This is a genomic window from Streptomyces sp. NPDC001668 (assembly GCF_042893155.1).
GTDB lineage: Bacteria > Actinomycetota > Actinomycetes > Streptomycetales > Streptomycetaceae > Streptomyces.
On the sequence record NZ_JBIAUQ010000003.1, the window covers coordinates 328,817 to 383,997 of the forward strand.

Below are 55,181 nucleotides of genomic sequence, written 5' to 3' on the forward strand. Positions count from 1 at the left end.
AGGTAGAGCGCGATGTCGCTGGCCGTCGTCCCGCCGGAGAACTGCGTCTGGTTGACGGAGGATTCCGAGAGCATGTCGTGGGCGGCCCAGTTGTCCGCCGTCTCGTTCGTGTCCCGGTTGGCCTCGGTGATCTCCCTGGCCCGTGCGATCGCCTCGGCACTGGCGTTGGTGTGCCCGTCCCAGCCGAGCTTGCCCGCCAGTTGCCGTTGCGTGGACAGAGTGAACTGCAGGACCTCCGCGCCGAATTCCGGCGCGTGCCACAGCATGTCGTCACTGGTGTAGGCCGATTCGGCATACGGCCTGTTCGCGGCGGTCAGTCCTTCAGTACGGGCGTCCAAAGCCTCCCCGTAGGCGCTGCCGGCCTCCTCGTCCGCGTCCGCCGCCTGCCCCAGGGGCCCGAGCCCGATCCAGCCACGGTCCCCGATGGCGGCGTACAGCTCCTCGCTGGAGCCCTTCAGGCCCTCGATGGCCTTGGCTTTCATGTTCGCGCCGCCGACGTGCAGCGCGAAGCCGACTATGCAGCGGTCGAGCCGCGGGTCCTCGCCGATGCTGTTGCGGTAGAGGCCGCTATCCGCTTCGGGCGCGGTGTCGGCCGTCGCCGGTGCGGCCTGGACCAGGCCCATCAGTACGGCGGCCGCCGTGACCAGAGCCGTCCCGCCGACGCCTCTCGTCACCGCCTGGCGCAAACGCCGCCGGCGTCTGCCGACGTCTCGGAACAATTCCATGTCAGTCTGCCCAACAATCTCTCGATCGCTCGGCAGCACAGACCATGGGCATGACAGACAAGTCGGCCGTCGCCCGCGACACCCCCCGTGTCATGCGCCGACGCTTAACCCTCCCAGGGCCGGCGCCGCCGCTTACGCCATGACGCTCTCACGGCAGTGATCTTCACGGAAAGGTCAAATAATTCTCATGAACGTCTCAGATCACGACAGCGGCAGACAAAACCCGGCGCCAAGTGATCGGATCGTTACGTTGATACGGGAACGGCGGGAACCTAGAACCCCGCGGGTTCCGTGTACACCCCCCACTCCTCCCGCAGCACCCCGCAGATCTCCCCGAGCGTCGCCTCCGCCCGCACCGCGTCCAGCATCGGCCCGATCATGTTGGACCCGTCCCGCGCGGCAACGAGCATGCTCTCCAAGGCGGTTCGCACGGCGGCCGCGTCCCGGGCGGCCCGACGACCGCCCAGCACCCGCACCTGCTCCCGCTCCACCTCGTGGCTCACCCGCAGGATCTCCAGGTCCCCGGTGACCGAGCCGTGGTGGACGTTCACCCCCACGACCCTCTTCTCGCCCTTCTCCAGGGCCTGTTGGTACCGGAAGGCGGACTCGGCGATCTCGCCCGTGAACCACCCGTCCTCGATGCCGCGCAGGATGCCGGACGTGATGGGCCCCACGGGGTGCTGCCCGTCGGGGTGCGCCCTGAGCCCCCGCTCCTTGATCTGCTCGAAGATCTTCTCCGCGTCCGCCTCGATCCGGTCCGTCAACTGCTCGACGAACCACGAACCCCCCAGCGGATCGGCCACGTTGGCGACCCCGGTCTCCTCCATGAGCACCTGCTGGGTGCGCAGCGCGATCTCCGCGGCCTGTTCGGAGGGCAGTGCGAGGGTCTCGTCCAGGGCGTTGGTGTGCAGGGAGTTGGTACCGCCCAGCACCGCCGCGAGCGCCTCTACGGCCGTACGGACGACGTTGTTGTACGGCTGCTGCGCGGTCAGCGAGACCCCCGCGGTCTGGGTGTGGAACCGCAGCCACTGCGCCTTCTCGGACCGCGCCCCGTACACGTCCCGCATCCAGCGTGCCCAGATGCGCCGCGCGGCACGGAACTTGGCGATCTCCTCGAAGAAGTCGAGGTGCGCGTCGAAGAAGAAGGAGAGCCCGGGCGCGAACACCTCGACGTCCAGGCCGCGCGACAGCCCCAGCTCCACGTACCCGAACCCGTCCGCGAGCGTGTACGCCAGCTCCTGCGCGGCCGTCGCGCCGGCCTCGCGGATGTGGTACCCGGAGACGGACAGCGGCTTGTAGGCGGGGATGCCGGCCGCGCAGTACTCCATCAGGTCGCCGATCAGGCGCAGATGGGGCTCGGGCTGGAAGAGCCACTCCTTCTGCGCGATGTACTCCTTGAAGATGTCCGTCTGGAGCGTGCCGTTGAGGACGGAGGGGTCCACGCCCTGCCGTTCGGCCGCGACCAGGTACATGCAGAAGACGGGGACGGCGGGTCCGCTGATGGTCATGGACGTCGTCACGTCACCCAGGGGGATGTCCTGGAACAGGACCTCCATGTCGGCGGCGGAGTCGATGGCGACCCCGCAGTGGCCGACCTCGCCGAGCGAGCGGGGGTCGTCGGAGTCGCGCCCCATGAGCGTCGGCATGTCGAAGGCGACCGAGAGGCCGCCGCCCCCGTTGGCGAGGATCTTCCGGTACCGCTCGTTGGTCTGCCCGGCGTTCCCGAAGCCGGCGAACTGCCGGATGGTCCAGGTCCGCCCCCGGTAGCCGGTCGGGTACAGCCCGCGCGTGAAGGGGTACTCCCCCGGCCACCCGATCCGCTCGAAGCCCTCGTACGCGTCCCCCGGCCGCGGCCCGTACACCGGCTCCACGGGATCACCGGAGAGCGTGGTGAAGTCCGCCTCACGCCTGCGCGAGGCCTCGTACCGGGCCTGCCAGCGTCGGCGGCCCTCTTCGATGGCGTCAGCGTCCATACCTTCGAAGGTACTAGGACGTCCAAGTAAACGTCGAAGAACGACCGCCGTACGCGTGCGGTACGGCGGTGGGGGTTACGCCTTCACGGGCGCCGGGGTGCCGTCGGTGAGCTTGCCCTCCAGCTCGTGGCTGATCCTGCGCTCGACGAAGAAGGCCGCGGTGGGGATCGTCCCGGCAAGCAGGACCCACAGCTGCTTGGCGACCGGCCACTTCGCCTTGGAGCCCAGGTCGAAGGCGAAGACGAGGTAGACGACGTACAGCCAGCCGTGCGCGATCGCGACGACGCGGGTGAAGTCCGCGGCACCGTCGATGTCCAGGCCGTACTTGGCGATCATGCTCAGGCACAGCAGGACCAGCAGCACACCGGTGACGTAGGCCAGGACGCGGTAGCGGGTCAGCACGCTCTTCTTCATGCCGTCGAGCGTAACCGTCCGTTCCGGGAGATCTTGCCCCGGGTCAGTCCTCGTCGAAGTCCCGCGCCGCCACCCTCAGCGGCCGCAGCATCGCGAAGATCTCCGCGCACTCCTCGGCGTCGTACACGCCGAGCCCGAAGTCCATCGCCATGAGGTCCCGCGTGGCCGCCTCGACGACCTCGCGGCCCTTGTCGGTGATGGAGGCGAGGGTGCCGCGGCCGTCGTTGGGGTTGGGGCGCTTGTCGACCAGACCGGACCTGACCAGGCGGTCCACGGTGTTGGTGACCGACGTGGGGTGCACCATGAGCCGCTCGCCGATCTTCGACATCGGCAGCTCGCCGGCCTTGGAGAAGTTGAGCAGCACCAGCGCCTCGTAGCGCGCGAACGTCAGCCCGTACGGCTTGACCACCGCGTCGACCTCACCGAGCAGGATCTGGTGCGCCCGCATGATCGAGGTGATCGCGGCCATGGACGGCACGTTTCCCCAGCGCTGCTTCCAGAGTTCGTCGGCGCGGGCGATGGGGTCGAAGGGAAGACTGAGCGGCTTCGGCACGGCAACGACCTTACCGGCCGGTCACATGGTGGTCAGCACCGTCTCGCCTTTCAGACGGCGGGCCGGAGCCGTGTTCCTTCCATGACGAATCACCCCTCTGTGCAACGAATGATCACCGACTGTCACCCTCGCCCTCAGGGAGCAGCCCCGTTGTTTCGATGACGTGGACGCACCGGTCGAGGGCGGCCACCATGTAGCGGCGCCAGAGCGGGGCGAAGGGGCCGGCGAGGATCCAGCGGCGGCCGGGCAGCGGCTTGAACTCGTAGGTCCAGCGGATGAGTGTGCCGTCACCGTCGGGGTTGACGTTGAACTCGCCCCGGATTCCGGCCGCGAGGCGGGAGAGGACGTTGGTGAAGCCGGTGATCTGGTAGGCGAAGCTGGAGCCCGGTACGTACTCGGTGAGTTCTTCGTCGGCCTGGGAGCCGTCGTCGAACTGCGGGTTTCTTCGCGGGCCCGCGTGGTCCCAGGCCTCGGTCTGGTTCTTCACGCTGCTGATGCCGGGGAACGGGGCCACCGGGCGGAAGACGGTGGGGAGGTCGATGGGCACCAGGATGCGGAAGGCGTCCCGGGGTGCCGTGCGGGTCCGCTGCTGAACGGTGATGGTGACGGTCTTGTCGGCCGGGCCGATGAGGAGTGTGGTCATGGCTACAGGAACTCGCTCCGGTAGGTCGACGCCAACTCGGCGGCCCGGCGGCGGCGTTCGGCGAGTTCGTCGTCCGACAGCCGCGGGGGCGGTGCGTCCTGGCCGGCGACGACATCACCGATGCGCGTGAAGTACTCGTCCTGGCCGGCCGGGGTGCACATGCACAGCATGCGGGCCGGCGCACCCGACGCGTTGCGGAAGTTGTGCGGCGCGTTGGCCGGGATGTTGATCGTGGACCCGGCCCCCACGGTGTGCTTCTCGCCACGGAAGGTGAACTCGATCTCGCCCTCGAGGATCGTGAACATCTCCTCGAAGTCGTGCCGGTGCGGCGGCGGGCCGCCGCCGTCGGGGACGCGCATGTCGATCAGGCAGTACCGGCCGTCGGTCTGCTCGCCGGTGATCAGCATGCCGTAGGTGTTGCCCACCAGTGAGATGTACGTCGTGCCGGGGTCGTCGGGGTTCGCCACGGTCAGCGAGCGCGACAGATCGTCGTCGGGGATCATCCTGGTCGTCTCCTTCACAGCTCAGTCAGGTGGGTGTCAGGCGCCGGGCGTGACGACGACCTTGCCGCTGGGCAGTACGCCCGCGGCGGCGTCGGCGTGCAGGGCCGGCAGCTCGGCCAGCGGCACCCGCCGGGCGACCTCGACGCGCAGCTCGCCGCCGTCGATCAGCTCCACCAGGTGCGCCAGCTGCTCCGCGTCGCTCCGGACGAACAGGTCGATGCCGCGTACGCCGCGCTCCTCGTCGGTGGGCGCGGGCATCCACACGGTGGTGTTCACCAGGACGCCGCCGGGGCGGATCAGGCCGAGGAGCGCGGCCAGTTGCGCGGGGTCGACCGGCGCGAGGTTGAGCACGACGTCGACCGGCCGGCTCACCGTCGCGACGACGTCGGCGGTCGTGTGGTCGACGACCTCGTCCGCGCCCGCCGCCGTGACGCGCGGACTGCTGCGCGGACCGGCCGTGGCGATCACGTGGGCACCGGCCTGCTTGGCCAACTGCACGGCGAAGCCGCCGACCGCTCCGCCCGCGCCGTTGATCAGCACACGCTGCCCGGCGGTCAGCTCGGCGTGCTCGAACAGCGCCTGCCATGCGGTCAGGCCCACCAGCGGCAGCGCGGCCGCGTCGGACAGCGCGACGCTCTTGGGCGCGGGCGTCAGGGCCTCGGCCGGTGCCAGGACGTACTCCGCGGCGGCGCCGGGTCCCGCCATCGGCAGGAATCCGATGACCTGGTCCCCCACCTGGATGCCGGTCACGCCTTCGCCGAGCGCGTCGACCGTGCCGCCGAGGTCGATGCCGGGTGTGTGCGGCAGCGTCACAGGGATCGGTCCCTGCATGAAACCGGCGCGGATGTTGGCGTCGACCGGGTTGAACGACGTCGCCGCGACCCGGACCCGCACCTGCCCGGCGCCTGGATCCGGCTGTTCCACGTCCTCGTGGCGCAGGACGTCGGGGTCGCCGTACTGGTGGAAACGCACTGCCTTCATAGGCCTTCTCACTTGGCGGGAGATCGTTTGCGGAGGTTGAAGCTTCACCAGCGTAGGAACAGGTGTACGTAGAACGGGTGTACCTTCGCGACACGGAATGGGATTCCGGCGACATCCTCATGGGGGCGGAGAGCACATGACGAGCAGACCGCGGTTACTCGGGCCGACCAGCAAGGTGGGCACGTTCCACGTCGACGCCGACTCCACCGGCACCGGTCGGGGGACGTGGGAGCCGTTCATCGACACCTGGAACGACCGTATGGGGGACCTGTACCCGCTGCCGGAATTCAGCGCCTCCACGGTCGACGGCTTCCAGGGAACGATGCGCTCGGTGACCCTGGAAGACACCGCCGTCAACGAGATCTGGGCATCCTCACCCGTGAGCACCCAGGCAGTCGGGACGTACGAACACGATCAGATCAGGTTGTACGTCGGGCTGCGCGGCGCGGTGGCCCTGCAGGACCCGCACGATCAGGGCGGTGACGCGTACGTCTCGGCCGGCGCCTACTTCATGCACCACGTCGTGACGGAGAATCACTTCCACACCACCCCCCTGATCGGCACCCGCATCTTCAACTTCCCCGGCGACGCCCTGCGGCCCCTGGTCGCCGGGAAACCACGCACCGGCCAGGCCGCCTCGCCCGCGGCGCAGATCCTCATGGCGCATACCACCATGGTCCAGCGGACCGTGAGCGACCTCGGCCCGGCGGCCGCGCACGCGGCCCGCAACGCCCTGCTCGAACTGGCCAAGGGACTGGTCCTCGACCACTTCGACGACCGCGAGCCCGCCTTCACCCCGGCGCTGGCACAGGCGGCCAAGGACCTGGCCGATGCCCGGCTCACCGACGCCGAGTTGTCGCCGGCCACGGTCGCCGCGCACCTGCACGTCTCCGTACGCACCCTGCAGCGGGCCTTCGCGAGTCTGGACGAGTCGTTCAGCGCCTACATCCGCCGCCGACGCCTGGAGGAAGCGGCCGAGGCGCTCACCGCCTCCGGGTCACGGCTCACCGTCTCCGAGGCCGCCGCGCGGTGGCATTTCACCGACAGCAGCCACTTCATCCGCGCTTTCAAGAAGCAGTACCACGCAACACCGGCGCAATTCGCACGCCGCCTGACGTGACGCCTCAGCGCCGAACGGCCTGGATCCGCGGCGCGCCCGTCACCGACATCACCACCGAATACAGAGAACTCGTGGCCGCGATGAACAGCCGGTTCCCCTTGGGCCCGCCGAAGGTCACGTTGGCCACCGGCTCGGGGACCCGGAGGCGGCCGATCAGCGTGCCGTCGGGGGCGTAGCAGTGGATGCCGTCGGCCAGGGCGGCAGCCCACAGGCGGCCCTCGTCGTCGAAGCGGATGTTGTCGAAGTGGACGCCGTCGGGGGCCTCGGCGAAGACCTTGCCGTCGGAGAGCGTGCCGTCGGCGTGGACGTCGTACATGTGGATCCGGGCCGCCCGCGAGTCGGAGACGTAGAGCCGCTGCTCGTCGGGCGAGAGGATCACCCCGTTGGGTCCGTCGAACCCGTCCGCCGCGAGCGAGACCTCACCGGTGGCCGGATCGATCCGGTACACATGGCACGCGCCGATCTCGGACTCGGCCCGGTGCCCCTCGTAGTCGCTGAGGATGCCGAAGTCCGGGTCGGAGAACCAGATCGTGCCGTCGGAGCGTACGACGGAGTCGTTCGGGCTGTTGAGGCGCTTGCCCTGGTAGCGCTCGGCCAGGACGGTGATCGTGCCGTCGGGTTCGGTGCGGGTGACGCGGCGGTTGCCCTGTTCACAGCTGACGAGGCGGCCCCCGGGGTCGACGGTGTTGCCGTTGATGTTCCCGGCCGGTGTGCGGAAGACGCCGACCGTGCCGGTGGCCTCGTCCCAGCGCAGGAGGCGGTCGTTGGGGATGTCGCTCCAGATCAGCTGACGCCAGGCGGGCAGGTAGACGGGGCCTTCCGCCCAGCGGCAGCCGTCGTACAGGACCTCCAACCTGCTGTCGCCGTTGGTGCAGGGCCGGAAACGGTCGTCCAGGGTCTCGTAGAGGCTGTCGGACACGGGGTTCCTCTCGGGTCGGGGCGCGGACGGGGTCAGCGGCGGCCGGTCCTGCGGAGATGGTGACGTACGGCGCGCTGGGCGACCGGGCCCAGGTCCTCCAGCGCGGCGACGAGCACGCCGAGCTGCTCCAGTGCGTCCAGGGCGGCGGTGGCACCGGCCGCGTCGACCCCTTCGTACAGCTCCATGCCCACGAAGGACGCGGCCACCGCCCGGGCCAGGCCCGCGGGGTCGGCGAACTCACCGAAGGGCGTCGCCGCGAGGACCCTGGTGAGCACCTTCTCGATCTCGGCGATCCACAGCTCCAGGCCCGCCGCGGTGGCCGGCCCGAGGGTGGCGTGGGTCTGGGCGCCGGCCAGCAGCTGGCCGAGCAGGGCCACATGTCCTCCGGCCCGCTCCTCCTCGTGGACCTGCCGTCCCACCGCGAGGAGTTCCGAGAGGGAGGTCACTGCGGCCAGCCGCTCCCGGTGGCGGGCGACCGCGCGCTCCGCCCCGTAGCGGCAGGCCGCGGCGAGGAGTTCGTCGACCGTGCCGAAGTGGTAGAAGACCAGCGCCTGGTTGACCCCGGCGGCCGCCGCGACCGTGCGGGCGGAGGTCTTGGCGATGCCCTGTTCGGTGAGGGTGCGCAGGGCGCCCTCCAGGAGCTTGGTCTTGGTCTCCAGGGACTTGGCGGACTCGGGGCTCATGCGCGTGCCTCCTCGCGGAGGGGACGGAGACCGGGGCGAACTCCGCAGGCCGCGATGTCGCTGTACGCCGCCTCGAAGGAGCCCTCGTAGCCGAAGAGCGGGCCGAAGTACCGGTTGACGACCCGGACGCTGATCCGGAAACGGCCCGCCCGCTCGTCGTACGACTCCCTCACCTCCGCCGTCGCGCCGATCAGCTCGGGCACCCGGACGTCCACCACGCCCTCCCGGAACCGGTGCTCCCCGGAGCGGATCAGCAGCGAGCCGTCGGGCTCGGCGTGGAAGTGCAGCTCGCTGGCCAGGTGCTGGTGGGTGCCGAGGTAGTCGAGGATGCGGTCGCCCTGGGGACTCAGCACCATCTGGGCGTCGAAGCGGCGGGGTCCGCCGGGCAGCTGGAAGGTGCGCACGAAGGTCACCGTCTCACGGCCGTGGGTGTCCACGTAGGGCACGTTCTCGATCACGAACGGCACGTCCCGTCCCGGTCTCGGCACCAGGATGTTGCGGGTCGCGCCGAGGGCCAGGAAGGGCTTCACGAAGGCCCCGCCGTGCCAGACGCGGTCCATGACACCCCGTCCGGTGCAGGCCTCCCCGGTGGTCAGGCCGACCGAGAAACGGCGCTGGAGCCGCGGGTGGAGGCGGTCGAAGTCGGCGCCCATCACCGTGCGGAACATCGAGGTCATCGCGGAGTCTCCAGGGTGCGAAGGACACGCGGCGCACTCACGCGCGTGGACGGCCGGCGCAGACAGCGGCGGGCGGCCGGGGTGCCGGGCAGGGGTGACGTGAACAGGGCCAGGGAGATCGCGAGGGCGAGGACAAGCGGTGAGACGTAGGCCATCGACGCCGCCAGCGGCCCCAAGAGCTCCAGGAAGCGCTCCTGACCGAGGCCGGTGGCGCAGACGAGCACGACAAGGGCGCGGACCAGGAGCTCCGCGAGCCAGTTCCACAGCGCCCGCTCCGGGGAGATCCCCCGCTCCAGCCACAGGCGCAGCCGGTCGAAGGACCAGGCCGTCGCCCACCCGATGAGCGGCCGGAAGAGCAGGCGGTCGGCCACGGCGCCGACGCGGCCCCAGCGGGGGGCGGTAGTCGTAGCCGGTGAGGAAGACGACACCGTCGCCGTCGGGGATGTAGCGCCAGTACCCGCTGCCCTCCGCGAGGAGCGAGAGGGGGTGCGGGGAGGAGAAGCGCAGGGCGGAAGTACGGGTGCCGTCGGGACGCTCCCGCTCCCCCGCGGAGACTCCGGTACCGGCGACGGTGAGACCGGGCAGCACGCGCGTGGCGTACCGGAAGCGCTGCGGTTCGCCCTCCGCGCGCGGGAGGTGGGTGATCCGCGTGAAGCGGAGGTCCCAGCGCTGGTGCTGCGACGGTTCCTGGGTCCGCGCCCAGAGGTCGTCGAGATCGGCACGCATACGTGCCTCGATGTAGAGCCCCACTGATTCCCCCAGGTGAGCACAGTGTTTGAGCGATCGCTCAAACTCCCTGACCCGAAAGATACACACTTTTGAGCGATCGCTCAAACATCGGGCACAAGAAAACCCCGACCCGCGCGGGCCGGGGTTCACCTTCAGGCTGCGTCAGTCGGCGAGATGCCGCTCCACCGTCTCCACCTTGGAGGTCAGACCGTCCGTCACTCCGGGCCGGATGTCCGCCTTGAGGACCAGCGACACGCGGGGCGCCCGCGCCTCCACGGCGGCCACGGCACGCTTCACCACGTCCATCACCTCGTCCCAGCTCTCCCCCTCGATCGAGGTGAACATGGCGTCGGTGCGGTTGGGCAGCCCCGACTCACGAACGACCCGCACCGCGTCGGCGACGTACTCACCCACGTCCTCGCCGACCCCGAGCGGCGTCACGGAAAAGGCGACGATCATGCGTTCACGACTCCGTCCTTCTCCTTACGGGCCCGGGAGGCGATGACCGCGTCCTCGGACTCGCGGCGCAGAGCCCGCTCGATGACGAAGCCACCGCCCGGGATGACCGAGTACGCGAAGTAGAGGGCCGCCTTGCCCTTGGCCCACTTGGTGCGGTTCCAGGCGTCCGCCCAGAAAATCACGTAGAGGATGAACAGCACGCCGTGAATCGGACCGAGCACGGGCGCGACGTCGAAGCCGGACGCGACCGTGTACTTGATGACGGTGCAGGTCGCCAGGATGATCCAAGAGACACCCTCCGGCACGGAGATCAGGCGGAGGCGTCGGATGGCGGAGGCTGTCTTGAGGTCCACGGGTCACCTTCGGTGGGAGGTACGTCGACGGTTTGTGAACGCACGCACAAGCGTCCGCCTATTGTGACAAACGGTTCTGGGGCGCCATGGGTGGGGGTGCGGCCTTGGGGGGTGCCGGGTGCGGTTGTGGGGCGCTTGCGGGTAGGTGGGGGCTGGTCGCGCAGTTCCCCGCGGGGCCGCTGCGCTGGGCTTGGGCGGGGCGCCTAGGGGGGTGCCGGGTGCGGTTGTGGGGCGCTTGCGGGTAGGTGGGGGCTGTTCGCGCAGTTCCCCGCGGGGCCGCTGCGCTGGGCTTGGGCGGGGCGCCTAGGGGGTGCCGGGTGCGGTTGTAGGGCGGGTGCGGGCCGGTGGGGGCTGTTCGCGCAGTTCCCCGCGCCCCTAGGGGGGTGCGGTTGGTCTGCGCCAGGACGGGCCGTCTGACATCCCTCGCGCACCCCCACGGAACGTCGCCGCCCCGCGGACATCCCCCACCCCGCCCCCACCGACCGTTCGCCGGACCGCGCGCCACCTCGGGCCGTTGGCCGCGTACGGCGGGAAGGGGACGGGGTGGGGGGTGTCCGCCCGCAGCGGCCGGCGTCCGTTACCGAGCCCTGCTCAAGCAACAGCAACCGCCGGACCGAGGACGGATACCCCCCACCCCGGCCCCGACCCACAACCCACCGCACGCGCTACACAAGCCCCCACCGAAGCCGAGCCAGGCCGCCGCAGGCATCAGGGGCGCGGGGAACTGCGCACAACGCCCGCCCCCACCGAACCCGCACCCACACCCACACCCCCCAAGACCTGTCAACAAGCCCCCCGGCCAGCTACCTTCACCTCGTGGCGATGTTTCGACTCCAAGGCAGCAAGGTGCTCGCCGTCGACATGACCGGAGACGCCGTGAAGGCGAAGAACGGCTCGATGGTGGCGTACGACGGACAGATGCAGTTCAAAAAGCTCAGCGGCGGCGGTGAGGGCATCCGCGGCATGGTGACCCGCCGCATCACCGGCGAGCAGATGACCGTGATGGAGGTACAGGGGCACGGCACGTGCTGGTTCGCGGACCGCGCCTCGGAGATCAACCTCGTCAGTCTCCAGGGGGACAAGCTGTACGTGGAGTCGAGCAACCTGCTCGCGACCGACGCGGGCCTGAGGACCGGCACCAGCTTCACCGGCCTGCGCGGCGCCTCACAGGGCAACGGCCTGTTCACGACCACCGTCGAGGGACACGGCCAGGCCGCGATCATGTCGGACGGCCCGGCGGTCGTCCTGCGCGTCAGCCGGCAGTACCCGCTCACCGTCGACCCCGGCGCGTACATCGCGCACCAGGGAAACCTGAACCAGTCCTTCCAGTCCGGCGTGACCTTCCGCACCTTCATGGGCGAGGGCGGCGGCGAGGCCTTCCAGATCCGCTTCGAGGGCGACGGCCTGGTGTACGTCCAGCCCAGCGAGCGGAACACGATCGCGGGAGACGTGTGACATGCCCTTCCGTGAGATCAACTCGAAGATGGTCGAGGCGACCGTCCTCCCCGGTCAGCGCCTGTTCAGCCAGCGCGGCGCGATGCTGGCGTACAAGGGCGAAGTGTCCTTCACCCCGAACATCCAGGGCGGCCAGGGCGGCGTCATGTCGATGATCGGCCGGCGCGTGGCCAACGAGGACACGCCCCTGATGAGCGTCGAGGGCAGCGGCACCGTCCTGTTCGGGCACGGCGGCCATCACGTCACGGTCATCAACCTCACCGGCGACACCCTGTACGTCGAGGCGGACCGCCTGCTCGCCTTCGAGGGGACCCTGCAACAGGGCACCATGTTCATGGGCTCGCAGGGCGGCGTCATGGGCATGGTCCGCGGCCAGATCAGCGGGCAGGGCCTCTTCACCACCACGCTCAAGGGACACGGCTCGGTGGCCGTCATGGCCCACGGCGGGGTCTTCGAAGTCCCGATCACACCCCAGCGGCCCGTCCACGTCGACCCGCAGGCCTACGTCGCCCACCACGGCGACGTCCGCAACAAGCTGTCGACGGCGCTCGGCTGGCGCGACATGGTGGGCCGCGGCTCCGGCGAGGCCTTCCAGCTGGAGCTCAGCGGGAACGGCGCGGTGTACGTCCAGGCCTCGGAGGAGAAGCTGTGAGCCACTACCCGGGCACGGGGCCCACCGTGTACGACCCGATGACGCTGCCGTCGGACGACAACGTCAACAACTACACCTTCTGCGTGGAGCTCAAGGGGAGCCAGTGGTTCCTGCAGAAGGGGAAGATGATCGCCTACTACGGCCAGATGGATTTCAACGGCATCGGACACGGCCGTCTGGACGGTCTGGTCCGTACGTCGTTCCATTCGCCTCTGCACGCGAGCGACTGGGTCGTGGCGCAGGGTTCGGGCAAGATGCTCCTGGCCGACCGGGCCTTCGACGTCAATTCGTACGACCTCGAAGACGGCAACCTGACCATTCGCTCGGGCAACCTGCTCGCTTTTCAGCCAAGTCTCGCGCTCAAGCAGTCGATCGTGCCGGGCTTCCTGACGCTCATCGGAACCGGAAAGTTCGTGGCCGCCTCCAACGGGCCCGTGGTGTTCATGGAGCCCCCGATCCGGGTGGACCCGCAAGCGCTTGTGGGCTGGGCGGACTGCCCTTCACCGTGCCACCACTACGACCACGGCTACATGACCGGTCTGATGGGCGGTCTACGTGCGATGACGGGCCTCGGCGGGGCCTCCGGCGAGGAGCACCAGTTCGAGTTCGTGGGGGCCGGAACCGTACTGCTCCAGTCGACCGAGGTCCTGATGGCCGAGCAGGCCACAGGGGTGGTTCCGTCCGAGCCCGGAGTGCCCGGCGGTCACGGGGTACCCACAGGGCATCCTCAGCAGCCGGGGGTACCGCGCCTTCCCGGACAGCTGGGGGACCTCCAGCGTCGCTTCGGGCTGTGAGCGGTAGTCTGCGGAGTGTGACGTCGAACGTGTGCGCGCCGTCACGCCACCCTCATTAGTTCGCCTTTCAACCTTTTAGGTAGACTTCATTCATGGAGACCGAGACGGCCACGCGCTGGCTGACCGATGCGGAGCAGTGCGCCTGGCGCACCCACCTAGAGGTCAACAGGCTGTTGACGTATCAGCTGGAGAGGGATCTTCAGCCCTTCGGCCTGACGATGAACGACTACGAGATCCTGGTCAATCTCTCCGAGTCGGAGGGCGTACGGATGCGGATGAGCGATCTCGCGGCCGCCACCCTCCAGTCCAAGAGCCGGCTCTCGCACCAGATCACCCGCATGGAGAACGCGGACCTGGTCCGGCGCGAGAACTGCGAGTCCGACCGCCGCGGACTGTACGCGGTGCTGACCGAGCACGGCATGGAGACGATGAAGAAGGTCGCGCCCCACCATGTGGCGTCCGTGCGGAGGCACTTCATCGACCTCGTGCCGCCCGAGTCCCTGACAGAACTCGACAAGGCCCTGAAGCCGATCGCGGAGCATCTGCGAGGGCACCGGGGGCGCCCGTAAGGGCTCTTGCTCCCTTCAGGCGACCACAACCGGCAGGCGGAGCTCGAACAGGGCCCCGCCTGCCGGCGCGTCCCGCACCGTCAGAGAACCTCCGTGCCGCACGGCCACATCCCGGGCGATGGCAAGACCAAGGCCCGCGCCCCCGTCATCCCGCGCCCGCGCCTCGTCCAGCCGCACGAACCGCTCGAAAATCCGCTCCCGATCCGCCGCCGGCACTCCGTCCCCGTCGTCGGCGACCTCCACCACCGCCTGCCGCCCGTCCCGCCGTACGGCCACGAAGACCCGTGACCGGGCGTGTCGCTGGGCGTTGTCGAGGAGATTGGTGACCAGCCGCTCCAACTGCCCCCGTGCCCCGGCCACTTCCACGTCCCCGGCGTCGACGGTCACGTTCGCCCGGCCCTCCGTCTGCTCCCGGACCACCGCGCCCAGGTCGAACCGCGTGTCCTGCGGCCGCTCCCCCGCATCCAGCCGGGCCAGCAGCAACAGGTCCGCGGCGAGGTGCTGCAAGCGGACCGTGTCCTCCACCGCCCCCTCCAGATCCAGCAACTCCGGGTGCGCGGCGGCGACTTCCAGCTGGGTCCGCAGCGAGGCGATCGGGCTGCGCAGTTCGTGCGAGGCGTCGGCGACGAACCGCCGCTGCCGCTCCACCGAGGTCTCCAGCGCGGCCAGGGTCTCGTTGGTGGTGCGGGCGAGGCGGGCCACCTCGTCGTGGGTGTCCGGCACGGGGACGCGGCGCGCGAGGTCCTCGGAGGCGGTGATCGCGGACATCTCCGCGCGGATGCCCTCCACCGGCCGCAGGGCACGCCGGGTGACCAGCCAGGTCACGGCCGCGACGACCCCGAGCAACAGCGGGAACCCGATCAGCATGACGGTCTGCGCGGTGCCGACGGCACCCTGCTCGGCGTCCAGGGAGGCGCCGGCGTACACCGTGAGCGTGCCCTTGCCCTGGACCTCGACTTCGAGCGCGGCGAAGCGGTAGTCGGCGGACTCGCCGTCGAGGGTGGCCGAGCCGTTGGTGAGAGTGATCTCGTCGGCGATCTCTCCGGGTTCGAGGGCGGAGTCGTCGTCCCCGTCATCGTCGTCGGAGCCCGTGCCGCCCTGCGGTGCCCGCGGCTTCACCGCGCCACTGCCCGTGCCGCTGATGCGCTCCAGGTGCTCACTGGCCGCGACGAGCGTGCCGTGGGCGTCGACCACCTGCACCGGTTCCTCGTCGTCGTCCAGCTTCAGCTCGTCGTACGGCGTGCCCGCGGCGAGGTTGGCGGCCACGGTGCGCGCGGTGCGTTCCGCCTGGGTGCCCGCCTGGTCGATCAGATCGGACCGCAGCGACAGCAGCACCGACGCGCCCGCCGCGAGCAGTGCCACGGCCACCACCAGGGTCGCCCCGAGGGTCGCCCGCGCCCGGACCGACCCGAACAGCCGCCTCATCTCCCGGCCTCCAGCCGGTACCCGGCGCCGCGCACCGTGTGGATGAGGCCCGCGTCCAGCTTCCGGCGCAGGGTGCTGACGTACACCTCGACGATGTTCGGGTCGCCGTCGTACGCGAAGTCCCAGACGTGCTCCAGGATCTGCGCCTTGGACACCACCTCGCCGGACCGCACCGCCAGTTGCTCCAGGACGGAGAACTCCTTGGCGGTGAGGGTGACTTCGGTGCCGTCGAGGAAGACCCGGCGGGCGGCGGTGTCGATCCGCAAGCCGCCCAGTTCGAGTACCGGGGAGGCCCCGGCGCCGTTCCCGCGCCGCCGCAGCAGGGCCTTGACGCGGGCCACGAGGACGACGTACGAGAACGGCTTGGTCAGATAGTCGTCGGCGCCGGTGTCCAGGCCCTCGGCCTCGTCGTACTCGCCGTCCTTGGCGGTGAGCATCAGGATCGGCACCTCGTGGCCCGCGGCGCGCAGGGCGGCGCAGACGCGGTAGCCGTTGAGGCCGGGCAGCATGATGTCGAGGATCACGAGGTCGTACGACCCCTCGCCGGCCCGGTGCAGCCCCTCGCGCCCGTCGTGGACGACGTCGACGGCGTAGCCCTCGGCGGTGAGGCCCTTGGCGAGGGACAGGGCGAGTCGTTTCTCGTCCTCGACGATCAGCAGGCGCATGCGTACAGGGTGGCAAAGCGAACCTGAAGACGCCTTCAGGAGGCTTCAGGTCGGCTTCAGCTCTCCTCCGGCAGCGTGGTGGACGTCGAAAAGCGAACGAAGCCGAACCGCTCTGGAGGAATCCACATGAAGCGCAACATCGTCATCGCCACCCTCACCGCCGCCGCGCTGGCCACCGGCGGCACGGTCGCGGCGTTCGCGGCGGGGGACGACGGCGCGACGGCGACCCAGCGCCAGACCGGCACGAGCGCCCAGTCGGCCGCGGACCGCGACGACGACTCCGCGGACGACCGGGACGACGACGCCTCGGACGACCGTACGGCGGTCCGCAGCGGCGGCGTCACCGCAGCCGAGGCGATCGCGGCCGCCCTGAAGCACACCCCGGGCACCGCCCTCTCCGCCGACCTCGACGACGACGGCGCCGACGCGTGGGAGGTGAACGTCGTCAAGGGCGACGGCAGCGAGTACGACGTGCGGGTCGCCCCGGACTCCGCCAAGGTGCTCGGCGCCCAGCGCGACACCGACGAGGACCAGGACGCCGACGACCGGGCCGAGCTCGCCGCGGTGAAGGGCGCGAGGACCGATGCCCGCGAGGCCGCGCTGGCCGCCGCCGCGAAGGGCACGGTGACCGAGGTCGGCCTCGACGACGACCACGGCACCGTGACCTGGACGGCGGACACCGTCAAGGGCGGCAAGCACGGTGAGTGGAAGATCGCCCTGGACTCGGGCAAGGTCACCCAGGACCGCGACGAGGACTGACCCGCCCACCGGTTGGGCGATCACGCGACAGCGGCACCGTCCCGAAGGGCAGTGCCGCTGTCGCTGTCAGGGCCTCAGCCCCCCGTCAGGCCCTCCACCAGTTCGTCCGCCGCGCGGTAGGGGTCCAGGCGGCCGGCGACGATCCGGTCCGCGAGGGCGTCCAGGCGTCGGTCGCCGCGCAGGTCGCCGATGCGTGCGCGCAGGGCGGTGAGGGCGATCGCCTCGACCTCGTGGGCGGCGCGGGCGCGGCGGCGCGCGGTGAGGACGCCGTGCTCCTCCATCCACGCGCGGTGCTTCTCCAGGGCTTCCACGACCTCGTCGACGCCCTCGGCGCGGGCGGCGACCGTCTTGACGATCGGCGGGCGCCAGTCGCCGGGGCCGCGGGACTCGCCCAGGCCCAGCATGTGGTTGAGCTCGCGGGCGGTGGCGTCGGCGCCGTCGCGGTCGGCCTTGTTGACGACGTAGACGTCGCCGATCTCCAGGATTCCGGCCTTGGCGGCCTGGATGCCGTCGCCCATGCCGGGGGCCAGGAGGACCACGGAGGTGTCGGCCTGGGAGGCGATCTCCACCTCCGACTGGCCGACGCCGACCGTCTCGACCAGGATCACGTCGCAGCCGGCCGCGTCCAGGACGCGGATGGCCTGCGGGGCGGCCCAGGCGAGGCCGCCGAGGTGGCCGCGGGTGGCCATGGAGCGGATGTAGACGGCGGGGTCGGAGGCGTGCTCCGACATGCGCACCCGGTCGCCGAGCAGGGCCCCGCCGGAGAACGGCGAGGACGGGTCGACGGCCAGGACGCCGACCCGCTTGTCCTGCTTGCGGTACGCGGTGACCAGCGCCGAGGTGGACGTCGACTTGCCGACGCCGGGCGAGCCGGTCAGGCCGACCACGTACGCGTTGCCGGTCAGCGGGGCCAGTGTCGCCATGACCTCCCTGAGCTGCGGGGACGCCCCCTCCACGAGGGAGATCAGCCGGGCCACGGCCCGCGGCCGGCCTTCCCTGGCCTGGGCGACCAGCGAGGAGACGTCCTGCATCACAGCTCCGTTCACCGAGAGGGACTCAGGCCTTGGGTACCCGCACGACGAGCGCGTCACCCTGACCGCCGCCGCCGCACAGGGCGGCCGCGCCGACGCCGCCGCCGCGCCGCTTGAGCTCCAGGGCCAGGTGCAGCACGAGCCGGGCGCCGGACATGCCGATGGGGTGGCCGAGGGCGATGGCCCCGCCGTTCACGTTCACCTTTTCGGTGGACACGCCGAGGTCCTTCATCGACTGGACGCCGACGGCCGCGAACGCCTCGTTGATCTCGATGAGGTCGAGGTCGGAGACCTCCAGGCCCTCCTTCTTGAGGGCGTGCAGGATCGCGTTGGACGGCTGGGACTGGAGGGAGTTGTCCGGGCCCGCCACATTGCCGTGGGCGCCGATCTCGGCGATCCACTCCAGGCCCAGCTCCTGCGCCTTGGCCTTGCTCATCACGACCACGGCCGCGGCGCCGTCCGAGATCTGCGAGGAGGTGCCGGCGGTGATGGTGCCGTCCTTGGTGAACGCGGGGCGCAGCTTGCCGAGGGACTCGGCGGTGGTGTCGGCGCGGATGCCCTCGTCCTTGCTGAAGACGACCGGCTCGCCCTTGCGCTGCGGGATCTCGACCGGGGTGATCTCGGCCTCGAAGACGCCGTTCTTCTGGGCGGCGGCGGCCCGCTGGTGGGACAGGGCGGCGAACTCGTCCTGCTCGGGCCGCTGGATGCCGAGGCGGGTGTTGTGCTTCTCCGTGGACTGGCCCATCGGGATGTTCTCCCACGGGTCGGTCAGGCCGTCGTGGGCCATCGCGTCGAGCATCTCGATCGCCCCGTACTTGAAGCCCTCGCGGGACTTCGGCAGCAGGTGCGGGGCGTTGGTCATGGACTCCTGGCCGCCCGCGACGATCACGTCGAACTCGCCCGCGCGGATCAGCTGGTCGGCCAGCGCGATCGCGTCGAGGCCCGACAGACACACCTTGTTGATGGTCAGCGCCGGGACGTTCATCGGGATGCCGGCCTTCACCGCGGCCTGCCGGGCCGGGATCTGGCCCGCGCCGGCCTGGAGGACCTGGCCCATGATGACGTACTGCACCTGGTCGCCGCCGATCCCCGCACGGTCGAGGGCGGCCTTGATCGCGAAGCCGCCGAGGTCGGCTCCCGAGAAGGACTTCAGCGAGCCCAGCAACCGTCCCATGGGCGTACGGGCGCCCGCGACGATCACCGAGGTCGTGCTGTTCGATCCAGACATGAGCTGCGATCCCCTTTCGGCTGCACTGCCGAGGAGTGTGAACGAGGGTTTACTTCGAATGTACTGAGTGGCACTCCGTGCCGTCACCCGGCCGTCGGTGTGATCGCGCGCACGTTGCGTAACCGTTTCGCGAGCGCTGCACTGACTACATGCTGACGCGAATCGACCACATCGGGATCGCCTGTTTCGACCTCGACAAGACCGTCGAGTTCTACCGGGCCACCTACGGCTTCGAGGTGTTCCACTCCGAGGTCAACGAGGAGCAGGGCGTGCGCGAGGCCATGCTCAAGATCAACGAGACCTCCGACGGCGGCGCCTCCTACCTGCAGCTCCTGGAGCCGACCCGCCCCGACTCGACCGTCGCCAAGTGGCTGGACAAGAACGGCGAGGGTGTCCACCACATCGCCTTCGGCACGGCGGACGTCGACCAGGACGCCGCCGACATCAAGGACAAGGGCGTACGCGTCCTGTACGAGGAGCCGCGACGCGGCTCCATGGGGTCACGGATCACCTTCCTGCACCCGAAGGATTGCCATGGCGTACTGACAGAACTGGTCACTTCGGCGCCTGTTGAGTCACCTGAGCACTGACCCTCGTACATATGGGCCGGTAGGGTTGGGGGCGGTCGCTCCCGGAAGGGGGGTGGCCGCTTTCCGGGGTCCGGGTTTCGGGGGACGAGCAGTGGGCGGCAGCCCATGCTCCGCCGTTGATCTGACACCATTCCCCGGGGGCCCCGTCCGGCGGAAGGACGGGGCTCGTACGGAGAGACTTGCGACCAGGGGACGGATGGGACCGCGCAGTGCGGGGCTACGAACGCCAGGAGCGAGAGCCGGCGGCTGACGTCGACCACCTCTCTCGGTTCGAGGCCGAGATGGATCGGCTGAAGACCGAGCGGGAAAAGGCGATCCAGCACGCCGAGGACCTCGGCTACCAGGTCGAGGTGCTGCGCGCCAAGTTGCACGAGGCGCGGCGCACCCTCATGTCCCGGCCCGAATTCGGCGGCGGTGACATCGGCTACCAGGCCGAGCAGTTGCTGCGGAACGCGCAGATCCAGGCCGACCAGTTGCGCCAGGACGCCGAGCGCGAGCTGAGCCAGGTCCGCGCCCAGACCCAGCGCATCCTCCAGGAGCACGCCGAGCAGGCCGCGCGTCTTCAGGCGGAGCTGCACCAGGAGGCCGTCACCCGGCGCCAGCAGCTCGACCAGGAGCTGGCCGAGCGCCGGCAGACCGTCGAGTCGCACGTCAACGAGAACGTGGCGTGGGCCGAGCAGCTGCGCGCCCGCAGCGAGTCCCAGGCGCGCCGGCTCCTGGAGGAGTCCCGCGCGGAGGCCGAGCAGGCCATGGCGGCCGCCCGCGCCGAGGCCGAGCGGGTCACCAGCGAGGCCCGCCAGCGCCTCCAGAGCGAGGCCGAGGCGGCCCGCGCGGAGGCCGAACAGCTGCTGCGCCGCGCCCGCGCGGACGCCGAGCGCCTGCTGGAGGCCGCCTCCACCCAGGCCCAGGAGGCCACCGACCACGCCGAGCAGCTGCGCACCTCCACCGCGACCGAGTCGGACAGCGCCCGCCGCCAGGCCACCGAGCTGAGCCGGGCCGCGGAACAGCGGATGGCGGAGGCCGAGGAGGCGCTGCGCAAGGCGCAGGCCGAGGCCGAGAAGGTCCTCACCGAGGCGAAGTCGGCCGCCGAGAAGGCGCTCGCGAGCGCGGAGTCGGCCAACGAACAGCGCACCCGTACGGCCAAGGAGCAGGTCGCCCGGCTGGTCACCGAGGCCAGTGAGGAGGCCGAGGCCACCAAGGCCGCCGCCGAGCAGATCGTCGCCGACGCCCGCGCCGAGGCCGAGAAGATCGTCACCGAGGCCGCCGAGAAGGCTCGTACGCTCACCGCCGAGGAGAGCGCGACCCAGCTGTCCAAGGCGGCCAAGACCGCCGAGGACGTCCTCAACAAGGCGCAGGAGGACGCTCAGCGGACCACCAAGGCCGCCGCCGAGGAGGCCGAGCGGATCCGCCGTGAGGCGGAGGCCGAGGCGGACCGGCTGCGTGCCGAGGCGCACGACATCGCCGAGCAGCTCAAGGGCTCCGCGAAGGACGACACCAAGGAGTACCGGGCCAAGACGGTCGAGCTCCAGGAGGAGGCCCGCAGGCTGCGCGGCGAGGCCGAGCAGCTGCGCGCCGACGCGGTCGCCGAGGGCGAGAAGATCCGCGCGGAGGCCCGCAAGGAGGCCGTCCAGCAGATCGAGGAGGCGGCCAAGACCGCCGAGGAGCTGCTCTCCAAGGCCAAGGCGGACGCCGACGAGCTGCGCCAGAGCGCCACCACCGACAGCGAGAAGGTCCGCACCGAGGCCATCGAGCGCGCCACCACGCTGCGCCGGCAGGCCGAGGAGACCCTCCAGCGCACCCGTCAGGAGGCGGAGCGGCACCGCGAGGAGGCCGCCGAGCAGGTCGAGGAGCTCAGGGCCGAGGCCGAGCGCGCGGCCCGTGAGCTGCACGAGGAGACCGAGCGGGCCATAGAGGCACGCCGTGCCGAGGCGGCCGAGGAACTGACCCGGCTGCACAGCGAGGCCGAGGAGCGTCTGGCCGCCGCCGAGCAGGCCCTGACCGAGGCCCGTGAGGAGGCCGCGCGGATCCGCCGCGAGGCCGCCGAGGAGAGCGAGCGGCTGCGCGGTGAGGCCGCCGAGCGGATCCGCACCCTCCAGCAGCAGGCCGAGGCCGAGGCCGACCGGCTGCGTACCGAGGCCGCGTCCGACGCGTCCGCCTCCCGCGCCGAGGGCGAGGCCGTCGCCGTACGGCTGCGCTCGGAGGCCGCCGCCGAGGCGGAGCGCCTCAAGACCGAGGCCCAGGACACCGCGGACCGGGTCCGGGCGGAGGCGCAGGCCGCCGCCGAGCGGATCGCCGCCGAGGCGTCCGAGACGCTGGCCGCCGCCCAGGAGGAGGCCAACCGGCGCCGCCGCGAGGCCGAGGAGTACCTCGGCTCGGCCCGCCAGGAGGCCGACCAGGAGCGTCAGCGGGCCCGCGAGCAGAGCGAGGAGCTGCTGGCCTCCGCGCGCAACCGCGTGGAGGAGGCCCAGGCCGAGGCCGTACGGCTGGTCGAGGAGGCGGACCGGCGGGCCGGCGAGATGGTGTCGGCCGCCGAGCAGCACGCCCAGCAGGTGCGGGACTCGGTCGCCGGGCTCCACGAGCAGGCCCAGGAGGAGATCACCGGGCTGCGCTCCGCCGCCGAGCACGCGGCCGACCGCACCCGGCGCGAGGCGCAGGAGGAGGCCGACCGGGTCCGCTCGGACGCCTACTCCGAGCGGGAGCGGGCCAGCGAGGACGCGGCCCGGATCCGGCGCGAGGCCGCCGAGGAGACGGACGCCGCCAAGTCCCTTGCCGAGCGCACCGTCTCGGAGGCGATCGCGGAGGCCGAGCGGCTCAGGTCGGAGTCGGCCGAGTACGCCCAGCGGGCGCGCACCGAGGCCTCGGACGCCGTCGCCCAGGCCGACCAGGACGCCGCCCGCACCCGGGCGGACGCCCGCGAGGACGCCAACCGCATCCGTTCGGACGCGGCGACGCAGGCCGACACCCTCATCACCGAGGCGCGCAGCGAGGCGGAGCGGCTCACCGACGAGACCATCGCCGACACCGACCGGCTGCGTTCGGAGACGGTCGCCGAGGCGGAGCGGGTACGGGTCGAGGCACTCGCCCAGGCCGAGCAGCTGATCGGGGAGGCGACCGGGGACGCGGAGCGGCTGCGCGCCGAGGCCGCCGACACCGTCGGGCAGGCCCAGCAGCACGCGGAGCGGATCCGCAGCGAGGCCGAGCGGGTCAGGGCGGAGGCGGCGGCCACGGCCGAGGAGCTGGTCAACTCCGCGCGCGCGGAGGCCGACCGCACCCTCGACGAGGCCCGCAAGGACGCCAACAAGCGGCGTTCGGAGGCGGCCGAGCAGGTCGACACGCTCATCACGGAGACCACCGCCGAGGCGGACAAGCTGCTCACCGAGGCGCAGCAGCAGGCGCTCAAGACCACCGCGGACGCGGAGGCGCAGGCCGACAGCATGGTGGGCGCGGCCCGCCAGGAGGCCGACCGGCTGGTGTCCGAGGCCACGGTCGAGGGCAACGCCCGGGTGGAGAAGGCCCGTACGGACGCGGACGAGCTGCTCGTCGGTGCCCGCCGGGACGCCACCGCGATAAGGGAGCGCGCGGAGGAGCTGCGCGACCGGATCACGGGTGAGATCGAGGCGCTGCACGAGCGGGCCCGCCGTGAGGCCGCGGAGACGATGAAGTCGACCGGCGACCGCTGCGACGCGCTCATCAAGGCGGCGGAGGAGCAGCTGGCGAAGGCCCAGGCGAAGGCCAAGGAGCTGGTGTCGGAGGCCAATTCGGAGGCCGGCAAGGTGCGCATCGCCGCGGTCAAGAAGGCCGAGGGGCTCCTCAAGGAGGCCGAGCAGAAGAAGGCCACGCTGGTCCGGGAGGCCGAGGAGCTCAAGGCCGAGGCGATCCGCGAGGCCAAGCGCACGGTCGAGGAGGGCAAGCGCGAGCTGGAGGTGCTGGTCCGTCGCCGTGAGGACATCAACACCGAGATCTCCCGTGTCCAGGACGTCCTGGAGGCGTTGGAGTCCTTCGAGGCCCCGGCGGCGGGCAAGGACGGCGGCGTCAAGGCGGGCGCCGCGGTCGGTGCCCCTCGTTCGGGTAAGCCGTCGGACAGCTGACCGACTGGTCGGAATCCGGTGCCGTCTGGGGCCTTTGACCAAGTTTTTGGCAAGCCGTCCCAGGGTTAGCCACTCAAAAGGGGTGTCATTCTCCAGATCAAACACGTATCCGCTCGATGACACACCGCTTCGGCCCCTAGGATTCCCCCTATCACCTCACCGGTCTCATTTGACAGGAACCCCATGAGCGACACTTCCCCCTACGGCTTCGAGCTTGTGCGGCGTGGGTACGACCGCGCTCAGGTGGACGAACGGATCTCCAAGCTCGTCTCCGACCGTGACAGCGCTCTCTCCCGCATCACCGCCCTGGAAAAGCGCATCGAGGAGCTCCACCTCGAGACGCAGAACGCCCAGGCCCAGGTGTCCGACGCCGAGCCGTCGTACGCCGGTCTCGGCGCGCGTGTCGAGAAGATCCTCCGCCTCGCCGAGGAGGAGGCCAAGGATCTGCGCGAGGAGGCCCGTCGCGCGGCCGAGCAGCACCGCGAGCTCGCCGAGTCGGCGGCCCAGCAGGTCCGCAACGACGCAGAATCGTTCGCTGCGGAGCGCAAGTCCAAGGCCGAGGACGAGGGCGTCCGGATCGTCGAGAAGGCCAAGAGCGACGCGTCCCAGCTGCGTTCCGAGGCGCAGAAGGACGCGCAGTCCAAGCGTGAGGAGGCGGACGCCCTCTTCGAGGAGACCCGCGCCAAGGCCGCGCAGGCCGCCGCCGACTTCGAGACGAACCTCGCCAAGCGCCGGGAGCAGTCCGAGCGCGACCTGGCCTCGCGTCAGCAGAAGGCGGAGAAGCGCCTCGCGGAGATCGAGCACCGCGCGGAGCAGCTGCGCCTGGAGGCCGAGAAGCTGCGCACCGACGCCGAGCGCCGCGCCCGCCAGACGGTGGAGACCGCGCAGCGCCAGGCCGAGGACATCGTGGCCGACGCCAACGCCAAGGCCGACCGCATCCGTTCGGAATCCGAGCGTGAGCTCGCGGCCCTGACCAACCGCCGCGACTCGATCAACGCCCAGCTGACGAACGTCCGCGAGATGCTGGCGACGCTGACGGGTGCCGCGGTCGCCGCCGCGAGCTCCCCGGTCGAGGACGAGCCGATCTCCCGTGGGGTCCCGGCTCAGCAGTCCCGGTAACACCGCCTGACGGCATCAAGGGCCCGCACCTTCTCCCCCGACAGGTGCGGGCCTTTGGCGTGCCCGGGTCGGGCGTTCGGGTTTCTTACCGCATCCGTCGGTCTCCGTTTGCCCATAGGAGTGGCATCTGCTCCGGTGCGCACCTAGCGTGGTCCGCATGATCGAGCTAGCGGGCCTGACGAAGCGGTACGGCGAGAAGGTGGCGGTCAACAACCTGACCTTCACCGTCAGACCGGGCATCGTCACGGGCTTCCTCGGTCCCAACGGTGCCGGCAAGTCGACCACCATGCGCATGATGCTGGGCCTGGACCGGCCCACCGCCGGGGACGTCCGGATCGACGGCAAGCACTACGACCAGCTCAAGGACCCGCTCACGTACATCGGCGCCCTGCTGGACGCGAAGGCCATGCACGGCGGGCGCACCGCCTTCAACCATCTGCTGTGCCTCGCTCAGAGCAACGGCATCCCGAAGGCGCGGGTGCACGAGGTCCTGGACACGGTCGGTCTGACCGCCGTCGCGAGGAAGAAGGCCAAGGGCTTCTCGCTCGGCATGGGCCAGCGGCTCGGCATCGCGGGCGCGCTGCTCGGCGACCCGCGGATCCTGATGTTCGACGAGCCGGTCAACGGGCTCGACCCCGAGGGCATCCACTGGATCCGCAACCTGATGAAGTCCCTTGCCGCGCAGGGCCGTACGGTCTTCGTCTCCTCGCACCTCATGAGCGAGATGGCGCTGACCGCCGACCACCTGGTCGTCATCGGCCAGGGGCGGCTGCTCGCCGACACCTCGATGGCCGACTTCATCGCGCAGAACTCGCGGTCCTACGTCCGCATCCGCACCCCGCAGCGCGAGCGCCTGCTCGACGTGCTGCACGCGGCCGGGGTCACCGTCGTGGAGACGGGCAACGGCACGCTGGAGGTGGACGGCAGCAAGTCCGAGTACATCGGTGAGCTGGCCGCCCAGCACCAGATCGTGCTGCACGAGCTGAGCCCCCAACAGGCCTCCCTGGAGGAGGCGTTCATGCAGTTGACCGCGGAGTCGGTCGAGTACCACGCACACAGTGACGCGCCGCCCGAGCAGCAACAGGCCTGGGGCGACGCCTGGAAGGGGAACTAGACCATGGCGGCGACCCAGGTCATCCGCTCCGAGTGGACCAAGATCCGCTCGGTGGCCTCCACGGTGTGGACGCTCTCCCTCGCCGTGGTCGTCACCATCGGGCTCGGCATCCTGATCTCGGCCCTGTCGAAGAACGAGTTCGACAACATGAGCCGCGAGGACAAGCTCTCCTTCGACCCGACCTTCATCAGCTTCGCCGGGATGAGCCTCGGCCAGCTCGCGATGATCGTGTTCGGGGTGCTGGTCGTCTCGAACGAGTACAGCACCGGCATGATCCGCACCTCGCTGGCCGCCGTGCCGCAGCGCGCCACCTTCCTGGTCAGCAAGATCGCGGTGGCGACCGGGCTCTGCCTCGTCGTGGGCCTGGTCACCAGCTTCCTCACCTTCTTCCTCGGCCAGGCGATGCTCGGCTCCCACCGGGCGGAGATCGGCGACCCGGGCGTGCTGCGTGCCGTGATCGGCGGCGGCGTCTACATGACCCTCATCGCGATGTTCTCGATGGGTGTCGCCGCGATGCTGCGCTCACCGATGCTGTCGCTGGGCATCCTGATGCCGTTCTTCTTCCTCATCTCCAACATCCTCGGCAATGTCTCGGCGACGAAGAAGATCGGCCAGTTCCTGCCCGACCAGGCCGGCAGCAAGATCATGCAGGTGGTCACCCCGGTCGACGACGACACCCCCTACGGCCCCTGGGGCGGCCTCGGGATCATGGCGCTGTGGGTGGCGGCGGCCCTGATCGGCGGTTATGTCCTGTTGAAGAAGCGGGACGCGTGACACGAAGCGCCTCTGCTTTCAGCTGAGCGGAACCGTCAGCGCCCCGATAAGCTCCTAACCCTTACGGGGGGCGTGTGCCCCGCTGTCCTGAACCTTGCGATGGGTGCGGAGCATGATCGAGGCAGTCGGCCTGACCAAGCGCTACGGCGACAAGACCGCTGTGTACAACCTTTCCTTCCAGGTGCGTCCCGGCACCGTCACCGGCTTCCTGGGCCCCAACGGCTCGGGCAAGTCGACGACCATGCGGATGATCCTCGGCCTGGACAACCCCACCTCGGGGCAGGTGACGATCGGCGGCTACCCGTACCGCAGGCTGCCCAACGCGCCCCGCCAGGTCGGCGCCCTGCTCGACGCCAAGGCCGTGCACGGCGGCCGGGCGGCCCGTAACCACCTGCTGTGCCTGGCCCAGCTGTCCGGGATCCCGGCCCGCCGGGTGGACGAGGTGCTGGGGGTGGTGGGGCTCCAGGACGTGGCCAGGAAGCGGTCCAAGGGCTTCTCCCTCGGCATGGGCCAGCGGCTCGGCATCGCCGCCGCGCTGCTCGGCGACCCGCAGGTGCTGCTCTTCGACGAGCCGGTCAACGGGCTCGACCCCGAGGGCATCCTGTGGGTCCGCAACCTGATGAAGGCGCTGGCAGCGGAGGGCCGTACGGTCTTCGTCTCCTCCCACCTGATGAGCGAGATGGCGCTGACCGCGGACCACCTCATCGTCATCGGGCGCGGGCAGCTGCTCGCCGACATGAGCGTCCAGGACTTCATCGCCGCGAACTCCGCCGGCTTCGCGCGCGTGCGGACGCCCGACACCGAGCCGCAGCTGCGCGAGAAGCTGTCGGCCGCGATCACCGAGGCGGGCGGGCACGTCCTGCCGGAACAGGACGGCGCGCTGCGGGTGACGGGGCTGCCTCTGCCCCGCATCAGCGACATCGCGCACGACACGGACGTACGTCTGTGGGAGCTGTCCCCGCACCAGGCCTCGCTGGAGGAGGCGTACATGCGGATGACGCAGGGCTCGGTGGACTACCGCTCGACCATCGACCAGAAGGCGGGTCTGATGCAGCCCCTGCCGCCGGGCGCGCAGCCGCCCATGCCGGTCCCGGGGCAGGGCCAGCCGGGCTGGTACGCCCCGCCGCCGCCCCAGCAGGGCGGGCAGCCGTTCGCGGTCCCCCAGGGCCAGCCGCCGACGGGCCCGTACGGCGGCCCCGGCGCGGGCGCGCCCAACCCGTACGCCCAGCCGGGCCCCGCGGCTCCCCAGGGCGGCCCTCAGCCGCCGGCGCACGCTCCCGCGGTCCAGCCGCAGGCCCCCGCCCCACCGCAGGCCCCGCCCACCGCCTCGGCCGCCCCCGCGCCGCAGGCCTCCGCCCCCGCCACCCCGACCGAGCCCGAGGACGCCCGATGAGCACCCCGCAGCCTTCGATGCCGCAGGCCCAGGCCGCCGTACCGGACCGGCAGGCGGCGGGTGGGCCGTCGTACTCCGGTTACACCTCACCGATCCCGGTCGTGCGCACGCATCTGGGGCACGCCCTCGCCTCGGAGTGGACGAAGATCCGGTCCGTGCGGTCGACGATCTGGACGCTGGGCGTGTTCGTCGTGCTCAACGTCGGGATCGGCCTCGCGGTCGCCGCGCTGCTCGCGGCCAACGCGTCCCAGGAGAGCCTGCGCGACGAGAACCCGCTGTCCTTCGGGTTCTTCGGGCTGCTGATCGGCAACATGTGCGTCATCACGCTCGGCGTGCTGACCACGGCGTCGGAGTACGGCACCGGCATGATCCGTACGACGATGGTCGCCTGTCCCTCCCGCGGCCGGGTCCTCGCGGCGAAGTCGATCGTGTTCTTCGGCGTCGCCTTCGTGACCACCCTGGTCTCGGTCCTGGTCGTCGCCCTCATCGACGTGGCCCTGCTGGACGCCCGGACCCCGACCGGCCAGGAGTGGCTGAAGGGCACCTTCGGCATCTCGCTCTACATCGCGCTGCTCGGCCTGCTCTCGCTGATCATCGGCTCGATCATCCGGCACTCGGCGGGCGCGATCACCATCATGATCGGTGTGGTCCTTGCCCCGCTGGTCATCGCGCTGTTCATGTTCTCGCAGTCCCTGGAGGACGTGCGTCAGGCGCTGTTGGAGTACTCCATCCCGAACCAGCTCAGCGTGTTCTACTCCAACTCCCTCACGGAGTCGGGCCCTTCGGGCTGGGACCCGCTGTGGATCATCATCGGCGTGACGGCCGCCGCGTTCGCCGGCGCCTTCGCCCTGCTGGAGAAGCGGGACGTGTAGAGCCCTCAGAACCTCGGCGCGTTACGGGACCGCTGCACCCGCGTGGTGCGGCGGTCCCGCGCGTTCCAGCAGGCCTTGTGCCAGTGTCTGCGCTCGTCGACACCCGAGTGGTCCGGCCAGGCCACCACGTGCGGGACGCCGTCCGGGATCATCTGGTCGCAGCCCGGGCAGCGGTACGTCTTGCCCTGCGCGCTCGCCCCGGCCACATGCCGGACGTTCCAGTCCTCGCCCTGCCAGTGCGTCGAGGACTGGAAGCCGCCGTAGCGGCCGGAACGGTCGTCCTCGGCACTGCGGCCTGCCGGGTCCGGCGTACCGGAACCCTTGGGTCGGTTGCGACGCGGGGACACAGGACACCTCACGGGGCTATACAGGAAGCAGGGACCGCGTCCAGCCTACGCGGCACGCGACGGGGTAGGCGTAGGTCACCAGCCCCCACAAGTCCCCCTCGGGGCGCCCATTCTGCAGACAATCGGCAAATCTCTCCGCCAGGCCGTGTCCTCGGCACGTGTCAGACGGTTATGCCGGGTGGGGGAGCTCCGCGTCGGAGCCAAGGAAGCAGGAAAAGCACATGCACGTAGGAACATTCGTCCTGGCGGCCCAGTTCCCGGGACAGGGCCAGGGGGAGGCGCTGCACCGCGCGGTCCGCTCCGCCGAGGTCGCCGAGGAGGCCGGGCTCGACGCGGTCTGGCTGGCGGAACACCACTTCGTGCCGTACGGCACCTGCCCGTCGGCGATCACCCTCGCCGCCCTGCTGCTGGGCCGCACCCGCCGGCTCCGCGTCGGCACCGCCGTGAGTGTGCTGCCCACGGCACACCCCGTGGCCCTCGGGGAACAGGCCGCGCTGCTGCACATGACGAGCGGCGGGCGCTTCTCGCTGGGCGTGGGGCGCGGCGGCCCGTGGGTCGACCTGGAGGTGTTCGGGTCGGGCCTGGAGGCGTACGAGAAGGGGTTCCCGGAATCACTCGATCTGCTGGTGCGCTGGCTGCGCGAACCCTCCGTCGGGGCGGACGGCGAGCGCTACCGGTTCCGCGAGGTGCCCGTCGTGCCGCGGCCCTCGGAGTCGCTCACGGAGACCGAGGGTCCCGAGGTGATCGTCGCCTGCACCTCCCCCGCGAGCGTCCGGCTGGCCGCCGAGCGCGGGCTGCCGATGCTGCTCGGGATGCATGTCGGGGACGAGGAGAAGGCGGAGATGGTCGCCCTGTGGCGCAGGCAGGCGCGCGCGGCGGGGCACGCGCCGGAGAAGGTCCTGGACGCGCCCCATGTCTCGGCCGGTGTCTGCCAGCTCGCGGACCGGCGTACGGACGCGGTGGAGGCCCTGGTGAAGGCGATGCCGGGCTGGCTCAGGCAGGGGCTCGGCGCCCATGTCACGGTCGACGGCCGGGCTCGCCAGATGCGCGACCCGGTGGCCTACACCGAACTGCTCTGCGGACTGCACCCGGTGGGCACCCCGCGGCTCGCCGCCGACCGCCTCGCGGCGACCAGCGAACGGACGGGCGTCTCCCGCTTCGCCCTGCTCGTGGAGGGCTCGGGAGATCTGGCGGCCACCGAGGAGAACGTACGGCGGCTGGGTGCGGAAGTGCTGCCGCACCTCACCTGAAGGTCCGGCGGGAGCTTGCCGCCCCGGTACTGATGCACCTCCCGCGTACGGAGCGGCAAGCAAGCGGCATGCCGCTCAGCAGTCCCTGAACTCCGGGGACTGGTTGAGCAGCTGACTGCGCACCGAGGTGAAGCGGACGAGCGTCTCGTCGACGGAGGAGTCCAACGGGAACACCGCCACCCGGTGGCAGTTCTGGAAGGCCAGCCGCACACCGAAGTGCCGCTGAAGCGCGCCGCGTATCGCGTCACTCGCAAGCGCACGCAGCAGCTGACCGCGTGCCTGCTCGTCCGGCGGGGGCGTCTGGTTGTCGGCGAAGTTGCCGCCGTCGACCTTCAGCTGGGCCACCAGGGAGCTGATCATCTCCCATGCGTAGGGCAGGGAGGTCCGGACGCAGTCGACGAATTCGGCTTCGTCGACCTCGCCTCGCTCGGCCTTCTCGAGTAGGGCCGGTGAGACGTCGAGCGACATGGGTTCTCCTCTCGCACCCCCGATTGCTCAGGGGTTGCCGGACAGATGAGGGAGTCCGCGCTGCCGGACACGCTGGGTACACGCTTCGCGACCTCCCGTTTACTACGGTAGGCAACGGACGGTGACGGCACCAGGAGAATGCGAACAAAGGGCACTCCCAACAGGCCCACAATCGGCCACAAGTGAACAGGGTTTCTCCACAGCCTTACGGGCCGAATCGCGTGGACATGCGCCAGTCGAGTAGCGTTGCCGACCATGCGTCTCGTCATTGCCCGGTGTTCCGTCGACTACGCGGGCCGGCTCACCGCCCACCTGCCCTCGGCCCCCCGTCTGATCCTGGTGAAGGCCGACGGCAGCGTCTCCATCCACGCCGATGACAGGGCCTACAAGCCCCTGAACTGGATGTCGCCGCCCTGCACGTTGAAGGAGGAGACCGGGGACTTTCCCGAGGGCGCCGTGGGCGTCTGGACCGTCATCAACAAGGCGGGCGAGAAGCTCATCATCACGATGGAGGAAGTCCTCCATGACTCCTCGCACGAACTGGGCGTGGATCCCGGCCTGATCAAGGACGGCGTGGAAGCACACCTTCAGGAACTGCTCGCCGACCGCATCGAAACGCTCGGAGACGGCTACACGTTGATCCGCCGCGAGTACATGACGGCCATCGGCCCGGTCGACATCCTGTGCCGGGACGCCGAGGGCCAGACCGTCGCGGTGGAGATCAAGCGGCGCGGCGAGATCGACGGCGTCGAGCAACTCACCCGCTACCTCGACCTCTTGAACCGCGATCCCCATCTCGCCCCGGTCCGCGGCATCTTCGCCGCCCAGGAGATCAAGCCCCAGGCCCGCGTCCTGGCCACCGACCGCGGCATCGGCTGCGCGGTCCTGGACTACGACGCGCTGCGGGGCATCGAGGACGACAAGCTGCGGCTGTTCTGACAGCGCGTCTTCTGCTACGACGACGAGGGCCGGGTCCGTATGCCGTGGACCCGGCCCTCTTGTGCGCGGTACGTCAGATGACCTGCTGGGAGCTGCTCGCCGAGGCACTGGCGGAGCTGCTGGTCTCGACAGGGGTGGAGGAGGCCGATCCACTGGCCGAGGTGCTGTTGCTCGGGGTGGTGTCGGTCGGGGTGGGCGTGGGAGTGGGAGTCGGCGTGACCGTCGGCCCGGTCGGCGTCGAGGACGGGCTTCCGGAACCCGTCGGCGTCGACGGTGTCGACGGCTTCGACGTCGAGGGCTTGGGGGTCGTCGGCTTCGGCGAACTCGGAGTGCTCCCCGTCCCGCGCGTCCCACTCGGGTCGTCGGACGGCGTCGCCGCCTCCGTGGGCGTCGGATCGTCCGACGTCCCGTACGTGCCGTCCGGCCCCGGATCCGTCGGCCGGGACGTCGCCGTACCCGTGTCCGCCGTGCCCTTGTCGTCCTTGGGTACGTCCGCGCCCAGGTTGCCGTCGTCGATGCCGACGCTGGCCGACGGGTTGACGCCGACCTGGGTGGACGGGTCGTTCGGGTCGTTGCCGGAGGTGGCGCCCAGCGTCACGACCGTGCCGAGCACCGCGACCAGCAGCGCTCCCGCACCGGCCGCGACGAGGTTGCGCTTGGCGAGGCCCTTGAGTCCGCCCCGGGCCTTGCGGGAGGGCGCGGGAGTGGAGGGCGAGCGGTGGACGACGACCGTCTGCGCGTCGGCCGGCGGCTGGAGCGGCGGGAAGGCCGCGGGGACTCCCCCGGGCGGTGAGGCGGACTCGTCGTACCGGGCGTCGGGCACCTCCTCGCCCGCCATGGCGCTGAGGCCGACGAGCAGTCCTGGCGCGCTGCCGTCCCGGTCGGAGACCAGGGTGAGGGCGCGGCGGCCCGCGACGGTGCCGCGCTTGTCAGCGAGGGCGCCGCGCAGGCCGATGGAGGCCTCCAGTTCGGCGCGGGCCCGGTCGAGCTGTCCGCCGCAGAGCGCGAGAACGCCGAGCTCGTGGTGGAAGTAGGCCTGTTCGGACACCTCACCGGCGAGCCGGGAGGCCTCGGAGCCGGCCCGCAGCGAACGCTCCCAGGCGCCCCAGTGACCGCCGGCGGCGAACGCGGGCGCCGCCGTGCGGGCCAGCCGCACGGTGACGGACTCCTCGTCCTCGGCGGGCGGAGTGGTGCCCGGGACCAGGACGGCGAGGGCGGCGAGCAGGGCGTCGGCCTCGGCGCACACCCGCTCGGGGGTGACCGAGGGGTGTCCGGCCCACCAGCCGTAGTGCCGGGCGGCGGTGCGGGCGAAGGTCTCGGTGTCGTCGCCGTACCCGGCGGCTTCCAGCTGGGTGAGGACGCCGGCGGCGAGCCGGTAGCGGGAGCCGACCGGGGAGACCAGGCCCGAGGCCGCGAGCTCACCGAGGGCGGCGTCCGCGTGGGTGTCGCCGATCAGCGCGGGCAGGTGCGCCTGGTGCGGCACCTCGCCGTCGAGGGCGACGGCGAACCGCAGGGTGGCGCGCGCGGACTCGCTCAGCCGGGAGGCGAGCAGCGGGGCCGGTGCCGCGGCCTCGCCGAGTGCGGGCAGGGGTATCTCCTGGCCCGGGTCCGGCTCCAGGGGCGCGTCGATCGGGGGCGCGTCCGCGAAGACGCCGAACTCGTCGACGGCGTTGGCCCCGGCCCGCAGCCGGTCGCGCTGCCGGAGCAGGGCGCCGGCCTGGACGAAGCGCAGGGGCAGGCCCTCGGACTCGAACCAGAGGTCGCCCGCCCAGTTCGACTCGTCCTCCGTCAGCACCCGGCCGACGCACCGCTCCAGGAGGTCCAGTCCGTCGGCGCGCTCCAGGCCGTTGAGGAAGACGTCCTCGACGGCGGAGTCGGCCGAGGGCGCGGGCACGTCGGGGGTGGCGCCGATCACGAACGCGCATTCGGGGGTGGCGTCGAGGAGTTCGTCGAGGGCCGCGCCGCCGAACTCGATGTCGTCGAGGACGACGACCGCGCCGATCTCCCGGACACAGGAGAGCAGCTCGTCCCGGTCGGGGCGGTGCAGGGGCGCGTTGAAGACGGCGTAGAAGAGGTCGTACAGCAGCTCGGTCGCGGTGCGGTTGAAGCCGCTGAGGCGGACCACGCCGTCGGGGGCGAGGTCCGAGCAGTCCTCGGCGACGACGTCCAGGAGGCTGGTGCGGCCGGAGCCGGCGGGACCGGTCAGGCGTACCGAGCGGCCGCGGGCGAGCAGCCGTACGAGCTGCTCGCGTTCGTCCTGACGGGCCAGGAGCGGCAGTGCGGTGCGGGTCGGTCCCGGTGGGACGGGCGGGCGGGCCGCGCGGTCCACCTCGGCGCGTTCGGCGGCGCCGAACTTCTCGGGCCGTCCGGGCCGCTCGCCGGGCGGGCAGGCCTCTATCTCGCTGCCGTCGACGGGGTTGACGGTGAGCAGGAAGTCGCCGGCGACGAGCTGCACGGTGCGGGCGAGCGCGGGCGAGTGCTGGGCGAAGTCGGATGTGAGGGAGTCCCTGGGAGGGCGCTGACGCGGCGGTCCGCCGTCGTCGTCATGGCCGTACTCCTCGGGTCCCCGGTTGTTCGGGTCCATAGGTTCAAGCCCCCCAAAAGCGTCTCGTGTGCCGTTTGCGGCCCCTCCCGGCCTGCTGCACACAGCGCTGTCGCTTCTGGTCCGGGCCCGCTCGAAGGGAATGTGGCAGCGGGCGACCGAACCCTAAACCTTCGCACAGTATCTACGACAGCCCGGGGTACCGCGCCGTCCGAGACGTCACAGTCTCGTGAGGATTGCCCGGGGCCTGCGTTTCGCCATGTCAACGGCGTCAGACGCGGGGCAGGGACTCCACGCCGATGCCGCCCTCGATCGCCAGGATCCGGTGCAGCCGGGTGGCGACGAGCAGGCGCTGCATCTGCGGCGGTACGTCGCGCAGCACCAGTCGGCGGCCGCAGCGGCCGGCCCTGCGGTGGGCCCCCATGATCACCCCGAGGCCGGTGGCGTCCCAGGAATCCAGCTCGGACAGGTCGAGCACCAGGTCGCCGACTCCGTCGTCGACGGCCGAGTGCAGGACCGTACGGGCGTCCGCCGCGCTGCGGACGTCGAGGCGGCCCCCGACGACCAGCTCGGCGTGGTCGCCCCTGATGTACATATGCGCTCCCCGAGAGTGCGTGCAGTACTCCACGAATGTGATGTCCAGTGATGACACCTCTGACTGCGTTGAGCGGTCGGAGGTTGCCGTCTGTAAGCGAACCGATACCGAATTCACCCCCCGGGGTGAAACCAGAGGGGCTTGTGCGGTTACGGGGACGGAAAAAGCCGTCAGTGCTTGTAGAAGCCCTGCCCGCTCTTGCGTCCGATGTCACCGGCGTCCACCATCCGGCGCATCAGCTCCGGCGGGGCGAACTTCTCGTCCTGGGACTCGGTGTAGATGTTGCTGGTGGCGTGCAGCAGGATGTCGACGCCGGTCAGGTCCGCCGTCGCCAGCGGGCCCATGGCGTGGCCGAAGCCCAGCTTGCAGGCGAGGTCGATGTCCTCGGCGGTCGCGACGCCCGACTCGTAGAGCTTGGTCGCCTCGACGACGAGGGCGGAGATGAGACGGGTGGTCACGAACCCCGCCACGTCCCGGTTCACGACGATGCAGGTCTTGCCGACGGACTCGGCGAACTCGCGCGCGGTGGCGAGGGTTTCGTCGCTCGTCTTGTAGCCGCGGACCAGCTCGACGAGCTGCATCATCGGCACCGGCGAGAAGAAGTGCACGCCGACGACCCGCTCCGGCCGCTCGGTGGCCGCCGCGATCTTGGTGATCGGGATCGCGGAGGTGTTGGACGCCAGCACGGCGTCCGGGCGCACGATCTTGTCGAGCGTGCGGAAGATCTCGTGCTTGACTTCCAGCTTCTCGAAGACGGCCTCGACGACGATGTCGGCGTCGGCGGCCGCGTCCAGGTCGGTGGTCGCGGTGATCCGCGCGAGGGCGGCGTCGGCGTCGTGCGCCTCCAGCTTCCCCTTGCTCACGAACTTGTCGTACGAAGCCTTGATGCCGTCGGTGCCGCGCTTCAGCGCCTCGTCGGTGACGTCCCTGAGCACCACGTCCCAGCCCGCCTGGGCGGAGACCTGAGCGATGCCGGAACCCATCAAGCCGGCGCCGATGACGGCAAGCTTCCGTGCCACTGTTGCGACTCCCCTTTGAAACGCCTTACGCCCTGTTTACGTTGCCTCTTCGGCGGACACTAGCGCTCGTGAGGAGCTGTGTGACCGGTTAGTAATGCGCGTCACGTCTCATCTGACGGACATCACACCGGTAGCTGTCACGAGTGGTCTCGTACGGCGTAGTTGAGCACCTTATCGCTCAACAACTCCTCCACGTCATCGAGAAGCACGAGCACCTCTCGTGACACTTCGTCCGGTTCGCGCCCCTTGACCATCTCGCGGCCGATGACCGCCATGACCGTGCTGTGGACCCAGCTGATCTGACCGGCGATCAGGCCCGGCATCGGGTCGTCGCCGGCCGCGCCGGTCTCCTCCCGCAGGGCCTCCTCGAGGCCGGCCTCCGCCTCCTGGCCGAGCGCCCACAGCCGGGAGCGCAGTGCGGGCGCGTTCTCGATGACCCGCATGAAGGCGGCGTAACCGGACATCAGTCCGACCCGGGGTGAGACCGCCTCGACCTCCTCACGCAGTTCGCGCAGGACTGCGGCGGCGGCCGACTCTCCCCTGCCGCGGCCGCGCACCCATCGGGCGAGCCGGTCGACCACGCCCGAGGAGCGGTCGAAGAAGAGGTCCTCCTTGGCCGGGAAGTAGTTGTAGACGGTGTTGACGGAGACGTTCGCGGCGTCGGCGATCTCGGCGACGGTGACCGCGTCGAACCCGCGCTCGATGAACAGGCCCGTGGCGACATCCGAGATGTACTGCCGGGTCTGCCGCTTCTTCCGCTCCCTGAGCCCCTCTGCCATGACCGCATCGTAGCCCGTTCCTGGGCACGTTTAATTTTTGGGGTCATTGCAAAATTTCAGGGACTCTGTTTTCCTGGCTCCATGGCAACCGTCATCAGTGCGGCCGGACTGGCCCACACCTTCCAGACCAGGCACGGCCCCGTCGAAGCCGTGCGCGGTATCGACCTCACCGTCCGCGAGGGCGAGATCCTCGGCTTCCTCGGTCCCAACGGGGCCGGCAAGACCACCACCCTCCGGATGCTCACGACCCTGCTGGCCCCCACCGGCGGCTCGGCCACCGTCGCCGGGCACGACCTCGCCGGCGACGCCGCGGGGGTGCGCCGGGTGTGCGGTTACGTGGCCCAGTCCGGCGGGGTCGACCCACAGATCACCGTGCGGGAGGAGCTGGTCACCCAGGGCCGCATGTATCGCCTGACCAAGGCCCAGGCCGCCGACCGGGCCGCGGAGTTGGCCGGCGACCTGGATCTCACCGACCTGCTCGACCGCAGGTGCGGCACGCTCTCCGGCGGTCAGCGCCGCCGCCTCGACCTCGCGATGGCACTCACGCACCGCCCGAAGGTGCTGTTCCTCGACGAGCCGACGACCGGGCTGGACCCCGCGAGCCGCGCCGACCTGTGGGACCTGGTCCGCCGCCTGCGGGACGAGTACGGCACCACCGTCTTCCTGACCACCCACTACCTCGACGAGGCCGACGCCCTCTCCGACCGCCTCGTGATCGTCGACCGGGGCGTGGTCGTGGCCGAGGGCACCCCGAGCGCCCTGAAACTGGAGTACGGCGGCTCGATCGACGCCTCGCTCCAGGACACGTTCCTCGCGATCACCGGCCGGGGTCCCGTCCCGGCCGACGCCGCCCCCGTAGCCGTATAGGACAGCCATGCTTCTGCACGACACCGCGATCATCTACGGCCGCTACCTGCGCCAGTCCCTGCGCTCCCGCTTCGCGCTGCTGTTCGGCGTCCTGATGCCCTTGCTGTACCTGGTGTTCTTCGGTCCGCTGCTCACCGGTCTCCCGCTCGGCGGGAGGGGCGATTCCTGGCAGGTCCTGGTGCCGGGGCTGCTGCTCCAACTGGGGCTTTTCGGAGCGCTGTTCGCGGGCTTCATGATCATTTTGGAGAACGGCCAGGGCGTGGTGGAGCGGATGCGGGTCACTCCGGTCAGCCGGCTCGCCCTGCTGCTGGGCAGGGTGCTGCGGGAGGCGACGGTGTTCGTCTTCCAGGCGGTGCTGCTGGTGCTCGCCGCCGTGGCGATGGGGCTGCGGGCACCGCTGGCCGGGATCCTGATCGGCTTCGCGTTCGTCGCCCTGCTGACCGTCTCGCTGGCCTCGCTGTCGTACGCGCTGGCGATGAAGGTCCGTACACCCCAGGAGTTCGGCCCGCTGATCAACGCGGTCAGCATGCCGTCCATGCTGCTGTCCGGCCTGATGCTCCCGATGACCCTGGGACCGGCCTGGCTGGACGTCCTGTCCCACTTCATGCCGTTCCGCTATCTGGTGGACGCGATGCGGGACGCGTACGTCGGCTCGTACACGACGGATCACATGCTGTACGGCGTCCTGGTGGCCGTCGGCCTCGCGGTCCTCGCCGTGACGGTGGGCACACGCGTGTTCCGGACGGCCGGGGCGTAACTACGCTGACCTCATGGTCAATCTGACGCGCATCTACACCAGGACCGGCGACCAGGGCACCACCGCCCTCGGCGACATGAGCCGGGTCGCCAAGACCGATCTGCGGATCTCCGCGTACGCCGACGCCAACGAGGCGAACGCGGTGATCGGCACGGCGATCGCCCTGGGCGGCCTGGAGGAGGAGGTCGTCAAGGTCCTCACCCGCGTCCAGAACGACCTGTTCGACGTCGGGGCCGACCTCTCGACACCCGTCGTCGAGAACCCCGAGTTCCCGCCCCTGCGGGTCGAGCAGTTCTACGTCGACAAACTGGAGGCGGACTGCGACCGCTTCAACGAGCGGCTGGAGAAGCTCCGCTCCTTCATCCTCCCCGGCGGCACCCCGGGCGCGGCCCTGCTCCACCAGGCCTGCACGGTCGTACGCCGGGCCGAGCGCTCGACGTGGGCCGCGCTGGAGGTCCACGGCGATCACATGAACCCGCTCACGGCCACCTATCTGAACCGCCTGTCGGACCTGCTCTTCATCTTGGCGCGGACGGCCAACAAGGATGTGGGGGACGTCTTGTGGGTGCCTGGCGGGGAGCGTTAGCGCTCGCGCTTCGGGAACAGCGTGTAGCTGCCGGCGATGACCAGGTTGATGCCGATCAGCCACAGCATGCGCTGCTGCCAGGCACGCAGCGAGTCGGTCTGCCCGTCGCCGACGTACCAGACCGCGGCCTGGAGCAGCACCACGGCGACCACCGCGGCAAGGATCCAGCGGCCCGCGACCTTCCACTCGTGGACGGCGCGGGCCGTGCCGTACTTCGGCGGCTTCACCGGCGGCGGGCCACCCGCGAACCGGTGGGCGACCCGGGCGTCCGCCCACTTGATCGTCGAGTGCCCGAGGCCCACGGTGAAACCGATGTAGACGGCGGCCAGGCCGTGCTTCCAGTCGGGCTCGGCACCGTTCCTGAGGTCGATCGCGGTGACCGCGAACAGCACGAGCTCCAGCAGCGGCTCGCACAGCAGCAGGGCCAGTCCGACCCGCGGCATGCGCAGCCCGTAGCGGAAGGTCAGCCCGGCTGCCAGCAGCACCCAGAAGGCCACCTCACAGGCGACGATCAGTCCGACGATCACGACCGCTCCCTTCGTCTCCCTTCCAGGCTGCCGACGTGCGCGGTCCCTTTCGTCGTCGACGGTGAGGAAACCGCCGTACATCGAAAGATGCAGTCCAGGACCGTTCCCGGGGATCAGGCGGCGGGCGCGGTCACCGTGTTGGATGGGAGTCATGGCCCTCCCCCGCCCGCACCGCTTCGACGTGTACATCGCGGTCGGCGGGCTGCTCGGCGGCCTGCTGCTGGTGGGCATCGGCCTCGGGACCCGCCCGTCCAGCGACCCGATCACGCTCTTCGACGGACCCTGGCCGGTCCTCCTGCCGCTCACCGTGCTGGCCGGGTGCGAGCTGCTGCGCCGCACGGCCCCTCGCGCGGCCCTGCTCACCGGGACCGCCGCGATCTGCGCCGACCTCGTGACCCAGGGCAACCTCGCCACGATCCTGATGTTCACCGACGTCGTCTACGCGGCCGTGCTGTACGGCCCGCTCGCCTCGGCCCGCCGCATCCAGTGGATCACCGGCCTGCTGACCGTGGCCGGGACGCTGGTGCCGTTCGCGGTGTGGCGGGTGCCGGAGGCGCTGCTGATCGGCGTGGTCGTCGGGGTGGTGGCGTACGGGCCCGCCGCCACCGGGTGGATCGTGCGCAACCACCGGGACGCCGCCGAGGCGGCCAGGCTGCGCGCCGAACAGACCGCGCTGCTCGCCGAGATCGACCGCGCCCAGGCCGTCACCGCCGAACGCGCCCGGATGGCACGGGAGTTGCACGACATGGTCGCCAACCACCTCTCGGCGATCGCCATCCACTCCACGGCCGCACTGTCCATCGACGATCCCGCGACCTCCCGCGAGGCCCTCACGGTCATCCGGGAGAACAGCGTCGACGGGCTCGCCGAGATGCGCCGGCTGATCGGCATCCTGCGCGACGGCGACCACGAACCCTCCGCCGTCCCCACCCTCGACGGCCTCACCGCCCTCGTCGACGGAGCCCGCGCCAACAGCCTGGACGTCACCCTGGACGCCTGCCACCACGGCACCGTGCCCGCGCCGGTCGAACTCGCCGCCTACCGGATCGTCCAGGAGTCGCTGACCAACGCCCTCAAGCACGCCTGCCCCGGCCGGGTCACGGTGAGCCTCACCCGGCGGGACGGTGAGCTGACGGTCGAGGTGAGCAGTCCCTACGGCGACCGGGACGGGCCGCGCGCCCCGGGTTCCGGCGCCGGGCTCGTCGGGATGCGGGAGCGGGCCGCGCTGCTGGGAGGGACGTTCCGGGCCGGGCCGCGGGGCGCGCTGTGGACCGTGCACGCCACGCTTCCCGTACCGGAAGGGGAATCCGAATGATCCGTGTCCTGGTCGCCGAGGACCAGTCCGCCGTCCGCGCCGGGCTCGTCCTCATCCTGCGCAGCGCCCCCGGCATCGAGGTGGTCGGTGAGGCGGCGGACGGTGAGCAGGCGGTGGCGCTGGCCCGGGAGCTGCGACCGGATCTGGTGCTGATGGACGTCCAGATGCCGCGTCTGGACGGGGTGTCGGCGACGCGGCAGGTCGTCGGGGAAGGGCTCGCGGACGTCCTCGTACTCACCACCTTCGATCACGACGAGTACGTGTTCGGGGCCCTGCGGGCCGGTGCCGCGGGTTTCCTGCTGAAGAACACGGAGGCCAGGGATCTGCTGGAAGCGGTGCGGACCGTGGCGCGCGGCGAGGGGCTGATCGCGCCCGCCGTGACCCGCCGTCTGATCTCGGAGTTCGCCGCCAGGCCCGTGCGGGAGCCGACCGTCGATCCCGCCGTCCTCGACACCCTCACCCGCCGGGAACGCGAGGTGCTCTCCTGTCTCGGGGAGGGCCTGTCCAATGCCGACATCGCCGAGCGCCTCGACATGGCCGAGGCCACCGTGAAGACGCACGTCAGCCGTCTGCTGGGGAAGCTGGAGCTGCGCAGCCGGGTGCAAGCGGCCGTACTGGCACAGGAGTTGGGCGTCTAGTTGCGTCTTGCACCAGAGTGGTCCAGACCTATTGACCCGTGGTCCAGACCTTTCTATTCTCGCGGCACCGTGGGCGTGAGGCTCAGTCACGCCCCAACTCCTCCCCTAGGAGGCGCACGATGCGCTTCAGACACAGAGCCGCGGCCGGGTTCGCGACGCTGTTGCTCCCCTTCGCCGGCCTGGTCGGTCTCGCGAGCCCCGCCCAGGCCGCGGCCTCCGCCACGGCGACCTACGCCAAGACCCAGGACTGGGGCACCGGCTTCGAAGGCAAGTGGACGGTGAAGAACACCGGTACCACCAGCCTCAGTTCCTGGACCGTCGAGTGGGACTTCCCCTCCGGCACCTCGGTGACCTCCGCCTGGGACGCCGACGTCACCTCCTCCGGCACCCACTGGACCGCCAAGAACAAGGCCTGGAACGGCACCCTCGCCCCCGGTGCCTCCATCTCCTTCGGCTTCAACGGCGCCGGCAGCGGCTCCCCTGCCAACTGCAAGCTCAACGGCGGCAGTTGTGACGGCGGGTCCACCCCGGGAGACGCGGCCCCCTCCGCCCCCGGCACCCCCACCGCCTCCGGCATCACCAACACCTCGGTGAAGCTGGCCTGGAGCGCCGCCACCGACGACAAGGGCGTCAAGAACTACGACGTGCTGCGCGACGGCGCCAGGGTGGCGACCGTGACGACCACCTCGTACACGGACACCGGTCTCACCGCCGGCACCGACTACTCGTACACCGTGCAGGCCCGCGACACCGCCGACCAGACGGGTCCGGTCAGCGGCGCGGTCGCCGTGCACACCACCGGCGGCACCACCGACCCGCCGCCCACCGGTGACAAGGTCAAGCTCGGCTACTTCACCGAGTGGGGCGTCTACGGCCGCAACTACCACGTCAAGAACCTGGTGACCTCGGGCTCCGCCTCGAAGATCACGCACATCAACTACGCGTTCGGCAACGTGAAGGACGGCAAGTGCGTCGTCGACGACACCTACGCCGCCTACGACAAGGCGTACACCGCCGACCAGTCGGTCTCCGGCACCGCCGACACCTGGGACCAGCCGCTGCGCGGCAACTTCAACCAACTGCGTGAGCTCAAGGCCAAGTACCCGAACATCAAGGTGCTCTACTCCTTCGGCGGCTGGACCTACTCCGGCGGCTTCACGCAGGCCGCGGCCAACCCCGCCGCGTTCGCCGCCTCCTGCAAGTCGGTCATCGAGGACCCGCGCTGGGCGGACGTCTTCGACGGCATCGACATCGACTGGGAGTACCCGAACGCCTGCGGTCTCACCTGTGACACCAGCGGGGCCGCCGCCTTCAAGAACCTGATGGGGGCACTGCGCTCGGAGTTCGGTCCGAACTACCTGGTCACCGCTGCCATCACGGCCGACGGCTCCTCCGGCGGCAAGATCGACGCGGCCGACTACGGCGGTGCCTCCCAGTACGTCGACTGGTACAACGTGATGACCTACGACTACTTCGGCGCCTTCAACGCGCAGGGCCCGACCGCCCCGCACTCGCCGCTGACCTCGTACGCCGGCATCCCGCAGGCGGGCTTCGACTCGGCCGACGCGATCGCCAAGCTGAAGTCGAAGGGCGTGGCCTCGAAGAAGCTCCTGCTGGGTATCGGCTTCTACGGCCGCGGCTGGACCGGCGTCACCCAGGCCACCCCCGGCGGCAGCGCGACCGGCGCGGCACCCGGCACCTACGAGGCGGGCATCGAGGACTACAAGATCCTCAAGACGTCCTGCCCCGCCACCGGCACCATCGCGGGCACGGCATACGCCTACTGCGGCAACAACTGGTGGTCGTACGACACCCCCGCGACGATCGCCGGGAAGATGACCTGGGCCAAGAACCAGGGCCTCGGCGGCGCGTTCTTCTGGGAGTTCAGCGGCGACACCGCGGGCGGCGAGCTGGTGAGCGCCATCAACAGCGGACTGAGCTGACCCGAACTGTTCCACTGAGGGCGCGTGGCCTGTGCCGCGCGCCTTCGGCGTACTCCCCCCAGGGCCGTTCGGCCCTCACCGAGGGACCATCAGCGGCCGAAGGACGGCTTCCGACCGGGAACAATCGCTATCTCGACCGCAAGCGGAATGAATCATTCGGGGGGATGAATGCATCGCAGGTCCAACAACAGGCGAAACTCCGGCAGCCCGTCGGTCAGGCCCAGGACGGCCTATGTGGGGATGTTCACGGGGACGACGGTCGCGGCACTCCTGGCCGTCTGGCCCGGGAGCGTCACCGTGACTCTCGACTCAGGCCACGTTGACACGCTGACCGGGGGGAGCTGCCTCCAGCCACGCGAGGAAACCGGTCAGCGCGTCTTCGCTCATGGCCAGTTCGAGACGCGTCCCGCGGTGGAGGCAGGTCAGGATCACGGCGTCGGAGAGGAGGGCCAGCTCCTCCTCCCCCTCGGGGAGCCGGCGGCCGGCCACCTCGATCGCGGCCCGCTCCAGGACGCGGCGCGGGCGATAGGCGTAGGAGAAGACGCGGTACCACTCGACACGGTCGCCGTTGTAGCGGGCGACACCGTAGCTCCAGCCTTTGCCGCTGGTGTCGGTCTTCTCCGGGACGTCCCAGCGCAGGGAACAGTCGAAGGTGCCGCCGGAGCGCTGGATGAGTCTGCGGCGCAGACCGAAGACGAACAGCCCCAGCACCACCAGGGCCACGACGATTCCGCACACAGTCAGAGCGAGGACCATCGACACCGACCTCCTCGTCTCCTAGGTACCTTCAATAGGTAACGGAACGGAAAAAACATCCAGATCTGCCTCAGCCGCGACCGGCTCCGGATCGCTCCGGTGCCGGCCGCGGCTGAGTGACGTCATACGGCTCCGCGCTGGTTCAGCGCGCAGTCGCCGCGCGCAGTCGTACGTCCGCGCGACGCTCGGCGGCGGCGTCGCCCTCCGCCTTCGCGCGCTCCAGCTCCCGCTCCGCGCGCTGGACGTCGATCTCGTCCGACAGCTCGGCGATCTCGGCCAGCAGCGACAGCTTGTTGTCGGCGAACGAGATGAAACCGCCGTGCACCGCGGCGACGACCGTCCCGCCATCGCTCGTACGGATGGTCACCGGGCCCGACTCCAGCACACCGAGCAGCGGCTGGTGACCGGGCATGACGCCGATGTCGCCGGACGTGGTGCGCGCGACGACCAGGGTGGCCTCGCCGGACCAGACCTCTCGGTCGGCCGCGACCAGCGCGACGTGCAGCTCAGCAGCCAAGGTGGCTCCTCGGGTCACCACCCGGCGGGTCTGCCGGGTGTTGGTTACAAGTCTAGTGGGCGTGAATGAGGGGGCGGGACGTGCCCCGCCCCCTCAGACGAGCGCGATGCTCAGGAGACGCCGAGCTCCTTGGCGTTGGCCTTGAGGTCCTCCAGGCCACCGCACATGAAGAACGCCTGCTCCGGGAAGTGGTCGAACTCGCCGTCGCAGATCGCGTTGAACGCGGTGATCGACTCGTCCAGCGGCACGTCCGAACCGTCGACGCCGGTGAACTGCTTGGCGACGTGGGTGTTCTGGGACAGGAAGCGCTCGACGCGGCGGGCACGCTGGACGACCAGCTTGTCCTCCTCGCTGAGCTCGTCGATGCCGAGGATCGCGATGATGTCCTGGAGGTCCTTGTACTTCTGGAGGATCCCCTTGACGCGCATCGCCGTCTCGTAGTGGTCCTGCGCGATGTAGCGCGGGTCCAGGATCCGGGACGTGGAGTCCAGCGGGTCCACGGCCGGGTAGATGCCCTTCTCGGAGATCGGACGGGACAGAACCGTCGTCGCGTCGAGGTGGGCGAAGGTGGTGGCCGGGGCCGGGTCGGTCAGGTCGTCCGCGGGGACGTAGATCGCCTGCATCGAGGTGATCGAGTGACCACGGGTCGAGGTGATGCGCTCCTGGAGGAGACCCATCTCGTCGGCCAGGTTCGGCTGGTAACCCACCGCGGAGGGCATACGGCCGAGCAGGGTCGACACCTCGGAACCGGCCTGCGTGAAGCGGAAGATGTTGTCGATGAAGAACAGCACGTCCTGCTTCTGCACATCGCGGAAGTACTCCGCCATGGTCAGACCGGCGAGGGCCACGCGCAGACGGGTGCCCGGGGGCTCGTCCATCTGGCCGAAGACCAGCGCGGTCTTGTCGATGACGCCCGAGTCGGACATCTCCTCGATGAGGTCGTTGCCCTCACGGGTGCGCTCACCGACACCGGCGAACACGGAGACACCGTCGTGGTTGTTGGCGACGCGGTAGATCATCTCCTGGATGAGCACCGTCTTGCCGACGCCGGCACCACCGAACAGACCGATCTTTCCACCCTTGACGTACGGGGTGAGAAGGTCGATGACCTTGACGCCGGTCTCGAACATCTCGGTCTTCGACTCAAGCTCGTCGAAGTTCGGGGCCTTGCGGTGGATGGACCAGCGCTCGCCCTCGTACTGCTCGTCGACGTTCAGCACCTCACCGAGGGTGTTGAACACCTTGCCCTTGGTGAAGTCGCCGACCGGGACGGTGATGCCCGTGCCGGTGTCGGTGACGGCGGCCTGGCGGACCAGACCGTCGGTGGGCTGCATCGAGATGGTGCGGACCAGGCCGTCACCCAGGTGCTGGGCGACCTCCAGGGTCAGCGTCTTCTTCGCGCCGTCCTGGGCCGGGTCGGCCACCTCGACGTGAAGGGCGTTGTAGATCTCCGGCATCGCGTCGACGGGGAACTCCACGTCGACGACCGGGCCGATGACCCGGGCGACGCGGCCCGTGGCAACGGCCGTCTCAACTGTCGTCGTCATTACCTGTCACTCCCCGCGGACGCGTCGGCCAGGGCTGCGGAGCCACCGACGATCTCGCTGATTTCCTGGGTGATTTCGGCCTGGCGGGCCGCGTTGGCAAGTCGGGAGAGCGTGGTGATGAGCTCTCCCGCGTTGTCGGTGGCCGACTTCATCGCGCGCCGCGTGGCGGCGTGCTTGGAGGCGGCCGACTGGAGCAGCGCGTTGTAGATGCGGCTCTCCACGTAGCGCGGCAGCAGGGCGTCGAGGACGTCCTCCGCCGAGGGCTCGAAGTCGTAGAGCGGGAGGATCTCGCCCTGCGGCTTCGCCTCCTTGGCCACCTCTTCGAGGCTGAGCGGCAGCAGACGGTCGTCGAGCGCCGTCTGCGTCATCATCGAGACGAACTCGGTGAAGACGATGTGGAGCTCGTCCACGCCGCCCTCGGCCGTGTCCTTCTCGATGGCCTCGATCAGCGGGGCCGCGACCTTCTTGGCGTCCGCGTACGTGGGCTCGTCGGTGAAGCCGCTCCACGACTCCGCGATCTTGCGCTCGCGGAAGTTGAAGTGCGCGACACCGCGGCGGCCGACGATGTAGATCTCGACCTCCTGACCCTCGCGCTCCAGCCGCTCGGTGAGCCGCTCCGCCTGCTTGATGGCGTTGGAGTTGAAGGCGCCCGCGAGACCGCGGTCGCTCGTCAGGAGCAGCACCGCGGACCGCGTGACCGTCTCGGCCTGCGTGGTCAGCGGGTGCCTGGTGTTCGAACCGGTACCGACCGCCGTGACCGCGCGGGTGAGCTCGGTCGCGTACGGCGTGGAGGCCGCCACCTTGCGCTGCGCCTTGATGACGCGCGAGGCGGCGATCATCTCCATCGCCTTGGTGATCTTCTTGGTCGCGGTGACGGATCGGATGCGACGCTTGTAGACCCGGAGCTGGGCTCCCATGAGTCAGGTCCCTTCCTTACGTCACTTGGCCGCGGCCGGGGCGTCCTCGCCGAGAAGCTTGCCGTCCGAGGTCTCGAACTGCTTCTTGAAGTCGGCGATCGCGTCGGCAACAGCGGTGAGGGTGTCGTCCGACATCTTGCCGCCCTCCTTGATGGAGGTCATGAGGCCCTGCTCCTTGCGGTGCAGGTACTCCAGCAGCTCCTTCTCGAAGCGGCGGATGTCGTTGACCGGGACGTCGTCCATCTTGCCGGTGGTGCCGGCCCAGACGGAGACGACCTGGTCCTCGGTCGCCATCGGCTGGTACTGGGCCTGCTTCAGCAGCTCGACCATGCGCTGGCCGCGCTCCAGCTGCGCCTTCGACGCGGCGTCCAGGTCGGAACCGAAGGCGGCGAACGCCTCCAGCTCACGGAACTGGGCGAGGTCGACGCGGAGGCGGCCGGAGACCTGCTTCATCGCCTTGTGCTGCGCGGAACCACCGACTCGGGAGACGGAGATACCGACGTTCAGCGCGGGGCGCTGACCGGCGTTGAACAGGTCCGACTCCAGGAAGCACTGGCCGTCGGTGATGGAGATGACGTTGGTCGGGATGAACGCCGAGACGTCGTTGGCCTTGGTCTCGACGATCGGCAGACCGGTCATCGAACCGGCGCCCATCTCGTCGGAGAGCTTCGCGCAGCGCTCCAGCAGACGGGAGTGCAGGTAGAAGACGTCACCCGGGTAGGCCTCGCGCCCCGGCGGGCGGCGCAGCAGCAGGGACACGGCGCGGTAGGCGTCGGCCTGCTTCGAGAGGTCGTCGAAGATGATGAGGACGTGCTTGCCCTCGTACATCCACTGCTGGCCGATGGCCGAACCGGTGTACGGCGCCAGGTACTTGAAGCCGGCCGGGTCGGACGCCGGGGCGGCGACGATGGTCGTGTACTCCAGCGCGCCGGCCTCTTCGAGGGCGCCACGCACGGAGGCGATGGTCGAGCCCTTCTGGCCGATGGCGACGTAGACGCAGCGGACCTGCTTCTTCGGGTCGCCGGAGCGCCAGTTGTCACGCTGGTTGATGATCGTGTCGACGGCCAGGGCGGTCTTGCCGGTCTGACGGTCACCGATGATCAGCTGACGCTGGCCACGGCCGATCGGGGTCATCGCGTCGACGGCCTTGTAGCCGGTCTCCATCGGCTCGTGCACCGACTTACGGGCCATGACGCCCGGAGCCTGCAGCTCAAGCGCGCGGCGACCGCTGGTCTCGATCTCGCCGAGGCCGTCGATCGGGGCACCGAGCGGGTCGACGACGCGGCCGAGGTAGCCCTCGCCGACGGCCACGGAGAGGACCTCGCCGGTACGGGTGACCGGCTGACCCTCCTCGATGCCGCTGAACTCACCGAGGATGACGCAGCCGATCTCGCGCTCTTCCAGGTTGAGCGCGAGGCCGAGGGTGCCGTCCTCGAACTTCAGCAGTTCGTTGGCCATGGCCGAGGGCAGACCCTCGACCTTCGCGATGCCGTCGCCGGCAAGGGTGACCGTACCGACCTCCTCGCGCGAGGCCGCGTCCGGCTTGTACGACTGGACGAAGTTCTCCAGCGCGTCCCGGATCTCCTCCGGCCGGATCGTGAGCTCCGCCATCTGGGTTCCCTGCTCTCCTTGTTGGGCCCGAAGTTTCACTTTGGGGGTCTGGGGGCGACCCCCAGGATTCTTCATGTACGGCCCAACCAGGGCCGTCGTCCGTACGTACTGCTATGAAGTTGCTGCTAGCCCGCCAGGCGGCGGCCGGCGTCCTCGATGCGGTCCGCGATCGAGCCGTTGATGACCTCGTCGCCGACCTGCACCCGGATCCCGCCGAGGACCTCGGGGTCCACGTCGAGGTTGAGGTGCATCTGACGGCCGTAGAGCTTCGCCAGGGCGTCGCCCAGACGCTGCTTCTGCCGGTCGCTCAGCGGCACCGCCGAGGTGACCACGGCCACCATGCGGTCCCGGCGCTCGGCGGCGAGCTTGGACAGGGCCTCGAGGCCCGACTCCAGGCTACGTCCCCGGGGCGCGGACACGAGGCGCGTGACCAGACGCTCGGTCACCGCATCGGCGCGGCCACCGAGCAGGCTGCCGAGCAGCTCACGCTTGGCCGAGGCCGTCGCGGAGCGGTTGGTCAGCGCGGCGCGCAGCTCGGTGTTCGAGGTGACGATCCGGCCGAACCGGAACAGCTCGTCCTCGACGTTGTCGAGCTTGCCCCGCCGCTGCGCGGCGGTGAGGTCGGCCAGGTCGGCCAGCTGCTCCAGCGCGTCCACCAGGTCGCGCGACTGCGACCAGCGGGAGCGCACCATGCCGGACACCAGGTCCGCGGCGGCGGCGCCGACCTGCGTGCCGATCAGGCGCTGGGCCAGTTCGGCCTTGGCCTCGCCGGCCTGCGCCGGGTCGGTCAGGACCCGACGCAGCGACACCTCGCGGTGGAGCAGCGCGGTGACGGCGGCCAGCTCGTCGGCGAGCGAGCCGGCGTCCACGGACGTCGAGTCCGTCAGCGCGTCGAGACGCTCGCGTGCGGCTGCCAGGGCCTCGCGGCTCGCTCCGTGCATACTCATCGAGCCGCCTCAGCCGTCTCCTCGAGGTCCTCGAGGAAGCGGTCGATCACGCGGCTCTGCCGGGCGTGGTCCTCGAGGGACTCACCGACGAGCTTGCCGGCCAGGTCGGTGGCGAGCTTGCCGACGTCCTGGCGCAGCGCGGACGCGGCGGCCTTGCGGTCGGCCTCGATCTGCGCGTGACCGGCGGCGACGATCTCCTCGCGCTGCCGCTGGCCTTCCGCGCGCATCTCGGCGATGAGCGTGGCGCCCTGCTCCTGAGCCTCCTGGCGCAGGCGCGCGGCCTCGTGGCGGGCCTCGGCGAGCTGTGCCTTGTACTGCTCAAGGACGCTCTGGGCCTCGGTCTGCGCGGCCTCGGCCTTCTCGATACCGCCCTCGATGGCCTCGCGACGCTCTTCCAGAACCTTGTTGATGGTCGGGAGGAGCTTCTTGGCGAGGAAGCCGAAGACGATGACGAAGGCGATCAGGCCGATGACGAGCTCCGGCCACGGCGGAATGAGGGGGTTCTCCTTCTCCGCCTCGGCCGCCAGCTGAACCAGTGCGTGGTTCACATCAGTGCCTTTCGTCGAATGGGGCTGTCGTCGTGGTTCGTCTTAGTAGACGAACGGCATGACGAGGCCGATGAGGGCCAGCGCCTCACAGAACGCGAAGCCGAGGATCTGGTTACCGCGGATGAGGCCGGCCGCCTCGGGCTGGCGGGCGAGAGCCTGGGTGCCGTTGCCGAAGATGATGCCGACGCCGACGCCCGGGCCGATCGCGGCGAGGCCGTAACCGATGGAGCCGAGGTTGCCTTCGACCGCAGCGAGGGTCTGGAGAGCGGACATGCCGGTTCTTCCTTCTCTTTCAGTGACCGGTGGGGGTTGGCCACCGGATGTCTCTTGGGGTGTGGCGGGGGCGGTGCTCAGTGGTGCTCGGCGAGCGCGCCCTGGATGAAGGTGCAGGTCAGGAGCACGAAGACGTACGCCTGGACGGCCTGGATGAAGAGCTCGAAGGCCGTCATCACGATGACCATCACGAACGAGACGGCGGAGTAGGCGATGCCGATGCCGTTCAGCATGTACCAGCTGGCGATCGTGAAGAGCAGCAGCAGGGTGTGGCCGGCGAACATGTTCGCGAAGAGTCGCACCGCGTGCGTGAAGGGCCGCACCAGCAGGTTCGAGGCGAGCTCGATCGTCATCGACAGCGGGAGCACCGCGCCCAGCGACTTGTCGTAGCCGGTGAAGTTCTTGAAGGCGCCGACGAAACCGTGCCGCTTGAAGGTCAGCGAGACCCAGGTGACGTAGACGATCGCGGCCAGGATGGCCGGGTAGGCGATGATCGACGTCACCGGGAAGGAGGCGACGGGGACGATCGACCACAGGTTGAGCATCCAGATGAAGAAGAACAGCGAGACGGCGAGCGGGACGTACTTCTCGCCCTCCTTCTTGCCGATCGTCTCGTAGACGACGCCGCGGCGGACGAAGTCGTAGCCGGCCTCGGCGATCATCTGGAGCTTGCCGGGGACGACCTTCGGGCGGGCGAAGGCGGCCCAGAAGAAGCCCACGATGATGACGGAGCCGAGCAGGGCGAGCAGCATCGGCTTGTTGAAGTAGAGGCCGTTGCCGTCCGCGTCGCCCCAGAGGGGCTCGAACATGAACGAGTGCAGGCCCGGAGCCGGGAAGCCACACCCGTCGAACAGGTGACAGCTCGTGTCGAAAGCGAGCGTCTGCGTCGGGTCAGCACTCACCGCGGGCTCCTTCGTCGTGGCGCATAGGTACGGCAACCTCGTTGTGTCGGCGCGGCGGTAGGCCGCAGTTCGGCACGGGACTGGTGTAACGGATGTGGGGGCGGCCGGGGGGCATCGAGCCTCGCGTTCGAGCAGGCGTCAGCTCGGATGCCCGCGCCCGCGATGCCGCAGTTGGCACCGGACGATAGCAGGGTCTCTCAGTCGCATTTATCCCGGCCCTACCTCTCACGACGAGTGCCCGGTTTTTTCGGACTTGGTGCCCGAATCGGGTTCGACGTAGAGGATCTTGGACTTCATGTGGGCGCGTGTCTGTGCGGCGATCCAGGTGAGGGTGCCGGCGACGAGCGTGAGAGCGAAAGCCTTGGGGTGGAACAGCGTGGTGTTCTTGAACACCGCGACGAAGACGAACAGCAGCAGGATCTGAGCCGTGTAGAGCATCAGGCCCATCGCCTGGAAGAGGTGCGGAAGCGATTTGGCAGTGCGCTGCAGGACGTAGAGACCGATTCCCATGAACAGGATCACGATCAGCGTCGCCACCCCGGCCCCGATCGCGCCCTTGCCGCCGACGACCACACCGCTGACGACGGCGGCGACAGCGCCGACGGCGGCCGTGGGCACGGCGGCCTGAGCCAGGATCCGGACGTCGTTGGACGGCATGGCGGCAACTCCGCTTTCAAAGGGGGGGTGTGTCGTCATGGACGAGCGTAGTCCCGGGCTGAGAGTGACCCTCACGCCAAGGGACCGTCGCACTACGGTCCTTCGGCTCTGCCCCGGGTTCTCGTGAACCGTATCACAAACTATTTGATGCGGTCTTTACCTAGATGGTGTGCCAGGTGTCACACATGAGAGTGAAGCTGCGCGTCTGCGCAGAAACACGGTCGACTTGTCTGGTATAAGGGCGGTTTGTCGCCCCGCCGAACTCCCACGCGTTGGCAATGCTTTAGTCAGATTCTTACCTTGGGCGTCAGCGCGAGGTCTCGGCCTTACGCCTCTCCGGGACGTGCGAACGGGCGCTCAGCGCGGTCGCGCCGTTGACACCCGCCACCCCCGCGCCCACCGGCGTGCGCTCCACCTCCACGGGCTCCGCGGCCACGGGACGCCTACGGCGGTAGCGCGGCGGCACGATGTGCTGGGCCCACATCGGGACGCGCGGCGTGAACCGCGGCAGCAGGAGCAGCACGAGACCGATCGCGCTGAGGAACACGACACCCAGCACGATCCACATGGACGCCGAGTTGACCGAGTAGGCGAGCGAGCCGAACGCGATCAGCGCCGACCAGAAGTACATGATCCACACGGCCCGGCTGTGCGAGTGGCCGATCTCCAGGAGCCGGTGGTGCAGATGCCCCCGGTCCGCGGCGAACGGCGACTGGCCGCGCCAGGTGCGGCGCACGATCGCGGAGATCAGGTCGGCGGCCGGCACCGCGATGATGGTCAGCGGCAGCAGCAGCGGGATGTAGACGGGGACCGTCTGGTGCACGGCCGCCTTCTCGGACCCGGCGAACAGCTTCAGCGCGTCCGGGTCGATCTGCCCGGTGATGGAGATCGCGCCCGCGGCCAGCACCAGGCCGATGAGCATCGAGCCGGAGTCGCCCATGAAGATCCGCGCCGGGTGCATGTTGTGCGGCAGGAAGCCCAGGCACATGCCCATCAGGATCGCCGAGAACAGCGTCGCCGGGGCGGCCGCCTCGATGCCGTACGAGTACCAGATCCGGTAGGCGTACAGGAAGAACGCCGCCGCCGCGATGCAGACCATGCCGGCCGCGAGACCGTCGAGGCCGTCGACGAAGTTCACCGCGTTGATGGTGATGACGACGAGCGCGACCGTCAGCAGGGTGCCCTGCCACTGGGTCAGCGCGACCGAGCCGACGCTGGGGATGGGCAGCCACAGGATCGTCAGACCCTGCATGACCATCACGCCGGCGGCGATCATCTGACCGCCCAGCTTGATCAGGGCGTCGATCTCGAACTTGTCGTCCAGGACACCGATCAGCCAGATCAGGGCCGCGCCGGAGAGCAGGGCGCGCGGTTCGTTCGACTTCTCGAAGACCTCGCTGAGGTTGGTCAGGTGGTCGGCGACCAGCAGGCCCGCGCACAGTCCGAAGAACATGGCGATACCGCCGAGCCGCGGAGTCGGTTCCCGGTGCACGTCACGGGCCCTGATCTCCGGCATCGCTCCGGCCACGATCGCGAACTTCCGTACCGGCCCTGTCAGCAGATACGTCACCGCGGCCGTGATGCAGAGCGTCAGCAGGTATTCACGCACAGGCTTCCCCACAGGTCTCGCTGGCCATCTCAGCCCCACACCCTAGCGACGCACGCATATGGTTGTGGACTTCCGGGTAGAGCCGATGGTTGCACGTGCGGCTGTGCACGCAGGTGCGGATACCCCCGCTCAGCCCGGATACGGCGGAAATCCGCCGACCAGATCCCGCACTTCTTCACGTGCCCGGACGCTCTCGGCCTCGCCGCGCACCACCCCCGCGAGCAGGGCGGCGATCCGCTCCATCTCCTTCTCGCCCATGCCCTGGGTGGTGACGGCGGCCGTCCCGAGGCGCAGTCCGCGGCTGTCCGCGTGAGGCAGCGCACAGCAGTCGAGCACCATGCCGGCGGCCGCGAGCCGGCCCCTCGCCGTCCGCCCGTCGACACCGAGCGGCGCCGGATCGGCCGTCACGAGGTGGGTGTCGGTCCCGCCGGTGGTGACGACGAGCCCCTGTGCGGCCAGCCCGGCCGCCAGGACCCGCGCGTTGGCGACCACCTGATGGGTGTACGCGCCGAACGCCGGTGTCGCCGCCTCCCCGAACGCGACCGCCTTCGCGGCGATGGTGTGCATCTGCGCGCCGCCCTGGGTGAACGGGAAGACGGCCCGGTCGACCCGCTCGGCCAGTTCGCTCCCGCAGAGGATCATCCCGCCGCGGGGGCCGCGCAGCACCTTGTGCGTGGTGGCGCAGACGACGTCGGCGTACGGCACCGGACTGGGCGCCGCTCCCCCGGCGACGAGCCCGATCGGGTGGGCGGCGTCGGCGATGAGGTAGGCGCCCACCTCGTCGGCGACCTCGCGGAAGAAGGCGTAGTCGATGTGCCGGGGGTAGGCGATGGAGCCGCACACGATCGCCTTGGGCCGATGGCTGCGGGCCAGCGTGCGCACCTGGTCGTGGTCGATGAGTCCGGTCTCGGCGTCGACGCCGTAGGGGACGAAGTCGAACCAGCGGCCGGAGAAGTTGGCGGGCGAGCCGTGGGTGAGGTGACCGCCGTAGGGCAGGCCGAGGGCGAGGACCGTGTCGCCGGGGCGCAGGAGGGCGGCGTAGGCGGCCAGGACCGCCGAAGAGCC

The 55,181-nt window shown here is 70.2% G+C and carries 56 protein-coding genes and 1 pseudogene (2 of these 57 running past the window's edge); 21 read left to right on the forward strand and 36 right to left on the reverse strand.

Features of this window, described 5'->3' with window-relative positions; translation table 11 throughout:
- From ACFYZ8_RS11105 to ACFYZ8_RS11135, 7 genes are all read right to left on the reverse strand, one after another.
- Positions 1–674: the beginning of a hypothetical protein gene (locus ACFYZ8_RS11105; protein WP_388534399.1), read on the reverse strand. The gene continues 6,613 nt to the left of window position 1, outside the view; 674 of the gene's 7,287 nt are visible here — the first part of the coding sequence; the start codon lies at positions 672–674; its stop codon lies off the left edge, out of view.
- A 323-nt stretch (positions 675–997) separates the two neighbouring features.
- Positions 998–2,698, reverse strand: coding sequence for a methylmalonyl-CoA mutase (locus ACFYZ8_RS11110; protein ID WP_388534401.1), 1,701 nt, complete (start codon positions 2,696–2,698; stop codon positions 998–1,000).
- Positions 2,699–2,773: 75 nt separating this feature from the next.
- A complete protein-coding gene (locus tag ACFYZ8_RS11115) occupies positions 2,774–3,112 on the reverse strand; it encodes a DUF3817 domain-containing protein (protein WP_359033501.1) in 339 nt (112 codons plus the stop codon).
- A 43-nt stretch (positions 3,113–3,155) separates the two neighbouring features.
- Positions 3,156–3,665 carry a MarR family transcriptional regulator gene (locus tag ACFYZ8_RS11120; RefSeq protein WP_359033503.1) on the reverse strand — a complete coding sequence of 170 codons (510 nt, stop codon included), beginning with the start codon at positions 3,663–3,665 and terminating at the stop codon, positions 3,156–3,158.
- A gap of 112 nt (positions 3,666–3,777) precedes the next feature.
- Positions 3,778–4,308 (reverse strand): SRPBCC family protein, encoded by a 531-nt coding sequence (locus ACFYZ8_RS11125; RefSeq protein WP_388534404.1) that lies wholly within the window; start codon positions 4,306–4,308, stop codon positions 3,778–3,780.
- Between the two features lie 2 nt (positions 4,309–4,310).
- Entirely contained in the window at positions 4,311–4,811 is a 501-nt protein-coding gene (locus ACFYZ8_RS11130) for a cupin domain-containing protein (protein WP_388534407.1), read from the reverse strand.
- A 36-nt stretch (positions 4,812–4,847) separates the two neighbouring features.
- On the reverse strand, positions 4,848–5,792 hold the full coding sequence (locus tag ACFYZ8_RS11135) for an NADP-dependent oxidoreductase (RefSeq protein WP_388534410.1): 945 nt from the start codon (positions 5,790–5,792) through the stop codon (positions 4,848–4,850).
- A gap of 136 nt (positions 5,793–5,928) precedes the next feature.
- On the opposite strand from ACFYZ8_RS11135, the gene ACFYZ8_RS11140 reads away from it, so the two are divergent.
- Positions 5,929–6,912 carry a helix-turn-helix domain-containing protein gene (locus tag ACFYZ8_RS11140; RefSeq protein ID WP_388534413.1) on the forward strand — a complete coding sequence of 328 codons (984 nt, stop codon included), beginning with the start codon at positions 5,929–5,931 and terminating at the stop codon, positions 6,910–6,912.
- A gap of 4 nt (positions 6,913–6,916) precedes the next feature.
- Here ACFYZ8_RS11140 and ACFYZ8_RS11145 read toward each other — a convergent pair whose 3' ends face one another.
- The 6 genes and pseudogenes from ACFYZ8_RS11145 to ACFYZ8_RS11170 all read right to left on the reverse strand — a co-directional run bounded on the left by ACFYZ8_RS11145 (position 6,917) and on the right by ACFYZ8_RS11170 (position 10,732).
- A complete protein-coding gene (locus tag ACFYZ8_RS11145) occupies positions 6,917–7,831 on the reverse strand; it encodes an SMP-30/gluconolactonase/LRE family protein (protein WP_388534416.1) in 915 nt (304 codons plus the stop codon).
- Between the two features lie 32 nt (positions 7,832–7,863).
- On the reverse strand, positions 7,864–8,514 hold the full coding sequence (locus tag ACFYZ8_RS11150) for a helix-turn-helix domain-containing protein (RefSeq protein ID WP_359033515.1): 651 nt from the start codon (positions 8,512–8,514) through the stop codon (positions 7,864–7,866).
- Entirely contained in the window at positions 8,511–9,191 is a 681-nt protein-coding gene (locus tag ACFYZ8_RS11155; RefSeq protein ID WP_388534419.1) for a DUF4166 domain-containing protein, read from the reverse strand. The genes ACFYZ8_RS11150 and ACFYZ8_RS11155 overlap by 4 nt, the downstream gene beginning before the upstream one ends.
- Positions 9,188–9,941: pseudogene (locus tag ACFYZ8_RS11160) on the reverse strand (hypothetical protein). Before ACFYZ8_RS11160 ends, ACFYZ8_RS11155 begins: the two are co-directional and overlap by 4 nt.
- Positions 9,942–10,082: 141 nt before the next feature.
- Positions 10,083–10,379 carry an MTH1187 family thiamine-binding protein gene (locus ACFYZ8_RS11165; RefSeq protein ID WP_359033521.1) on the reverse strand — a complete coding sequence of 99 codons (297 nt, stop codon included), beginning with the start codon at positions 10,377–10,379 and terminating at the stop codon, positions 10,083–10,085.
- On the reverse strand, positions 10,376–10,732 hold the full coding sequence (locus ACFYZ8_RS11170) for a DUF3817 domain-containing protein (RefSeq protein ID WP_388534422.1): 357 nt from the start codon (positions 10,730–10,732) through the stop codon (positions 10,376–10,378). The genes ACFYZ8_RS11165 and ACFYZ8_RS11170 overlap by 4 nt, the downstream gene beginning before the upstream one ends.
- 822 nt (positions 10,733–11,554) lie before the next feature.
- On the opposite strand from ACFYZ8_RS11170, the gene ACFYZ8_RS11175 reads away from it, so the two are divergent.
- From ACFYZ8_RS11175 to ACFYZ8_RS11190, 4 genes are all read left to right on the forward strand, one after another.
- Positions 11,555–12,187, forward strand: coding sequence for an AIM24 family protein (locus tag ACFYZ8_RS11175; RefSeq protein ID WP_359033719.1), 633 nt, complete (start codon positions 11,555–11,557; stop codon positions 12,185–12,187).
- A 1-nt stretch (position 12,188) separates the two neighbouring features.
- Positions 12,189–12,839: an AIM24 family protein gene (locus tag ACFYZ8_RS11180; RefSeq protein ID WP_359033525.1), complete on the forward strand. Its 651-nt coding sequence runs from the start codon at positions 12,189–12,191 to the stop codon at positions 12,837–12,839.
- The gene (locus ACFYZ8_RS11185) at positions 12,836–13,633 is read left to right on the forward strand and encodes an AIM24 family protein (RefSeq protein WP_359033528.1); all 798 of its coding nucleotides are present in this window, start codon (positions 12,836–12,838) and stop codon (positions 13,631–13,633) included. The genes ACFYZ8_RS11180 and ACFYZ8_RS11185 overlap by 4 nt, the downstream gene beginning before the upstream one ends.
- A gap of 92 nt (positions 13,634–13,725) precedes the next feature.
- Positions 13,726–14,202 (forward strand): MarR family transcriptional regulator, encoded by a 477-nt coding sequence (locus ACFYZ8_RS11190; RefSeq protein ID WP_359033530.1) that lies wholly within the window; start codon positions 13,726–13,728, stop codon positions 14,200–14,202.
- A gap of 15 nt (positions 14,203–14,217) precedes the next feature.
- Here ACFYZ8_RS11190 and ACFYZ8_RS11195 read toward each other — a convergent pair whose 3' ends face one another.
- Both ACFYZ8_RS11195 and ACFYZ8_RS11200 read right to left on the reverse strand, forming a co-directional pair.
- Positions 14,218–15,627, reverse strand: a complete 1,410-nt coding sequence (locus tag ACFYZ8_RS11195) for an ATP-binding protein (RefSeq protein ID WP_388534426.1) — start codon at positions 15,625–15,627, stop codon at positions 14,218–14,220.
- Positions 15,624–16,292 carry a response regulator transcription factor gene (locus tag ACFYZ8_RS11200; RefSeq protein ID WP_359033534.1) on the reverse strand — a complete coding sequence of 223 codons (669 nt, stop codon included), beginning with the start codon at positions 16,290–16,292 and terminating at the stop codon, positions 15,624–15,626. The genes ACFYZ8_RS11195 and ACFYZ8_RS11200 overlap by 4 nt, the downstream gene beginning before the upstream one ends.
- A gap of 126 nt (positions 16,293–16,418) precedes the next feature.
- Here ACFYZ8_RS11200 and ACFYZ8_RS11205 point away from each other — a divergent pair, with 126 nt between their 5' ends.
- The gene (locus ACFYZ8_RS11205) at positions 16,419–17,051 is read left to right on the forward strand and encodes a PepSY domain-containing protein (RefSeq protein ID WP_388534429.1); all 633 of its coding nucleotides are present in this window, start codon (positions 16,419–16,421) and stop codon (positions 17,049–17,051) included.
- 74 nt (positions 17,052–17,125) lie between these two features.
- Here ACFYZ8_RS11205 and meaB read toward each other — a convergent pair whose 3' ends face one another.
- Entirely contained in the window at positions 17,126–18,082 is a 957-nt protein-coding gene (gene meaB / locus ACFYZ8_RS11210) for a methylmalonyl Co-A mutase-associated GTPase MeaB (RefSeq protein ID WP_388534432.1), read from the reverse strand.
- Between the two features lie 25 nt (positions 18,083–18,107).
- Complete coding sequence (locus tag ACFYZ8_RS11215) at positions 18,108–19,310, reverse strand: acetyl-CoA C-acetyltransferase (protein ID WP_123763106.1); 1,203 nt, start codon at positions 19,308–19,310, stop codon at positions 18,108–18,110.
- Positions 19,311–19,459: 149 nt separating this feature from the next.
- On the opposite strand from ACFYZ8_RS11215, the gene mce reads away from it, so the two are divergent.
- The 7 genes from mce (at position 19,460) to ACFYZ8_RS11250 (ending at position 29,260) form a co-directional block, all read left to right on the forward strand.
- Positions 19,460–19,900: a methylmalonyl-CoA epimerase gene (gene mce, locus ACFYZ8_RS11220; RefSeq protein ID WP_007384751.1), complete on the forward strand. Its 441-nt coding sequence runs from the start codon at positions 19,460–19,462 to the stop codon at positions 19,898–19,900.
- A gap of 209 nt (positions 19,901–20,109) precedes the next feature.
- The gene (scy, locus tag ACFYZ8_RS11225) at positions 20,110–23,988 is read left to right on the forward strand and encodes a polarized growth protein Scy (protein WP_388534436.1); all 3,879 of its coding nucleotides are present in this window, start codon (positions 20,110–20,112) and stop codon (positions 23,986–23,988) included.
- Between the two features lie 183 nt (positions 23,989–24,171).
- The gene (locus ACFYZ8_RS11230; protein ID WP_359033545.1) at positions 24,172–25,107 is read left to right on the forward strand and encodes a cellulose-binding protein; all 936 of its coding nucleotides are present in this window, start codon (positions 24,172–24,174) and stop codon (positions 25,105–25,107) included.
- A 157-nt stretch (positions 25,108–25,264) separates the two neighbouring features.
- The gene (locus ACFYZ8_RS11235; RefSeq protein WP_359033547.1) at positions 25,265–26,221 is read left to right on the forward strand and encodes an ABC transporter ATP-binding protein; all 957 of its coding nucleotides are present in this window, start codon (positions 25,265–25,267) and stop codon (positions 26,219–26,221) included.
- 3 nt (positions 26,222–26,224) lie between these two features.
- Positions 26,225–26,995: an ABC transporter permease gene (locus ACFYZ8_RS11240; protein WP_388534439.1), complete on the forward strand. Its 771-nt coding sequence runs from the start codon at positions 26,225–26,227 to the stop codon at positions 26,993–26,995.
- Between the two features lie 112 nt (positions 26,996–27,107).
- Complete coding sequence (locus tag ACFYZ8_RS11245) at positions 27,108–28,388, forward strand: ABC transporter ATP-binding protein (protein WP_388534442.1); 1,281 nt, start codon at positions 27,108–27,110, stop codon at positions 28,386–28,388.
- Entirely contained in the window at positions 28,385–29,260 is an 876-nt protein-coding gene (locus tag ACFYZ8_RS11250) for an ABC transporter permease (RefSeq protein ID WP_359033553.1), read from the forward strand. The genes ACFYZ8_RS11245 and ACFYZ8_RS11250 overlap by 4 nt, the downstream gene beginning before the upstream one ends.
- Before the next feature lie 5 nt (positions 29,261–29,265).
- Here the strand turns inward: ACFYZ8_RS11250 and ACFYZ8_RS11255 are convergent, their stop codons facing one another.
- Positions 29,266–29,607 (reverse strand): ATP/GTP-binding protein, encoded by a 342-nt coding sequence (locus tag ACFYZ8_RS11255; RefSeq protein WP_359033555.1) that lies wholly within the window; start codon positions 29,605–29,607, stop codon positions 29,266–29,268.
- A gap of 221 nt (positions 29,608–29,828) precedes the next feature.
- Between ACFYZ8_RS11255 and ACFYZ8_RS11260 the strand changes: the two genes are divergently transcribed.
- Positions 29,829–30,857, forward strand: coding sequence for an LLM class flavin-dependent oxidoreductase (locus ACFYZ8_RS11260; RefSeq protein WP_359033557.1), 1,029 nt, complete (start codon positions 29,829–29,831; stop codon positions 30,855–30,857).
- Between the two features lie 75 nt (positions 30,858–30,932).
- On the opposite strand, the gene ACFYZ8_RS11265 is transcribed toward ACFYZ8_RS11260, so the two are convergent.
- On the reverse strand, positions 30,933–31,325 hold the full coding sequence (locus ACFYZ8_RS11265) for an SCO5389 family protein (RefSeq protein WP_007384741.1): 393 nt from the start codon (positions 31,323–31,325) through the stop codon (positions 30,933–30,935).
- Positions 31,326–31,580: 255 nt separating this feature from the next.
- On the opposite strand from ACFYZ8_RS11265, the gene nucS reads away from it, so the two are divergent.
- Positions 31,581–32,264 (forward strand): endonuclease NucS, encoded by a 684-nt coding sequence (nucS, locus tag ACFYZ8_RS11270; RefSeq protein ID WP_359033560.1) that lies wholly within the window; start codon positions 31,581–31,583, stop codon positions 32,262–32,264.
- 73 nt (positions 32,265–32,337) lie between these two features.
- On the opposite strand, the gene ACFYZ8_RS11275 is transcribed toward nucS, so the two are convergent.
- From ACFYZ8_RS11275 to ACFYZ8_RS11290, 4 genes are all read right to left on the reverse strand, one after another.
- Positions 32,338–34,848 carry an ATP-binding protein gene (locus ACFYZ8_RS11275; protein WP_388534447.1) on the reverse strand — a complete coding sequence of 837 codons (2,511 nt, stop codon included), beginning with the start codon at positions 34,846–34,848 and terminating at the stop codon, positions 32,338–32,340.
- Between the two features lie 229 nt (positions 34,849–35,077).
- Complete coding sequence (locus ACFYZ8_RS11280) at positions 35,078–35,401, reverse strand: STAS domain-containing protein (protein WP_031040714.1); 324 nt, start codon at positions 35,399–35,401, stop codon at positions 35,078–35,080.
- A 170-nt stretch (positions 35,402–35,571) separates the two neighbouring features.
- The gene (locus ACFYZ8_RS11285; protein WP_359033565.1) at positions 35,572–36,420 is read right to left on the reverse strand and encodes a 3-hydroxyacyl-CoA dehydrogenase family protein; all 849 of its coding nucleotides are present in this window, start codon (positions 36,418–36,420) and stop codon (positions 35,572–35,574) included.
- A gap of 137 nt (positions 36,421–36,557) precedes the next feature.
- Complete coding sequence (locus ACFYZ8_RS11290; RefSeq protein ID WP_388534452.1) at positions 36,558–37,199, reverse strand: TetR/AcrR family transcriptional regulator; 642 nt, start codon at positions 37,197–37,199, stop codon at positions 36,558–36,560.
- Positions 37,200–37,280: 81 nt separating this feature from the next.
- Here ACFYZ8_RS11290 and ACFYZ8_RS11295 point away from each other — a divergent pair, with 81 nt between their 5' ends.
- Genes ACFYZ8_RS11295 through ACFYZ8_RS11305 form a run of 3 tightly spaced genes read left to right on the forward strand, consistent with a single transcriptional unit; the run spans position 37,281 to position 39,409 of the window.
- Positions 37,281–38,066 carry an ABC transporter ATP-binding protein gene (locus ACFYZ8_RS11295; RefSeq protein ID WP_388534455.1) on the forward strand — a complete coding sequence of 262 codons (786 nt, stop codon included), beginning with the start codon at positions 37,281–37,283 and terminating at the stop codon, positions 38,064–38,066.
- A 7-nt stretch (positions 38,067–38,073) separates the two neighbouring features.
- The gene (locus ACFYZ8_RS11300; RefSeq protein WP_359033571.1) at positions 38,074–38,823 is read left to right on the forward strand and encodes an ABC transporter permease; all 750 of its coding nucleotides are present in this window, start codon (positions 38,074–38,076) and stop codon (positions 38,821–38,823) included.
- A gap of 13 nt (positions 38,824–38,836) precedes the next feature.
- Positions 38,837–39,409: a cob(I)yrinic acid a,c-diamide adenosyltransferase gene (locus ACFYZ8_RS11305; RefSeq protein WP_388534457.1), complete on the forward strand. Its 573-nt coding sequence runs from the start codon at positions 38,837–38,839 to the stop codon at positions 39,407–39,409.
- Here ACFYZ8_RS11305 and ACFYZ8_RS11310 read toward each other — a convergent pair.
- Positions 39,406–39,936 (reverse strand): hypothetical protein, encoded by a 531-nt coding sequence (locus ACFYZ8_RS11310; RefSeq protein WP_359033721.1) that lies wholly within the window; start codon positions 39,934–39,936, stop codon positions 39,406–39,408. The two genes, ACFYZ8_RS11305 and ACFYZ8_RS11310, sit on opposite strands and share 4 nt — an antisense overlap.
- A gap of 151 nt (positions 39,937–40,087) precedes the next feature.
- On the opposite strand from ACFYZ8_RS11310, the gene ACFYZ8_RS11315 reads away from it, so the two are divergent.
- The 3 genes from ACFYZ8_RS11315 (at position 40,088) to ACFYZ8_RS11325 (ending at position 43,832) form a co-directional block, all read left to right on the forward strand.
- Positions 40,088–41,251: a sensor histidine kinase gene (locus ACFYZ8_RS11315; protein ID WP_388534459.1), complete on the forward strand. Its 1,164-nt coding sequence runs from the start codon at positions 40,088–40,090 to the stop codon at positions 41,249–41,251.
- Entirely contained in the window at positions 41,248–41,889 is a 642-nt protein-coding gene (locus ACFYZ8_RS11320) for a response regulator (RefSeq protein WP_388534462.1), read from the forward strand. The genes ACFYZ8_RS11315 and ACFYZ8_RS11320 overlap by 4 nt, the downstream gene beginning before the upstream one ends.
- A gap of 119 nt (positions 41,890–42,008) precedes the next feature.
- Positions 42,009–43,832, forward strand: coding sequence for a glycosyl hydrolase family 18 protein (locus tag ACFYZ8_RS11325; protein WP_388534465.1), 1,824 nt, complete (start codon positions 42,009–42,011; stop codon positions 43,830–43,832).
- A gap of 309 nt (positions 43,833–44,141) precedes the next feature.
- Here ACFYZ8_RS11325 and ACFYZ8_RS11330 read toward each other — a convergent pair whose 3' ends face one another.
- The 12 genes from ACFYZ8_RS11330 to glyA form a co-directional block, all read right to left on the reverse strand.
- Complete coding sequence (locus tag ACFYZ8_RS11330; protein WP_359033581.1) at positions 44,142–44,588, reverse strand: DUF2550 domain-containing protein; 447 nt, start codon at positions 44,586–44,588, stop codon at positions 44,142–44,144.
- 142 nt (positions 44,589–44,730) lie between these two features.
- On the reverse strand, positions 44,731–45,105 hold the full coding sequence (locus ACFYZ8_RS11335; RefSeq protein WP_007384727.1) for a F0F1 ATP synthase subunit epsilon: 375 nt from the start codon (positions 45,103–45,105) through the stop codon (positions 44,731–44,733).
- 110 nt (positions 45,106–45,215) lie between these two features.
- The gene (atpD, locus tag ACFYZ8_RS11340) at positions 45,216–46,652 is read right to left on the reverse strand and encodes a F0F1 ATP synthase subunit beta (RefSeq protein WP_359033583.1); all 1,437 of its coding nucleotides are present in this window, start codon (positions 46,650–46,652) and stop codon (positions 45,216–45,218) included.
- Entirely contained in the window at positions 46,652–47,569 is a 918-nt protein-coding gene (locus ACFYZ8_RS11345) for a F0F1 ATP synthase subunit gamma (RefSeq protein ID WP_359033585.1), read from the reverse strand. Before ACFYZ8_RS11345 ends, atpD begins: the two co-directional genes overlap by 1 nt.
- Before the next feature lie 21 nt (positions 47,570–47,590).
- On the reverse strand, positions 47,591–49,180 hold the full coding sequence (atpA, locus tag ACFYZ8_RS11350) for a F0F1 ATP synthase subunit alpha (RefSeq protein WP_007384724.1): 1,590 nt from the start codon (positions 49,178–49,180) through the stop codon (positions 47,591–47,593).
- A gap of 125 nt (positions 49,181–49,305) precedes the next feature.
- Complete coding sequence (locus ACFYZ8_RS11355; protein ID WP_359033723.1) at positions 49,306–50,121, reverse strand: F0F1 ATP synthase subunit delta; 816 nt, start codon at positions 50,119–50,121, stop codon at positions 49,306–49,308.
- Positions 50,122–50,123: 2 nt separating this feature from the next.
- The gene (locus ACFYZ8_RS11360; protein WP_388534471.1) at positions 50,124–50,675 is read right to left on the reverse strand and encodes a F0F1 ATP synthase subunit B; all 552 of its coding nucleotides are present in this window, start codon (positions 50,673–50,675) and stop codon (positions 50,124–50,126) included.
- 42 nt (positions 50,676–50,717) lie between these two features.
- Positions 50,718–50,948: an ATP synthase subunit C gene (locus tag ACFYZ8_RS11365; RefSeq protein ID WP_031040683.1), complete on the reverse strand. Its 231-nt coding sequence runs from the start codon at positions 50,946–50,948 to the stop codon at positions 50,718–50,720.
- 77 nt (positions 50,949–51,025) lie between these two features.
- Entirely contained in the window at positions 51,026–51,850 is an 825-nt protein-coding gene (gene atpB / locus ACFYZ8_RS11370) for a F0F1 ATP synthase subunit A (RefSeq protein WP_123991662.1), read from the reverse strand.
- Between the two features lie 225 nt (positions 51,851–52,075).
- A complete protein-coding gene (locus ACFYZ8_RS11375; protein ID WP_388534475.1) occupies positions 52,076–52,507 on the reverse strand; it encodes a hypothetical protein in 432 nt (143 codons plus the stop codon).
- Positions 52,508–52,814: 307 nt separating this feature from the next.
- Positions 52,815–54,116, reverse strand: a complete 1,302-nt coding sequence (locus tag ACFYZ8_RS11380; protein WP_388534477.1) for an MraY family glycosyltransferase — start codon at positions 54,114–54,116, stop codon at positions 52,815–52,817.
- A 129-nt stretch (positions 54,117–54,245) separates the two neighbouring features.
- Positions 54,246–55,181 carry the 3' portion of a serine hydroxymethyltransferase gene (glyA, locus tag ACFYZ8_RS11385; protein WP_359033596.1) on the reverse strand. It continues 306 nt past the right edge of the window, so only the last 936 of its 1,242 coding nucleotides appear in the window; the start codon falls outside the window, past its right edge — the gene reads right to left on this strand; the stop codon is at positions 54,246–54,248.

Coding starts and splice junctions, on each gene's coding strand:
- ACFYZ8_RS11110 (WP_388534401.1), bottom strand. CDS start 2,698: ATGGACGCTGACGCCATCGAAGAGGGCCGCCGACGCTGGCAGGCCCGG.
- ACFYZ8_RS11115 (WP_359033501.1), bottom strand. CDS start 3,112: ATGAAGAAGAGCGTGCTGACCCGCTACCGCGTCCTGGCCTACGTCACC.
- ACFYZ8_RS11125 (WP_388534404.1), bottom strand. CDS start 4,308: ATGACCACACTCCTCATCGGCCCGGCCGACAAGACCGTCACCATCACC.
- ACFYZ8_RS11130 (WP_388534407.1), bottom strand. CDS start 4,811: ATGATCCCCGACGACGATCTGTCGCGCTCGCTGACCGTGGCGAACCCC.
- ACFYZ8_RS11135 (WP_388534410.1), bottom strand. CDS start 5,792: ATGAAGGCAGTGCGTTTCCACCAGTACGGCGACCCCGACGTCCTGCGC.
- ACFYZ8_RS11140 (WP_388534413.1), top strand. CDS start 5,929: ATGACGAGCAGACCGCGGTTACTCGGGCCGACCAGCAAGGTGGGCACG.
- ACFYZ8_RS11150 (WP_359033515.1), bottom strand. CDS start 8,514: ATGAGCCCCGAGTCCGCCAAGTCCCTGGAGACCAAGACCAAGCTCCTG.
- ACFYZ8_RS11155 (WP_388534419.1), bottom strand. CDS start 9,191: ATGACCTCGATGTTCCGCACGGTGATGGGCGCCGACTTCGACCGCCTC.
- ACFYZ8_RS11165 (WP_359033521.1), bottom strand. CDS start 10,379: ATGATCGTCGCCTTTTCCGTGACGCCGCTCGGGGTCGGCGAGGACGTG.
- ACFYZ8_RS11175 (WP_359033719.1), top strand. CDS start 11,555: ATGTTTCGACTCCAAGGCAGCAAGGTGCTCGCCGTCGACATGACCGGA.
- ACFYZ8_RS11180 (WP_359033525.1), top strand. CDS start 12,189: ATGCCCTTCCGTGAGATCAACTCGAAGATGGTCGAGGCGACCGTCCTC.
- ACFYZ8_RS11190 (WP_359033530.1), top strand. CDS start 13,726: ATGGAGACCGAGACGGCCACGCGCTGGCTGACCGATGCGGAGCAGTGC.
- ACFYZ8_RS11195 (WP_388534426.1), bottom strand. CDS start 15,627: ATGAGGCGGCTGTTCGGGTCGGTCCGGGCGCGGGCGACCCTCGGGGCG.
- ACFYZ8_RS11200 (WP_359033534.1), bottom strand. CDS start 16,292: ATGCGCCTGCTGATCGTCGAGGACGAGAAACGACTCGCCCTGTCCCTC.
- ACFYZ8_RS11205 (WP_388534429.1), top strand. CDS start 16,419: ATGAAGCGCAACATCGTCATCGCCACCCTCACCGCCGCCGCGCTGGCC.
- meaB (WP_388534432.1), bottom strand. CDS start 18,082: ATGCAGGACGTCTCCTCGCTGGTCGCCCAGGCCAGGGAAGGCCGGCCG.
- ACFYZ8_RS11215 (WP_123763106.1), bottom strand. CDS start 19,310: ATGTCTGGATCGAACAGCACGACCTCGGTGATCGTCGCGGGCGCCCGT.
- mce (WP_007384751.1), top strand. CDS start 19,460: ATGCTGACGCGAATCGACCACATCGGGATCGCCTGTTTCGACCTCGAC.
- ACFYZ8_RS11230 (WP_359033545.1), top strand. CDS start 24,172: ATGAGCGACACTTCCCCCTACGGCTTCGAGCTTGTGCGGCGTGGGTAC.
- ACFYZ8_RS11235 (WP_359033547.1), top strand. CDS start 25,265: ATGATCGAGCTAGCGGGCCTGACGAAGCGGTACGGCGAGAAGGTGGCG.
- ACFYZ8_RS11240 (WP_388534439.1), top strand. CDS start 26,225: ATGGCGGCGACCCAGGTCATCCGCTCCGAGTGGACCAAGATCCGCTCG.
- ACFYZ8_RS11245 (WP_388534442.1), top strand. CDS start 27,108: ATGATCGAGGCAGTCGGCCTGACCAAGCGCTACGGCGACAAGACCGCT.
- ACFYZ8_RS11250 (WP_359033553.1), top strand. CDS start 28,385: ATGAGCACCCCGCAGCCTTCGATGCCGCAGGCCCAGGCCGCCGTACCG.
- ACFYZ8_RS11260 (WP_359033557.1), top strand. CDS start 29,829: ATGCACGTAGGAACATTCGTCCTGGCGGCCCAGTTCCCGGGACAGGGC.
- ACFYZ8_RS11265 (WP_007384741.1), bottom strand. CDS start 31,325: ATGTCGCTCGACGTCTCACCGGCCCTACTCGAGAAGGCCGAGCGAGGC.
- nucS (WP_359033560.1), top strand. CDS start 31,581: ATGCGTCTCGTCATTGCCCGGTGTTCCGTCGACTACGCGGGCCGGCTC.
- ACFYZ8_RS11275 (WP_388534447.1), bottom strand. CDS start 34,848: ATGGACCCGAACAACCGGGGACCCGAGGAGTACGGCCATGACGACGAC.
- ACFYZ8_RS11280 (WP_031040714.1), bottom strand. CDS start 35,401: ATGTACATCAGGGGCGACCACGCCGAGCTGGTCGTCGGGGGCCGCCTC.
- ACFYZ8_RS11290 (WP_388534452.1), bottom strand. CDS start 37,199: ATGGCAGAGGGGCTCAGGGAGCGGAAGAAGCGGCAGACCCGGCAGTAC.
- ACFYZ8_RS11295 (WP_388534455.1), top strand. CDS start 37,281: ATGGCAACCGTCATCAGTGCGGCCGGACTGGCCCACACCTTCCAGACC.
- ACFYZ8_RS11300 (WP_359033571.1), top strand. CDS start 38,074: ATGCTTCTGCACGACACCGCGATCATCTACGGCCGCTACCTGCGCCAG.
- ACFYZ8_RS11305 (WP_388534457.1), top strand. CDS start 38,837: ATGGTCAATCTGACGCGCATCTACACCAGGACCGGCGACCAGGGCACC.
- ACFYZ8_RS11315 (WP_388534459.1), top strand. CDS start 40,088: ATGGCCCTCCCCCGCCCGCACCGCTTCGACGTGTACATCGCGGTCGGC.
- ACFYZ8_RS11320 (WP_388534462.1), top strand. CDS start 41,248: ATGATCCGTGTCCTGGTCGCCGAGGACCAGTCCGCCGTCCGCGCCGGG.
- ACFYZ8_RS11325 (WP_388534465.1), top strand. CDS start 42,009: ATGCGCTTCAGACACAGAGCCGCGGCCGGGTTCGCGACGCTGTTGCTC.
- ACFYZ8_RS11330 (WP_359033581.1), bottom strand. CDS start 44,588: ATGGTCCTCGCTCTGACTGTGTGCGGAATCGTCGTGGCCCTGGTGGTG.
- atpD (WP_359033583.1), bottom strand. CDS start 46,652: ATGACGACGACAGTTGAGACGGCCGTTGCCACGGGCCGCGTCGCCCGG.
- ACFYZ8_RS11345 (WP_359033585.1), bottom strand. CDS start 47,569: ATGGGAGCCCAGCTCCGGGTCTACAAGCGTCGCATCCGATCCGTCACC.
- atpA (WP_007384724.1), bottom strand. CDS start 49,180: ATGGCGGAGCTCACGATCCGGCCGGAGGAGATCCGGGACGCGCTGGAG.
- ACFYZ8_RS11355 (WP_359033723.1), bottom strand. CDS start 50,121: ATGCACGGAGCGAGCCGCGAGGCCCTGGCAGCCGCACGCGAGCGTCTC.
- ACFYZ8_RS11365 (WP_031040683.1), bottom strand. CDS start 50,948: ATGTCCGCTCTCCAGACCCTCGCTGCGGTCGAAGGCAACCTCGGCTCC.
- ACFYZ8_RS11375 (WP_388534475.1), bottom strand. CDS start 52,507: ATGCCGTCCAACGACGTCCGGATCCTGGCTCAGGCCGCCGTGCCCACG.